Raw genomic sequence first — 57,671 nt, forward strand, 5'->3', positions numbered from 1 at the left:
GGCTGTCTTCTCACTTGTCAAACCGGCATCCGCGACTCTCTTTAGCCAGGGGCTTGAGTGTCGGTTTTTCCGTCTGACTCCGTGGAGCAGCGCGGAAATAAACTCTACCACCACTCTTTCCAGAAGGCCAACCGGGCAGCGGACCCTCCCCTGCACGCCGGCAACAGGACATGAAAAAGCCCGGAACCACGGGGATTCCGGGCTTTTCCGTCGAGCCGGTGTCAGCCTGCGGCCGGAGCTCCAGGCTTGAAGTAGGCGGCGCCCAGCGGAGGCAACGTGACGCTGAGGGTTGCCGGCTGTCCGTCCTGCCCCTTGTCCGTGGCCGTCAGCTGACCGGAGTTGAGGACACCGGATCCGCCATAGGTCGTTGCGTCTGTGTTCAGCACTTCCGTCCAGGCCCCGGCTTCGGGTACACCAAGGGTGTACCCGACGTGCGGTGCTCCCGAGAAGTTGATGGCGCAGACCAGCGGGTTGTTCTCCTTGTCCCAGCGGATAAAGGACAGGACGTTCCGGTCGGCGTCTCCCCCGTTGATCCACTGGAAGCCGCCGGGCTCGTTATCGCGGGTGTACAGCGCAGGGGTGGATGCGTACAGCTCGTTGAGGTCCTTGGTCAGCAGCTGCAGTCCCTTGTGCGCGGGGATGTCGGCAAGCCACCAGTCGAGCCCGTGCTGTTCGGACCATTCGGCTTCCTGGCCGAATTCCGTGCCCATGAAGATGAGCTGCTTGCCCGGGTGCGCCCACTGGTAGGCAAAAAAGGCACGCAGGTTCGCCAGCTGCTGCCAGCGGTCTCCGGGCATCTTCCGCAACATGGATCCCTTGCCGTGGACTACCTCATCGTGGCTGATGGGCAGCAGGAAGTTTTCCGTGAAGGCGTACACCAACGAGAAGGTGACTGTTCCGTGGTGCCATTTGCGGTTGATCGGCTCCTCCGCGACGTACTTGAGGGAGTCGTGCATCCAGCCCATGTTCCATTTGAGGCCGAAACCCAGCCCGCCGTGGCTGGTCGGCGCGGTCACACCGGGGAATGCCGTGGATTCCTCGGCGATCATGACAGCGCCGGGGTGCGTCTTGTACACCGTGGCGTTGACTTCCTGGAGGAAGGAGATGGCTTCGAGGTTTTCCCGGCCGCCGAAGCGGTTGGGCTGCCACTGCCCCTCCTCCCTGGAGTAGTCCAGGTACAGCATTGAAGCCACCGCGTCCACGCGCAGGCCGTCAATGTGGAACTCGTCCAGCCAGTACAGGGCGTTGGCCACCAGGAAGTTCCGGACTTCAGTGCGTCCGAAGTCGAAGATCAGCGTGCCCCAGTCCGGGTGTTCGCCCAGGTTGGGATCCGCGTGCTCGTACAGGGGTTCGCCGTCGAACTGGGCAAGCGCCCAAGCGTCCTTGGGGAAGTGGGCAGGAACCCAGTCAAGCAGCACTCCGATGCCTGCCTGGTGCAGGGTGTCCACCAGGTAGCGGAACTCGTCGGGGTGGCCGAATCGTGAAGTGGGTGCAAAGTAGGAGGTGACCTGGTAACCCCATGATCCGCCGAACGGATGCTCGGCCACGGGCATGAACTCCACATGGGTGAATCCGAGCCACTTAACGTACTCCACGAGTTCTTTGGCCAGTTCCCGGTACCCCAGGCCCAGGCGCCATGAACCGAGGTGAACCTCGTAGACGCTCATTGCCGAGTTGTGTGGGTCCCGCTGGGCGCGGGCCTCCATCCACTCCTGGTCTTTGAAGGCGTAGGAAGGCTCCACGACCCTGGACGCAGTCAGGGGCGGCACCTCGGTTCCGAAGGCCAGGGGGTCGGCCTTCTCCACCCAGTGGCCGGCCTTGGTCCGGATTTCGAATTTGTAGCATGCCCCTGCTACAACGCCCGGGACGAAGATTTCCCACACTCCCGAGGAACCCAGCGAGCGCAGGGAGTTTTCCCGGCCGTCCCAGGCGTTGAAATCGCCCTTGACCCGGACAGCCTGTGCGTTGGGCGCCCAGACTGCAAAGGAGACACCGTCCACATCCCCCATCGCGGACTTGTAGTGCTGGACGTGGGCGCCGAGGACTTCCCACAGTTTTTCATGGCGGCCCTCACCGATGAGGTGCAGGTCCACTTCGCCCACGGTGGGCAGGTAGCGGTAGGGATCGTCCACGGTGACCGGATCCGCGCCCGGGTAGGTGACGGAGAGCCTGTAGTCGGGTACGTGTCCCTGCTGCAGCGGCTCGAGGACGGCAACCCACACGCCGTGTGCCTCATGCTCCATGGGGACCTCGCCTGCCGGCGTGAGGACGGAGATTGCTTCCGCAAGGTGCTTCACCGTACGGATAGTGACGTGGCCGTAATCGTCAAGGTGCGCGCCCAACACAGAGTGGGGGGCGTGGTGTTCACCGTTGGCGATCCTGCCAAGGGTGCCTTCGTCGACCTTCAGCGGCACCCCCGGCCGGTCAGTTTGTGCTGAGCCTGTCATTTCGTTACCTTCCGATGCTGCCCCGGCGTTGCCGCCGGCGCCATTGCTGCCCAGGAGCCGCCTGGAGGCGTTCACGGGGATCGCCAGCCAGTCGGGCCTGTTACGCATTTCATAAACTACTTCGTACAGTGCCTTGTCCAGCCACAATGCCACAAAGAGCGGCGACTCCCTGTCCACCGTTCCGGGAGTGACCCCCGCGTACCCGGCCAGGAAGGCCTCCGCGCAGTCGTCAACCCAGCCTGCAGGCACCTGCGCGCCCTCCTGTTCGCGCTGGGCCGCGCCGGCCGCGTAATCGAAGGACCGCAGCATGCCGACGACGTCCCGCAGGGGAACATCAGGGACGTTCCGCTCGGCGACGGGCCGCAGCGGTTCACCCTCGAAATCGAGGACCACCCACCGTGCCTCGGTTCCCGAATGGCCGGGAACCTGGAGTATCTGCCCCAGGTGGAGGTCCCCATGGATGCGCTGCAGCGCACCGGCGGGCGCATGGTCAAGACGGCCCAGGAGCGCGTCCAAGGCGTCGTCGTAAGGTCCGACGGCGGCACCGGCCTCTGCCCACGCCTGGCGGACCCGCTGGGCTACTGCGGGCGCAATGACCTGCCCGGGTTGCGGCTCGGCGGCCTGCCCCAGCGCCTGGGCCAGACGCTGGTGCACGGTGGCCGTGGCTGCACCCAGGGCATGTGCTTCTGCCGTGAAGTCGGTGCCCGAGCGGGCGGCATCGACAGCAAGGCGCCATGCATCGCGGCCGCCTGCGAGGAACTCGTGCGCTACCGCCAGCACGCCCTGGACGTACCGGGGCCCCTTGGCCGTTGTGGACGCGGGCAGGCCATGGCCGAGCCACTCGCCGCGCACCCAGCCAAGGGTGGCCGGAACTTCGGAAGTACCTGCAGCCGTGAGGGCGGCACCCACCTCAACCTCGGGATTCGTCCCCTCCGAGAGCACGCGGAAGAATTTCACGATCGCGGCGGAGTCGCCGTCGTCCACAATGACTGAACTGTTGGACTGCTCGCCGGACAGCACCTTCACAACTCCGCGGGCAGTGGGGAGCCGGAACTCCCCAGGGACGCGGAAGCCTGCTGCAGTGCCGTTGGGCGCCTTTTCCTCGTGCCGGATGAGTTCCAGCCAGCTGCCCACGAAGTCGGGGTCGTGGACGGCGTCGTAAACCCAGGTCCTGGACGGGTCCATCCCGGCGGCCTGGCCAACCAGCGCCCGCTCCATTCCGGCTGCCGGCGCGTGCCGGAAGCTCAAGGGGACCTGGACGACGGCGGTCCGGGTGCCGCCGTCGGGCGTTTGCGTGGTGACGCGCAGGAGGAATACGGCCAGGCCGGCGTGGCCGGACGGATCCTCCAGCCCAAGGCTGCCGGCCTGGGACATCTCGAAGTCGGGCGTCTTGACCGGGAACCAGCGCTGCCGTGGCAGCCATTCCTGGAGCAGGGAGGTGAGGGCGGGGGTCAGTATGGGCTGGTTCATATCAGTTCTCGATCGACAGAATCGGCATCGCCTGCGTGTACGGCGACGATGGGTTGGAGGCTGCTGAACGGATCCGCAGCCAGAAGAAGTCGTGGCTGCCGAGGGTCAGGGTGAGGTTTCCGTCCTCACCGATGCCGGGGAACGGCTGGCCGCCGAAGACGTCGCGCAACCCGCGCCCGGCGAACTGCGGGACCCGCAACTGGGCCGCCACCGGATGCTGCGAGAGGTTGAACGCGCAGAGGATGGTCTCCCCGTCGACGCCGGCTGAATTGTCCTTGGGCAGCTCGCGGAGATACGCCAGTACGGCGTCATGGTCCGCCTCAACGTGTTTGAAGGCGCCCAGGCCGAACGCCGGGTGGTTCTTGCGGACACTCAGGATCTGCCTTGTCCAGCGGAGCAGCGACCCTGAATGGGCGGCCTCTGCCTCCACGTTGGCCATGGCGTAGTTGTAGACCAGGGACTGGATGGGAGGCAGGTAGAGCTTGCCCGGATCCGCGTTGGAGAAGCCGGCGTTCCGGTCCGGGTTCCACTGCATGGGCGTGCGCACGGCGTCGCGGTCTTCAAGCCAGATGTTGTCGCCCATCCCGATCTCATCCCCGTAGTAGAGGAACGGGCTGCCTGGCAGCGAAAGCAGGAGCGCGTTGATCAGTTCGATTTCGGCGCGGGAGTTGTCCAGCAGGGGCGCGAGCCTGCGCCGGATTCCGATATTGGCCCGCATGCGCGGGTCCGGGGCGTACCAGCCCAGCATGGCGGCGCGTTCATCGGCCGTGACCATTTCCAGCGTCAGCTCGTCATGGTTCCGCAGGAAGGTGCCCCACTGTGCCCCGTCCGGGATTTCCGGGGTGTCGTGCATGGTTTCGATAATGGGGGCGGCCTTCTGGTCACGCAGTGCGTAGTACAGGCGCGGCATGATCGGGAAGTGGAAGGCCATGTGGCATTCGGGCTCTTCCTCTGTCCCGAAGTACTCCACCACTTCATTAGGTGGCTGGTTGGCTTCGGCAATAATGACCCGGCCGGGATAGCTTTCGTCCACCATGGTGCGGAGCCTGCGGAGGAACTCGTGCGTGGCCGGAAGGTTCTCGCAGTTGGTCCCTTCCTCCTCATACAGGTAGGGGATGGCGTCTGCACGGAACCCGTCGATGCCCTGGTCAAGCCAGAACCGGACCACATCGAACAGTGCCCCAATTACCTTGGGGTTCTCGAAGTTCAGGTCCGGCTGGTGGCTGAAGAACCGGTGCCAGAAGAACTGGCGGCGGATGGGGTCGAAGGTCCAGTTGGATTCCTCGGTGTCCACGAAGATGATGCGTGCGTCCTGGTACTTCTCGTCCGTGTCGCTCCAGACGTAGAAGTCCCCGTAGGGGCCGTCCGGGTCCTTGCGCGACTCCTGGAACCAGGGGTGCTGGTCTGAGGTGTGGTTGAGGGGCAGGTCGATGATCACCCGCACGCCCCTCGCATGGGCCTCCGCCACGAGGCGTTTGAAGTCGCTGATCGTGCCGAACTCGTCCAGGACCGAGTTGTAGTCCGAGATGTCGTAGCCGCCGTCCCGCAGGGGTGACTGGAAGAACGGCGGCAGCCACAGGCAGTCCACACCCAGCCACTGGAGGTAGTCAAGCCTGTCGATGAGTCCGGAGAAGTCACCGGAGCCGTCGCCGTTCGCATCCGCGAAGGCCCTCACAAGCACCTCGTAGAACACCGCCTTCCGGTACCACAGCGGATCATGCTGCAGGCCCGGGGCATTTAACTCAAACGTGCTCTTTGGGGTGAAATGCTGGCCCGAACCCTGCGGGTTGAAATTCACTGATGCATTCTCCTCACGCGCAGGATATGTGCGGGCTCGACATGCGGGTCGAGGCGGACGTAGTTGTACTCGCCCCATTCCCAGCTCTCCCCGGAAATGAGGTCGTCCACGTGGAAGCCCCCATTGTGGGTCAGGTCCTGGGGGTCGAGTTCCAGCGCGGGCAGGTCAAGCGAGACGGTGCATTCCCTGGTTCCATGCGGATCAACATTCACCACGATGATGAGGGTGTCCTTGGACCCGTCCGGAAGGGTCTTGTGCTTGGAGTAGACCACCGTGGCGTTGTCGGTGCTGTGGTGGACCGTCAGGTTCTGGAGGTCCTGCAGCGCCGGGTGGGCATGGCGGATCTCGTTGAGTCTGGTGATGTACGGGGCAAGGGTCCGGCCGGACTGGGCGGCGGCGTCCCAGTCACGTGCCTTGTACTCGAACTTTTCGTTGTCGATGTACTCTTCAGCGCCGGGCCGGGCCACGTGCTCGTACAGTTCGTAGCCGGCGTAGACGCCCCACAACGGGCTGGCCGTCGCCGCCAGCGCGGCCCTGATCTTGAAGGCCGCAGGCCCGCCGAACTGCAGGTATTCCGTGAGGATGTCCGGAGTGTTGACGAAGAAGTTGGGGCGGAAGAACGCCGGGGACTCGTGGCTTACTTCCGTAAAGTACGCCTCGATTTCCTTCTTGGTGTTACGCCAGGTGAAGTAGGTGTAGGACTGCTGGAACCCTGCCCGGCCAAGGGCGTGCATCATGGCCGGCCGGGTGAAGGCCTCGGCCAGGAACACCACCCCGGGAACCTTTTTGTTGACCTGCGCAATTAGCCATTCCCAGAACCACACGGGCTTGGTATGCGGGTTATCCACCCGGAAAATCTTTACGCCGTGGCTTACCCACAGCAGCACAATCCGAAGAATTTCGTTTGAGAGGCCCTCAGGATCATTATCGAAATTCAGCGGATAAATGTCCTGGTACTTCTTCGGGGGATTTTCCGCATAGGCGATGGAGCCGTCCACGCGGGTGGTGAACCACTCGGGGTGCGACTGCACCCAGGGGTGGTCCGGGGCGGCCTGGAGCGCAAGGTCCAGGGCCACTTCCAGGCCCAGCCCGTTGGCCCGCGCCACGAAGGCATCAAAGTCATCGAACGTGCCAAGGTCGGGGTGGATGGCGTCGTGGCCGCCTTCCGCTGCCCCGATGGCCCAGGGTGACCCGGGATCGTTCGGGCCTGCGATCAGCGTGTTGTTGGGACCCTTGCGGTGCTGCACGCCGATCGGATGGATGGGCGGCATGTAGATGACGTCAAAGCCCATAGCCGCCACGGCATCAAGCCGTTGGGCAGCGGTGCGGAAGTTGCCGGAGGTCCAGGCGCCCGTGGTGTGGTCCTTGACGGCGCCTTCGGAGCGGGGAAAGAACTCGTACCAGGCACCGCGCCCGGCGAGGTCACGTTCAACCAGCAGGGGGAACCGCCGGGACACGGTCACCAGTTCCCGGATGGGCTGGCGGGCGACAATGTCCGCCACCTCCGCGCTGAACCCGGCGCCCAGGCGTTCCTCGGTGGTCAGCGACGCATCAGCAAGCGTGCCGGCGGCCCGGCCCAGGGCTTCCCTGTCCGCTTCGTTCCGGGAGTCGTCGCCGGATGCTTCGGCAAGCAGCGCGGACCCTTCGGCAAGCATGAGCTCAACATCGATCCCGGCGTCCACCTTCACCTCGGCATTATGGTGCCAGGTGCCGTAGCGGTCGTGCCAGGCTTCGATCGCGAAGGACCAGTCACCGGTGTCCGACGGCGTGAGCACGCCTTCCCAGCGGTCCGTTCCCATGCCCCGTTCCCCGCGCGGCGGTGCGAGCCTGACGCGCTGGCGTTCGTTGCCTTCGGGGTCGAAGAGCACGGCGCTGACGCCCAGCTGGTCATGGCCCTCGCGGAAGGCGGTGGCTCCCACCACGATTCCTTCGCCCGGCAGGGCCTTGGCAGGGAACTTGCCATCTTCCACGACCGGCTGCACGGCGGTGATCGGAAATCGTCCGAACCGCAGCCCGTCAGTGATGAGGCCCTTCGACATTTTCATTGATGCGGCACTGGTTCCTGATGTAGTCGTCACAAGCTCGACGTTAGCGAGAAATGTGCAGGAATGCTAAGGCTGCGCACTAAATTCGGCGCGTCAGTCGTCATTTCCTCTGCGCCATCTGTCATTTACCCAAAAGAGACCCGAAGCTGGTTCCGGCCGCGCATGTTGTCGGTTAGTGTGACGCAGGTGAAGGCAATCCGCAGATTTACCGTCCGTACAGTCCTCCCCGAGCCGATCCGTCCGCTGGCCCGCCTGGCAAGCAACCTGCGCTGGTCCTGGCACCGCCCCACGCGGGAACTTTTCGAGGGTTTGAACCCCCGCCTCTGGAAGGAAAGCGGCCAGGATCCGGTGGGCTTCCTGGGGATGGTGAGCCGCGAGGAATTCCAGCAGCTCGCTGCTGACCGCGCGGTCGTGGAGCGGGTAAGGGCAGCCGAGCAGGACCTGGACCGATATCTTGAGGAACCGCGCTGGTACCAGGGCCTGGGTCCCGATGCGCCTGCGTCGATCGCGTACTTCTCCCCGGAGTTTGGCATCACCGAGGTGCTGCCGCAGTACTCCGGCGGACTGGGGATCCTGGCCGGCGACCACCTTAAGGCAGCCTCGGACCTGGGCGTGCCGCTGATCGGTGTGGGCCTGCTGTACCAGGCGGGCTACTTCAAGCAGTCGCTGTCCCGGGACGCGTGGCAGCAGGAGACCTACCCGGTCCTGGACCCGGACGGCCTGCCGCTCACACTGCTGCGTGAGCCTTCCGCGGACGGCATCGGCCGCCCCCTGCAGATCGCACTCCCCCTCCCCAACGGCAGGCGCCTGCTGGCACACATCTGGCGCGCCGACGTCGGACGCGTTCCCCTGCTGCTCCTGGACTCCAATGTCCCCGGAAACGACGACGCCGCCCGCAGCATCACCGACCGCCTCTACGGCGGCGGCGGCGACCACCGGCTGCAGCAGGAGCTGCTGCTCGGCATGGGCGGGGTCAAGGCGCTGCGCGCCTTCCAGCAGCTCACCGGCACTGCCGCTCCGGAAGTGTTCCACACCAATGAGGGGCACGCAGGCTTCCTGGGCATCGAACGCATCCAGGAACTCATGGCCGGGGAGCAGGCGCTGACGTTTGACGAAGCCCTTGCCGCCGGGCGGGCTTCCACCGTTTTCACCACGCATACGCCGGTTCCTGCCGGCATCGACCGGTTCGAGATCGCGCAGATCCACCACTTCTTCCAGGCAGGCCTGGCGCCGGACGTGCCGGTGGACCGCATCCTGGAACTGGGGCGCGAAAACTATGCTGACGGCAACCCCTCGGTCTTCAATATGGCCGTGATGGGCCTTCGCCTGGCCCAGCGCGCCAACGGCGTGGCCAAACTGCACGGCGAAGTCTCCCGCGGCATGTTCTCCGCACTGTGGCCCGGCTTCGACCACTCCGAGGTGCCCATCACGTCGGTGACGAACGGGGTGCACGTGCCCACCTGGGTGGACAGCCGCATCTCCAAGCTGGCTCGGGACCAGTTCGGCAGCGAGGCCGAAGCCAACGGCCGCTGGGACCTCGCCTACAACGTCAGCGACGCGGACGTGTGGGCACTCCGGCGTGAGATGCGGTCGGCGCTGGTTGACGATGTCCGCCTCCGCCTCCGCGCTGCCTGGAAGAAACGCGGCGCGGCAGATGCCGAGCTGGGCTGGACGGACAAGGTCCTGGATCCGGACATCCTGACCATCGGTTTTGCCCGGCGCGTGCCCACGTACAAGCGCCTCACCCTGATGCTGCGCGAGCCGGAACGGTTGAAGGCGCTGCTGCTGCACAAGGAACATCCCATCCAGCTGGTCATCGCGGGCAAGTCCCACCCCGCAGACGACGCCGGAAAGAAGATGATCCAGGACCTGGTCCGCTTCACGGACGATCCTGCGGTCCGGCACAGGATCGCCTTCCTGCCGAACTACGACATTGCCATGGCCCGCACGCTGTTCCCCGGCTGTGACGTCTGGCTGAACAACCCGCTGCGGCCCCTGGAAGCATGCGGCACCTCCGGCATGAAGGCGGCGCTCAACGGCTCGCTGAACCTGTCCGTCCTGGACGGCTGGTGGGATGAGATGTACGACGGCGAGAACGGCTGGGCGATTCCCACCGCCAACAACGGTGCATCCCCGGAGGAACGGGACGACATCGAGGCAGCCGCGCTGTACGAGCTGCTGGAAACGCAGGTTGCCCCGCGCTTCTACGGCAGCACGGTGTCCGCGGGCGCGGGCGCTGCAGGGCCCTCGACGTCGGAGGCGGAGAAGGTGCCCACGCACTGGGTCTCCATGATCAAGCACACCCTCTCGCATCTTGGACCGGCAGTTTCCGCGGAACGCATGCTGCGCGACTATGTGAACATCCTCTACCGCCCGGCGGCGGAGGCGGGGCGGAGCGCCTCCGCCAACTCCTACTCGCAGGCCCGTACCCTGGCGGCCTGGACGGCGAAGGTGCGTTTGGCCTGGCCGCTGGTGCATGTGGAGCACGTGGACTCTGTTGGGGTGTCCGAGGATCCCCAGATCGGGGACATCCTCCAGGTCAACGCCTATGTGGCGCTGCACAATCTCACCCCCGAGGACGTCTCCGTTGAAGTGGCCTACGGCCGGGCAGAAGAGAGCGACAGCCTGACGGATATCACGGTCATGGAACTGAAGATGCAGGAGGACCTGGGCAGCGGGCGCCACTTGTTCAGCGGATCCCTGGTGATCGACCGCTCGGGACCGTTCGGCTACACCGTCCGGGTCCTGCCGCGGCACGACGCCCTCGCCTCCAAAGCCGAACTGGGACTGATCGTCAACGCCTAGACAACAGCCAGCGCCTACGCCCAGTTCCTGACCACCCGGGAGGACCTTATGACCGAAGGCACGGTGGCCGATGTCATTGTGGAACGCCTCGGAACTTGGGGGGTCACCCGGGTTTTCGGCTACAGCGGCGACGGGATCAACGGTTTCATGGGGGCCCTGCGGAGGGCCGAAGGACGCGTTGAGTTCGTGCAGGCAAGGCACGAGGAAACCGCTGCCTTCATGGCAGTAGGCCACGCCAAGTACACCGGCGGGGTGGGGGTGGTCACCTCCACCCAGGGACCTGGTGCCGTGCACCTGCTGAACGGGCTCTACGACGCCAAGCTCGACGGCGTTCCGGTGGTGGCTATCGTCGGGCAGCAGAGCCGCACGGTGCTGGGCTCGGCCTACATGCAGGAAATCGATCTGATGTCCCTGTTCAAGGACGTGGCTGCACAGTTCGTCCAGCAGGTCAACGTTCCGGAACAGCTGCCGATGGTCCTGGACCGGGCCTTCCGCACCGCCAAGGCGACCTCCTCGCCGTGCGTGGTCATTGTTCCGCATGACATCCAGTCCGCCCCGGCGCCGGATGTGGACCAGGAGCACGGCATTGTGGTCACCGCACCGTCGTGGAGCACCTCTGCCAAGACTCCCCGGGACAAGGACCTGGAGGCTGCGGCAGCACTGCTGAACTCCTCGCACCGCGTCGCGCTGCTGGTGGGACAGGGAGCCCGGCACGCTGTGGACGAGGTTGTGGCGCTGGCGGAAATGCTGGGCGCCGGAATTGCCACCAGCCTGCTGGGCAAGCCCTATGTGGACGAGACCCTTGCCTTCGCCGCGGGCACCATGGGTCACCTGGGGACCACAGCCAGCGCTTACCTGCTCGGCAACTGCGACGCGCTGGTCATTGTTGGCTCCAACGATCCCTGGACGGAGTTTTATCCGCCGCCCGGGGCAGCGCGCGCCGTCCAGGTCGACATTGACGAGCGGAAGATCGGCAACCGGTACCCGGTTGAGGTTGGCCTGGCGGGTGATGCAGCGCCCGCGCTCCGTGCCCTGATGCCGCGGCTGCGCCCGCGTCCCAGAGGGCAGTGGCAAACGGACGTGGAGCAGGAAGTTGCCCGCTGGCGGGCCTTGGCTGAGGAACGGGCCGCCGTGCCGGCCGTACCCGTGAACCCTGAACGGGTGGTCCGCGAGCTGACCGGACGGCTGCCCGGTGATGCCTTGTTGAGTGTCGACGTCGGCAGTTGCGTTTATTGGTACGCCCGCCAGCTGGTGCTTCCGCCGGGCGTCCCGGCGCACCTCTCCGGGACCTTGGCCAGCATGGGGTGTTCCCTCCCCTACGGCATTGCGGCAAAACTCGCCCACCCCGACCGTCCGGTCGTAGCCTTAGCTGGCGACGGCGCCATGCAGATGGCGGGCATCGCCGAACTTATTACAGTGGCCCACCGGTGGCGGCAGTGGACGGATCCCCGGTTCGTGGTCTGTGTGTTCAACAACCGGGAGCTCACGGAGGTGACGTGGGAGCAGCGGGAGTCGGAGGGCGAACCACGGTTCGCAGCAAGCCAGGAGCTTCCCGACTTTCCGTTTGCCGGCTACGCCGACCTGCTGGGCCTTAAAGGCATCCGGGTGGAAGATCCGGAGCTGATTGGCGACGCCTGGGACCAGTCCTTCGCGGCAGACCGCCCCGTGGTTATTGAAGTACTCACAGACCCAGAGGTCCCGCTCCTGCCGCCGTTCCCCGCCGGCAGGGAGAAGGCGGAGAACATGCGCAAAGGCCTGGCGGCAGAGGACGACGGCAGCCGGGCAACGGAGCTGCTTGGCACCTATGTCTCGCATGAAGAGCGCGGCGGGTAGGACCCCGAAGGCTGGCTAGAGCAGGATGGCGGTAACGGCCAGGTCTTTCCCGGCGTAGCGCTCGGCGTCCTGGAGGATTTCGCACATGATCCCGAACGACCTGTCGCTGCGGAAGGGAGCAGCCACCAGCCACAGCACAGTGACGGGAGGATTGCCGTTGTCCGTGATGCTGTCCGCAAAGTCGTGCAGCGAATCGTTCAGCGCATCGAGGTTCACCCCGTAGTGCTCCGGAAAGTCCAGGACCTCGCCAAAGGCTTCCAGGACAGCCTTCCTGCTGTCCGCAGCGGGGACCACCAGGCTGCGGCGGCCGGCGTCGGCCACCTGTTCCTGCAGCTCCTCCAGGGTCCAGGTGTCTCCGGAGTAGATCTTCATGGTTTTGCTCAGCTGCCTTCCGCGATGAACTTAAAGGACTCGTAGTGGTCGTCGGTGTAGTACTTGTCGCCACCGGCCCCGGCCACGATGCGGCGTGCTCCCCTGTCCGACTCGCCAGGCGTTGGCACGGTGTATTCGCGGTAGTAGCCCCTGTCCTGCCGCGGCAGGATGCGTTCGAAGTTGCCGAACGTCTGGTCATCCTGGTTGTAGCGGTACGGTCCGCCGGCACGAATCAGGTTAAGCACCCTGCGGCCCTCGGCCGGAAGCGCAGATTCCCGAATCTCCGGCAGCCCGGAAAGATTCTCCGGCGCGGCCGCGGGCGGGGCTGGGGTTTGTGGCGCCGCCTGCTCTCCGGAAGCGGCACCGGGCGCCGGCACGGAACTGGAGGTGGCCTCCGGCGTCGCGCCTTCCGTCAGCTGATCCAGGAAACCTGTGCCGCCGAAAGCAAGCAGGGCCAGTACCGCCAGGCCGGCCAGCAGCAAGGGAAGGATGGAGCGGTTGCGCATTCTTGTGGTCCCGTGGCTTAAGTCGATACCGCGCTAGGTGCGGTAAATGCTGATGGAATGGGCTTCGACGAGGTCCTTCTCCCCTGACGCCACCCGGCCGCCCTGGCGCAGCTCGTGGAGCGGCGAGGTGGTCAGGCGGAGCTCGAACATCTGCGGGTGGGTGCCTTTCGCTGTGACGCGGGGCAAGGTAATCCGGACGTCGGAGTTGCTGCCGTTCACCACCATGAGGCCGGCGAGCTCGCCGTTGTCGGATCCGAGCAGGAGCTGCACCACGCGGTGATGGGGATCGTTCCAGCGTTCCATGGACATGGGGTGGCCGTCATGGTCGAACCAGTGGAGGTACGATTGCTCGTCCCGGACCGGGAAGTCGTGGGGCTGCGCGGCCAGGAACTCCTTGCGCAGGCGGATGTACCGCTTGGTGCTGCGGAGCATTTCGTGCGATTCCGGAGTGCGCGTCCAGTCCAGCCAGGCGATGGGGTTGTCCTGGCAGTAGGCGTTGTTGTTTCCCTGCTGGGTCCGCGCCAGCTCATCGCCGGCAGCGATCATGGGCACGCCCAGAGAGATGAGCAGCGATGCCATAAGGTTGCGGCGGGACTGGGCCCTCCTGGCCAGGATCACGCCGTCCTCGGTGGGGCCTTCGACGCCATGGTTGTAGCTGCGGTTGTCTCCGTGCCCGTCCCTGTTCTCTTCGCCGTTGTCCTCATTGTGCTTGCGGTCGAACGAGACGAGGTCATTAAGCGTGAAGCCGTCGTGGGAGGTGATGAAGTTGACTGATGCCAGGCGGGAACGGCCGGAGGCCTGGAACAAGGCAGCGGAACCGGACAGCCCGTCCGCGAGTTTGGCCAGGGACCCGCCGTGGCCCCCGGAGTCCAGGGCAGCCCGGTCAGCCAGCCAGAACGACCGCAGCGCGTCACGGAAGTGGTCGTTCCAGTCAACCCAGCCGCCCGGGAACCTTCCGGTCTGCCAGCCGCCGTAGCCCACATCCCAGGGCTCGGCAATCAGTTTGACGTCCGAAAGGACAGGGTCCGCGGCAATGGCGACGAGGAACGGGTGCCGGGGGTCGAAGTCGTTGGCAGCATTCCGGCACAGCGTCACCGCGAGGTCGAAGCGGAAGCCGTCGATGTGGAACTCGTCCACCCAGTACCGAAGGGAGTCCAGCACCATCTGGACCACGCGGGGTTCACCGAAGTTCAGGCTGTTTCCGCAGCCCGTGGTGTCCACGTACTTTCCGTGGCCGTCCGTCCGGTAGTACGCCTGCTCCCCCAGCCCGCGGAAGCTGATGGTCTGGCCGTCGGGGCCGCCCTCGGCCGTGTGGTTGTAGACGACGTCGAGGATGACCTCCAGCCCGGCGGCGTGGAGGAGTTTGACCATTCCCTTGAACTCGTCCTGGACGGCCTGCGGGCCGGCCTCCTGGGCTGCACGGGTGGCGTAGCCGGGGTGCAGGGCGAAAAAAGCCGCCGTGTTGTAGCCCCAGTAATTTGTCAGTCCCAGGTCCTGCAGGTGGGGTTCATCCAGGTGGAAGTGCACCGGCAGCAGCTGCACCGACGTGATTCCCAGGCTGGTGAGGTGCTCGATGATGGCAGGGTGGGCCATGCCGGCGTAAGTGCCGCGGAGCTCCTCCGGAACATCCGGGTGGAGCATGCTTTGTCCGCGGACGTGTGCTTCGTAGATGATCGTGTTGCGCCACGGCAGCCGGAGGCGTTCGTCTGTTCCCCAGTCAAAGTCCCCCGACATGCGCACGCTGGTCAGGAAGCCATCGCGCTGGTCCACCGCCCTGCCGTACGGATCAAGCAGCAGCGGCTGGCCGCCGTCGTCATCAACATCCGCCGTGGGCACGGCGAAGGGCAGGGACTGCTCGCTGGACGCCGCGCGGAACCCATAGCGGGATCCGTACGGCAGGTCCTCAACGATCCCGTGGTGGACGCCATGGGTGACGTTGGGGAGCGACTGGAGCTTCCACTCCCCGCCAGGGGCGATGTAGGCGATGTCCAGGCTGGAGACGCCCGGTGCGTAGCAGGCCACGTTGGCACGCCCGCCCGCCCGGTGGCGTGAACCTCCCGAATCGGCGCGCGGAACACTCACACCGAGCGGAACGGCCGTGGAGGCGTCCATGGTGGAAGCAGTGTCGAAGAGCGGCATGACCATCACCTAAATATTAGCCGCCAGCGGCACGTGTCCTGCCCGGACGCCTTGGCTGCGCCGGGTACTGCTCAGGGGAGGGTTTTTGCAGCGGGAAGCTCCCGCCCCCTCCTACTTGGCTGCCCGCTGCCGGGAGACTTCGTAAAGCGAGATGCCCACCGCCATGGAGGCGTTCAGCGATTCCATGGCGGAATCAATGGGAATGGACACGATCTGGTCGCAGTTCTCGCGGACCAGCCTGCTGAGGCCCTTGCCTTCCGAGCCCACCACGATGCACACGGGTTCCGTAGCAAGCGTCAGGTCGGGCAGGGAAACGTCGCCGTCGCCGTCCAGGCCCAGGACGAAGATCCCCATGTTCTTGAACTGCTTCAGGGCGTTGTTGAGGTTCGATGCCCGGGCTACTGGTACGCGGACTGCGGCGCCGGCACTGGTCTTCCAGGCCGAGGCGGTCACTCCCACGGAGCGGCGTTCGGGGACGATGACGCCGTGGCCGCTGAAGGCGGATACCGAGCGGATGATGGCGCCGAGGTTGCGGGGGTCGGTGATGCCGTCCAGCGCCACGAAGAGCGGCGCATTGGAGATGTGGCCCTTCTTCCATTTATCGACTGTGTCTTCAGCCAATTCGTAGGCGTCCTGGTAGTCATACGGCGGAATCTGCAGCACCAGGCCCTGGTGCACGGCATCATCGGTCATCCGGTCCAGTTCAGGTTTGCCTGTTTCCAGCAGCGGGATGCCGCGCTCGGCCGCGAGCTTCAGCGATTCCTTGACGCGGTCGTCCATTTCGATGCGGATGGCGACGTGCAGTGCCTTGGCCGGGATGCCGGCGCGCAGGGCTTCCACTACCGAGTTGCGGCCGGTGACGACTTCCTCGGTGGCGCGGCCCTTGGGACCGGACCGGGCTGCCCCGGCGCTGCGGGCGCCCGGGTTGCGCTTGGCTGCGGAGCGTTCCGAGAGCTGCTTGGCCTTGTGCGCTTTGTGGTACGGGCGGTCCTCCGCCTTGGGCGTGGGGCCCTTGCCTTCCAGGGCCTTGCGGCCGTGGCCACCGGTCCCGATGGTTGGGCCCTTCTTCGCTTTAACCGATCGGCGACCATTGTTGGCCATTGTGTTCCACCCTTGATTGTGTTGACTGAGTCTGCCTACCAGTCTACTGAACCAGGAAAAATCGCCCGCTCCGGAGCCAGGTGCCTGCTGGCGGCGGCCCGGTCAGTCCCGCTTCAGGCTCCAGGTGGGACCGTCCGGCCCGTCTTCCACCACCACGCCGGCGGCGGCCAGGGTGTCCCGGATGGCGTCCGAGGCGGCCCAGTCCTTGGTGGCCCGGGCTTCGGCGCGGGCGGCGAGCTGCGCTTCAACGAGAACACCCAAGGCGGCGTGTTCCTTGCCTCCGCCCTCGAGGAGCTGCTGGACGGCGTCGAGCCCAAGGACTTCGGTCATGGTCATGACCGCTGCCAGGGCATCACGGCCGTCCTGGTCGGAGCCTTCGGCAAGGGCCGTGTTGCCGGCGCGCACGGTCTCATGCAGTGCAGCCAGGGCCCGGGGGACGTTGAGGTCATCGTCCATGGCCTCGGAGAACGCCTGCAGCGCCCCGGCGGCGGTGCCGGTGTTGCCCTCGACGAAGCCGGCGCCGGATCCAAAGCGTGTAGTGGCTTTGGCAATGAACCCATCAATGCGTTCGACGGCGGCCGCGGCCTCCTGCAGGGAAGTGGGACGGTAGTCCAGGACGGAGCGGTAGTGCGCCTGCCCCAGGTAGTAGCGGACCACCCGAGGCGATGCGAGTTCGAGCATCTCGGCCGGGCTGATGGTGTTGCCGATGGACTTCGACATCTTTTCGCCCTCGTAAGTCACCATGCCGTTGTGCATCCAGAAGCTGGCGAACGGGTGGCCTGCGGCCTGGGACTGGGCCATTTCGTTCTCGTGGTGCGGGAAGCGAAGGTCAAGGCCGCCGCCGTGGATATCGAACTCGGTGCCAAGGTATTTGGTGACCATTGCGGAGCATTCCAGGTGCCAGCCCGGACGGCCGGCGCCCCACGGGGAGGCCCAGCTCGCCGTCGTCGGCTCTCCCTCTTTGGAACCCTTCCACAAGGCGAAGTCGCGTGGGTCTTTTTTCCTGTTGCTGAATTGGGCCTCGACGTCCGGCGCTGCCTGCATATCGTCAATGTTCTGCCGGGTCAGGGCACCGTACTTGCTCCAGGAACGCACATCGAAGTACACGTCTCCGGAGCCATCCGGGGCGGGGTAGGCGTGGCCGCGGTCGATCAGCTGGCTGATGAGGGCGTGCATCTCGGGGATGTGGCCGGTGGCGCGCGGCTCGTAGGTGGGCCGGGAGACACCCAGGGTGTCGTAGGCCTTGAGGAATTCCTGTTCGTAACGGTAGGCCAGCGCCCACCACTCTTCCTCGCGGACCGCGTCCGGTCCGGAGTCGAAGCCGGGTTCGAAGGATTCTGCGGACTTGGCCAGGATCTTGTCGTCGATGTCTGTGACATTCCGGACCACCGTTACCCGGAAGCCGCGGTAGGTCAGCCAGCGGGTGAGCTGGTCGAATGCGATGGCCGAGCGGATATGGCCCACGTGGGGCATGCCCTGCACCGTGGCCCCGCAGTAGTAGAGGCTGGCCTTGCCCTCGACGAGGGGCACGAAGTTCCGGACTTCGGCGGAGGCGGTGTCATAGAAGCGCAGGGTCACCGCTCCAGATTAGCTGATGGGAAGGTGCGGCCTTGGATACACCAAAGCGGTGGCCACCGCGGAGATGCCTTCTCCCCGGCCGGTAAATCCCAGGTGGTCGCTCGTGGTGGCCGTGACACTCACCGGCGCGTCGGCGGCGTCGCTCAGGACCTGCTGCGATTCCTCCCGGCGCGGACCGAACTTGGGCCGGTTGGCGACGAACTGGACAGCAATGTTGCCGATCTCGAACCCGGCAGCGCGGACAATCCGCGCCGCCTCGGCCAGCAGCGTGGTTCCCGCGGCGCCGGCGAACTCTGGCCTGTCCGTGCCGAAGTGCGTGCCCAGGTCACCCAGCCCGGCGGCGGAGAACAGCGCATCCGCAGCCGCATGGGCCACGGGATCACCGTCCGAGTGCCCGGCGAGGCCGCGCTCCCCGGGCCACAGCAGTCCGCCGAGCCACAGCGGGCAGGGCTGGTCTTCGGGGGCGTAGGCGTGCACGTCCAGGCCAATGCCGGTGCGGGGAATGATCATTTCAGCAGGTTCCATTGCTAGCCTTCCACCCAGCGCGCACCGAGCGGGCCCTCCAGGAGCCCTTCGGCGAGGATAAGGTCCAGCGGAGTGGTGATTTTCAGGGACTGGGTGGACCCCCTGACCACGTGGACGGGGATCCCGAGCATTTCCACGAGCATTGCGTCGTCGGTGACCGCTGCTGACTCGTTCTGGTCCAGGCCCCGCGCCGCCTCGTGGGCTTTCAGCAGCGTGTCGAGGTGGAACCCCTGGGGAGTCTGCACCGCACGGAGTTCCTCGCGGGGCGCTGTTCCGGTCACCACCTCCGGCGCCAGGTGGGCGTCCTTCCCCGTGGTGGCCGCGACCGTCTTGACGGTGTCCACCACCGCCACGGCAGGAATGACCGCAGCCGCCCCTGCGGCGAGTGCGTCAGTGACGCGGTGGAAGACCGACTCCGGCGTGAGGGCACGGGCGGCGTCGTGCACCAGCACTGCCTCTATGCCGTCCATCAGGGCCGCCAGGCCGGCACGGACGGACTCTGCCCGGGTGGCGCCGCCGTCCACGATGGAAAGGAGGGGACCGCCGTCGGCCAGTTCCTGCCGGAAGTCCTCGCACAGCCGGCGGAGCGTGTCCTCTCCGGGGGGCAGCGCGATGCACACCTGGCTGCCGGTTCCGGAGGCCACAATGCCGCGGAGGGCATGCATCAGGATAGGTTCGCCGCCCAGCGGCACCGCGGCTTTCGGGATGCCGTAGCCCAGCCTCTGCCCTGAACCTGCTGCCACCAGGATCACTGCGGTGACCGGGCGGGTGGGTGTTTCGCTCATGCGGACTAGCCTACGTCCCTGCAGGCCGCGGGCGCCTGAGCACCTGCGGTTGAATCTTAAGGTGCGGCTTTTGGGCAAAAAGAAGCCCCAGTGCCACATAGGTGACACCGGGGTTCAATTCTTAGGAAGCCAGGACCTCGTCGAGAACGCTTGCGGCCTTCTCCTCGTCGGTCTTCTCAGCCAGCGCCAGTTCTGAAATCAGAATCTGCCGGGCCTTGGCCAGCATTCGCTTCTCGCCTGCGGAAAGGCCCCGGTCGTGATCGCGGCGCCACAGGTCGCGAACGACCTCTGCAACCTTGATGACGTCACCGGAAGCAAGCTTCTCCAGATTTGCCTTGTACCTACGTGACCAGTTGGTGGGTTCTTCCGTGAACTCGGCACGAAGCACATCGAATACGTGCTCCAGGCCTTCCTTGCCCACTACGTCCCGAACCCCAACAAGGTCAACGTTCTCTGCTGGAACTTCAATGGTCAGATCACCCTGGGCCACCTTGAGCTTGAGATACATTTTCTCTTCGCCCTTGATGGTGCGCATCTTGATTTCTTCAATCTTCGCAGCACCGTGGTGAGGGTAAACTACTGTCTCGCCGACCTCAAATACCATGTGGACATTTCCCCTTTCCCGCTGACCAGTTTATCACGATTCAGGCATATGACCGGCCGGGAAGAGAGCCGAGAACCGCAGAAATACGCGGAAAATAGGCCTAATCGGACCCCTCCACCCCCTTGACGAACACGGATAATAGTGCATGCAAGGGGCCTGAAGGAAGGGTGATGTGACACCGCCGAATCCGCGTTTGGCCTGCTTTGCGGATAGGCTATGCGTGATTAATGTTTCAAGACTCTTGAGGAGTACGCGACGTGCGTTTCACTGCGATGACCCGGGCCCAGCGCGGCAAACTGGCACTGACGGCAGCCGCCCTTGGCGTGGGCCTGCTGGCGTCGGGCTGCGGGTACACCAATTCCCAGCAGACCACCGCCCGTTACCAGGCGTCGGACGGCATCATCGCCGACCTCGGCCCGCTCCAGCTCCGGAACATCCTGATCGTCTCCGCGGGCGAGGACCAGCCGGGCCGCCTGATCGGCGCCGTCTACAACTCCTCTTCCCAGGACGTGACCCTCACGGTCAACGGCGCGGAAGGTTCGCAGACCGAAGTTCCCGTCAAGGCCAACTCCTCCACCCTGCTTAACGAGAGCTCCGACGAAGCCATCCTCAGCACCACGGGCGGAATCCCGGGCTCGCTCGTGGACGTCAAGATCAGCGAAGACGGCACCAACGTCAGCAACACGGTGAAGGTTCCCGTGCTGGACACCACGCTGCCCGAATACAAGGAGTACCTGCCGGCCGGGAGCACTCCGGCACCCACCTCAGCCAGCCCGTCGCCGTCGGAATCCGAAGAAGCCGCCGGGGGCGACGGCCACTAGGCAGCCGCGCTGGCCGCCAGCATTCACACATACAAAAGGAGGGGCCTGGCGGCCCCTCCTTTTGTATGTCATTCGTCAACTGTCGCCTGTCCTGCGGCAAGTCAACCGGCCGCCAGGGCCGGCGCCTTATGGCTCGAACTTGTAGCCCAGCCCCCGCACGGTGACCAGAAACCGCGGTGCTGACGGATCAGGCTCGATCTTTCCGCGCAACCGTTTCACGTGGACGTCCAGGGTCTTGGTGTCCCCCACGTAGTCGGAACCCCAGACACGGTCGATCAGCTGGCCGCGGGTGAGCACGCGACCAGAGTTGCGCAGCAGCATTTCGAGGAGCTCGAACTCCTTCAGCGGCAGCAGCACCTGTTCCCCGCCCACGCTGACCACATGGCGTTCGATGTCCATCCGGACCGGCCCCGCCTGCACGGTGGAGGAGACGAGTTCCTCCGGTTCGCCCTGGCGCCGCAGTACCGCCCTCACCCTTGCCACGAGTTCGCGGGAGGAATAGGGCTTGGTGACATAGTCGTCGGCGCCAAGTTCCAGGCCCACCACTTTGTCGATTTCGGCGTCCTTGGCCGTCAGCATGATCACCGGGACGCTGGACCGCTGCCGGAGCTGGCGGCACACTTCCGTGCCGGAGAGTCCGGGAAGCTGCAGATCCAGCAGCACCAGGTCCGCGCCATTCCGGTCGAATTCGGTGATGGCGTCCAGGCCGTTGTCCACGACCTCCACCTCAAACCCTTCCTTGCCCAGCAAATAGGACAGGGGATCGCTGAACGACTCCTCATCCTCGACAATCAAGATCCTGCTCAAGCTGTTGCTCCTCGTTCTGTTGCGCCGGCGGCGCCGGGTCCTTGGGTGACAGGTGGCTCTTCCAGGCTTTTCCGGAGGCCAGGGGCGGGGGCAGCGGCAGGATCCGCCTGTTCCCCTCCGTCCTGGCCTTCCATCTCGGGAAGCCGGAGGGTGAACGTGGATCCCTGCCCGGGCTGGGACCACAGGGTCACCTCGCCGCCGTGGTTGGAGGCGACGTGCTTGACGATGCTCAGGCCCAGGCCGGTGCCCCCGGTATGGCGTGACCGTGCCGAATCCACCCGGTAGAAACGTTCGAAGACGCGTTCCTGGTCCTCGGGGCTGAGTCCTTCACCCTGGTCCGTCACAGAGATCGAGACCAGGCCTTCCCTGCTGCGGACGCCGATCCCCACCCGGGTATTTTCCGGGGAGTAGCGGATGGCGTTGTCGATCAGGTTGCGGAGGGCGGTGACCAGCAGGTCCTGGTCCCCGAAGACCTTCGCATCTGTCCGCCCGCCCACCACGATCCGGATGTTCTTGCTCTCCGCCGGAAGCTGGGACCGGTCCACGGCCTCGGCTATGACGGCGTTGACGTCAACCGGCCTGCCCTGCTGCGCCACGCTCGCCCCCTGCAGCCTGGACAGCTCGATGATGTCCTGCACCAGTGCGGCCAGCCGGCCTGACTCCTTATGCATGCGTTTGGCGAAGCGCCGAACGGCAAGTTCATCATCCGCCGAGGACTCCAGGGCTTCGGCGAGCAGCGAGATGGCGCCCACGGGGGTTTTCAGCTCGTGGGAAACGTTGGCGACGAAATCGTTCCGGATCTCTTCGGTCCTGGTGATCTCCGTGCGGTCATCCGCGAGCAGCAGGATGTATTCCTCACCGAGCATGGCGGCCCGGACCTGGACGATGATGGTTCCCTGGCCGAGCGGGCCACGGGGAAGCTCCAGCTGCTTTTCCAGGATGACGCCGTCGCGCCGGACACCCGCCGTCATGTCCAGCAGTTCCTTGTGGACCACGGTGTGGCCGCGGACAAGGCCGTAGGCGTAGGCTGCCGGGCTGGCCCGGACCACGCCGTCCACGGCGTCCACCACCACGAAGGCGCGGCCGACGACGGCCAGCACCTCGGCAGCGCCCGGCGGCAGGGCCGGCTCTTCAGTGTCCACGTCCAGCAGTTGCCGCTGCCGCTCGCTGACCCGGTACGCGAGCACCCCGAACGTGCCGAGCGCCAGGCCGACAAGGCCGGCCACCAAGCCGATGAGCATAGGATCCACAGCTCCACCTTATGCTCTGGAAGACGCTGATCGGCGCGTCCGGGCCTCCTCCTGCGACGGTTCAACTAACGTTCACCTTCAAGGGCCTCGCCGTTTACCCGGTGCTGGCAGAGTAGCCAGTTGGAGTGCCGATTGGCGACGCGATTCCCGCTGCCCGGACCGGGCCCGGCGGGAGTTACAAGGAAAGGACGCCCACGTGCGTAAGGTTTTTCAGGAAGAGCTGACCCAGGTCGGCGACCAGCTCGTGGAGATCTCCCGGCTGGTCAGCGAAGCAATGGACAAGGCCACCACCTCCTTTGAAGTGGCGGACGTAGACCTTGCGCAGGACGTCATCGCTGCGGACGCCCGCATCGACTTCCTGCAGAACAGCCTCGACGAGCGCGCTATCGACATCCTGGCGCTGCAGGGGCCGGTGGCCAGCGACCTGCGCATGATTGTGGGCTCGCTGCGGATGAGCGCCTCCCTCGAGCGGATGGGCGACCTTGCCCGGCACATTGCCCAGCTGGCACGCCTGCGCTACCCGTCCACCGTCATTCCGGAATCCATGACCGGCACCTTCAAGCGCATGGCCGAGCTGGACCAGGAAATCGCCGACAAGCTGACTGTCCTCCTGGAAACCCGCGACCTGGAGGTGGCAAGGGATATCCTCAAGGCGAATACGGCCATCAACGACCTCCACCTCAGCGTCTTCAAGGCCATCGCCGCACCGGAGTGGAAGGAATCGCCCGCCACCACGGTGGATGTTGCCCTCGCCAGCCGCTACTTCGAACGCTTCGCGGACCACGGCGTTTCGGTGGCCCAGAAGGTCACCTACCTGGTGACCGGCGCCTGGCAGCCCACCGGGACAGAACACAGCTAAAAATTCTCGGGAGTTTTTCGGGAACAGACGACGGCGGGCTGGCCACCCCAGGTGACCAGCCCGCCGTCGTTGTTTCACTTTTGACGCAGCGCGTTCTTCGGCCGGAGTGCGTCCAAGGGTGGGCCCCGACGACGGGCTTCCCTGGCCCAGCTTGCGAGGCTAGGGAGACGTCGGGGCGTTTTACTTCTTGCCCTGGTTCGCTACCGCCAGGATGGCCTGTTCCGCGGCTTCCGGGTCGAGGTAGGTGCCGCCGGGCTTGATCGGCTGGAAGTTCTCGTCCAGGTCGTACACCAGCGGGATGCCGGTGGGGATGTTCAGGCCGGCGATGGCTTCGTCGCTGATGCCGTCCAGGTGCTTTACCAGGGCACGCAGGGAGTTGCCGTGGGCCGTGACCAGGACAGTCTTGCCGGCCTTGAGGTCCTCCTTAATGTCCGACTCCCAGTACGGCAGCAGGCGGACCAGGACATCCTTGAGGCATTCCGTGCGCGGGAGTGCGTCACCCAGGTCCGCATAGCGGGGATCGTGCGCCTGAGAGAACTCGGAGTCGTCGTCCAGCGGGGGCGGCGGGGTGTCGTAGGAGCGGCGCCATTCCATGAACTGCTCCTCGCCGTACTCTGCGAGGGTCTGGGCCTTGTCCTTGCCCTGCAGGGCGCCGTAGTGGCGTTCGTTCAGGCGCCAGTCGCGCTTTACAGGGATCCAGCCGCGGTCGGCCTTGTCCAGTGCGATGTTGGCCGTGTTGATGGCCCGCTTCAGCAGGGAGGTGTAGAGGATGTCCGGGAGAACATTGTTCTCAACCAGGAGCTCGCCGCCGCGTGCTGCTTCCGCGCGGCCCTGGTCGTTGAGGTCTACGTCCACCCAGCCGGTGAACAGGTTCTTGGCGTTCCATTCGCTGTGGCCGTGGCGCAGCAGAATCAGCTTGTAAGTCATGATTTTCATCCTAGCCGAGCGCCGCCGCCGCCTGCCCAGCGTTACAAGCCCGGCCCCGGGGACGCGCCACCTCCGGCTGCGGGGATAAGGTGGGGCCGTGGTGCAAAAGGCTGAACGGGTGACTGCCCCGCAGATTCCCGGCAGGAACAGCACCGGCAGGCCGGTGGGCAACGTGACCCGTGGAACCACCAATCCCAACCGGATGCGCCGGGTGGACCGCTGGCTGGCCGGCCCGCAGGCCTGGCGGCTCCGGAACGCCGCCGACCCCCTGGTGGTGGACCTGGGATATGGCGCGACGCCCGCCACCGCCGTCGAACTCTTTGACCGGCTGGCTGCCGTCCGCCAGGATGTGCAGGTCGTTGGAATCGAGATTGAGCCGGAACGCGTCCGCGCCGCCCTCCCCCTGCAACAGCCCGGCTTGAGCTTCCGCGTGGGCGGCTTCGAACTGCCCGTGGCGGGACGGCCGGTCCTGGTGCGGGCGTTCAACGTCCTGCGGCAGTACGAGGAAGCTGACGTTCCCGGTATCTGGCGGCTGGTTCAGGACCGCCTGAGCCCTGGCGGCCTGTTCATCGACGGCACCTGCGATGAGATCGGGCGGCGCGTCACGTGGGTGGCGCTTGACGCCGAACGGCCGCTGTCCCTCAGCATCTCAGTCCGTTTCGGAAGCTTCGAACTGCCCTCGGACGTTGCCGAAAGACTGCCCAAGGCCCTGATCCACCGCAACGTTCCCGGAGAACCGGTCCACGCCCTGATGCAGGCCATGGACCGGGCCTGGCTGGAGTGCGCGCCGCTCGCGTCCTTCGGGAACAGGCAGCGGTGGCAGGGCATGTGCCGGACGTTGCGGGACGCGGGCTGGCCGGTGCAGGACGGGCCGGCCCGGTGGCGGCTGGGCGAGCTCACCGTGGGGTGGGACGCCGTGGCTCCCCTGGCCTGAGGGCGCCGGAAGCGGGGTTCGCGCGGGCAGGCTCGCGACCCTGGGAAACCCGGGGTGGGTTGTGCTGCGAAAGGCGAGGTCAGTCCACCGGCTGGCTACCAGGGACCATAGGGGCCGGTGTTGCGGCTGCCGCCCCGGCCTGCGTCCTTGACTGCCGGCCGCACGTCCGCCAGGTAAACGGACGCGGCCACTACGGCCGCGAGGCCGAACAGGCCGAGCGTGCCGAAAAAGCCGCCTCCGCTGCCGAAGAACGAGATGACACCAATCAGGGCTGCACCGCCGGTCAGTGCGAGCCAGAAAGTCTTGGTCCTTTTGCCCGTGGCCTCGAACGCGTTGGCACGGTGCCGGGCGCAGTCGGCTACAGCCCACAGCTCAAGGCCGAGCGCCACCAGGGCAAGAATAAAGAACACTGCCTGCTCTACAGGCCGAATAATCAGTTCACCGTCCACAAGCCCAGCCTAGCCGCCCAGCGAGTCCAGCGCCCGCTTCAAATCGGACCAGAGGTCCTCCACGTTTTCGATTCCCACACTCAGCCGCACCAGGTTCTCCGGAACGCTCGCCGGCTCGGCGGTGTGCCGCCGTCGGCGTTCGATGAGGGACTCAACGCCGCCCAGCGACGTCGCGGGAAGCCACAGCTGCAGCGCGCGGACGAGTTTGTCGGCAGTGTCAGCGCCGCTCAGTCCTGCGGCGGGGGCAACCTGCACGCAGATGATGGAGCCAAACCCCTTCATCTGGACCTTGGCCCGTTCATGGCCGGGATCCGCGGTCAGGCCAGGGAACCGGATGGACTCGATGGCCGGGTGTGCGCCAAGGCGTTCAGCCAGCACCGTGGCAGAGGCCTGGGAGCGTTCTATCCGCAGCGCCAGCGTCCGCAGTCCGCGCAGCGCCAGCCAGGCCTCGAACGGTCCCGCGATCCCGCCGTGGATGGTCCGGTGGTGGAGCAGGGCCGAGCGGATGTCTGCGTTGGACGTCACCAAGGCGCCCAGGACGACGTCGGAATGGCCTGCCAGATACTTGGTCACCGAGTGCAGGACGACGTCGGACCCCAAGGCCAGGGGCTGCTGGACAAGGGGCGTGGAGAAGGTGTTGTCGGTGACGACGATGGCGCCGGCGGCGTGCGCGGCTGACGTCAGGGCCTCGATATCGGCGATGCCAAGCATGGGGTTGGTGGGGCTTTCCAGCCACAGCATGGAAGCAGCCCGGGCGTTGGGGCCATTCGGTGCCAGGGCGGCCTTGACGGCGTCCGTATCCGCGATGTCCACGGTGCGCAGTTCGACGAATTCCTTCTGCGCCAGTTCGGAAGCCATCACCAAGGAACCGGAGTAGCTGTGCATCGGCATGACCAGTACTCCCCCTGGGGGGATCAGGGAAAGGGCCGAGCTGACCGCCGCAAGCCCCGATGAGTAGAGCAGCCCCGGCAGCTTGGAACCTTCAAGCTGGCCGAGCGCCTCCTCGAAGGGATCCCAGGTGGGGTTGGAATACCGGCCGTACCCACGGTCGCCGTCCCCGAGGGCTCCGGTGCCAAAGTATGTGGAGGAAAGGACGACAGGGTGATTGACCGGCTGGTCCCTTTCCCTGGGGGGACGTCCGGCCGCAACCACCACCGTTTCGGCTGACAGCGCGCCGGCCTGCTGTTCGGAGAGACTCATGGTGAAAGCGTACTGTCCGGCAGCAGTCCCCCGGAAAGCTGTTACCCGCAGGGGCACCGGCCTCCGTCCACAGGCCCGATCGGTTTTGTCAGCGGGGATCGGTAGGCTTGATGGGTGAGCAATCAAAGGGCCGGGCTTTTCATCGCGTTTGAGGGCGGCGACGGCGCCGGCAAATCAACGCAGGCTGCCCGGCTTGCAGAAGCCCTGGAATCCCGGGGCCTCACCGTCCTGCGTACCCGTGAGCCGGGCGGAACTCCCATCGGCGAAAAACTGCGTTCGCTGGTACTTGATCACGGCCACGGCCACATCGATGCCCGCACGGAAGCGCTCATCTTTGCCGCTTCCCGGGCCGCGCACGCCGCCCAGGTCATCCGGCCCGCCCTGGAACGCGGCGAGATCGTCCTGACGGACCGTTACATCGACTCATCGGTGGCCTACCAGGGGGCAGGACGCGGACTGGGCGAGGACGCCGTACGGTCCCTTAACGAATGGGCCACCTCCGGCCTGCAGCCCCACCTCACCGTCCTGCTGGATGTCGAGCCCGCCGTTGGCCGCCGCCGCCGGACAGCCGGCGATGCTGCCGAAGACCGGCTGGAATCTGAAGCTGATGACTTCCATACCCGTATCCGGGATGCCTTTTTGGAGCTGGCCCGCAGCCGTCCGGAGTCATATCTCGTGCTGCCCGCCCACCACCCGGTCGATGGGCTGGCGGAGCGCATCCTCGAAGGAGTGGACAGTCTCCTGGCCGCGCACCACGGCGTCCCGGCAGATATTCTTCCGGGACATGAGCCGTCGGCAGGTGGCCGGCCGTGACGGTGTGGGACGACCTGCAAGGGCAACCCGCCGTCGTCGAACAACTGCGGCAGGCCTCCAGCGGCGAGGGGCTCACGCACGCGTGGCTTTTTACCGGCCCGCCGGGCTCCGGGCGTTCGAACGCGGCGAAGGCCTTTGCCGCGGCACTGAACTGCGACCAGGACGACGTCAGCCAGCGCGGATGCGGCCGCTGCTCCGCCTGCCTGACCATCCTGGGTGAGACCCATTCGGATGTCACGTTCGTCCGGACCGAGAAGGTCACCATCACCATTGACGAAGCCCGGGAGCTGGTGGCCACCGCCGGCAACAGGCCCTCGACAGGCCGGTGGCGCATCATCGTGGTGGAGGATGCGGACCGGATGGCCGAGCGCACCACGAATGTCCTCCTCAAAGCCATCGAGGAACCCACTCCCCGGACCGTGTGGATGCTCTGCGCCCCGTCCCCGGCGGACGTCCTGGTGACCATCCGCTCGCGCTGCCGCAGCGTGGCTTTGCGGCTGCCGCCTGCCGCTGACGTCGCTGCCCTGCTGGTGAAGCGCGACGGCGTGGATCCGGCGCTCGCTGAGCGTGCGGCCCGGGCGGCGCAGAGCCATGTTGGGATCGCCCGCCGGCTGGCGCGCGACCCCGCCGCCAGGGAACGCCGGCTGGAAACTGTCCGGTTTCCGCTCGGCCTGCGGGGCGTCACCGCGGCAGTGATGATGGCAGACAAGCTGGTCAAGATCGCCACCGCAGAGGCCAACAGTTCCAATGAGGAACGGGACGCCGCGGAGAAGGCCGCGCTGCTGGCAACACTGGGCGCACCGGACTCCGGGACGCTTCCTCCGGCCATGCGCAGCCAGGTAAAGCAGCTGGAGGACGACCAGAAACGGCGGGCCAAACGGTCCATCACGGACTCGCTGGACCGGACGCTGACGGATCTCCTGTCCTTCTATCGGGATGTGCTGATCATCCAGCTCGGGAATGCCGTGGAGCTCGTGAACGTTGAGCTCAGGAGTGATTTGGAGGAGTTCGCCAACCGCTCCACGCCGGAATCAACGCTCGCCCGGATGGACGCCATCAACAAAGCGCGCGAACGCATCACCACCACCAACGTTGCACCGCTGTTGACCATTGAGTCCATGGCAGCCAGCCTGATCTAGCCCTTCAAGGAGACCGATGACTGCCCGCCCCCTGCCAGTACGCCCGCGATTCGCGGCGGCCGGCGTCCGCGCCCTCGGGGCCATGGTCCTGGCCATGGTCCTGGCGTCCTGCAGCCTCCTGAATGGTGAAGTCCGCAGCCAGGAGGCGGCCACCGCCAAGGCGGACCCGTCGATCGTGGCGTCTGCACCGGAAGGGCTGGAGGAGTTCTACTCCCAGGAGGTCGTCTGGGAGCCGTGCGAGAACGAGTTCCAGTGCGCCAACGTGACTGTGCCCATGGACTACGGCAACCCCGACGGCGAGACAATCCAGATTGCCGCGCTGCGGGCTCCAAGCACGGGAAAGAAGGCCGGCAGCCTCCTGGTCAACCCTGGCGGTCCAGGCGCGTCTGGCTATGACTTCGTCAAGGATGCGGCCGGGACGCATTTTTCACAGGCCGTGCGGGACTCCTACGACCTTGTGGGCTTTGACCCCCGGGGCGTGAAACGCTCAGCCCCCGTCACGTGCATGACCGACGCCGAACGGGATGCCGCGAGGGCAAAGATCTACGACCTCGAAACCGATGCCGGACTTGCCGAGGTCCTGGCGGACAACAAGGCGACTGCGGCCCAATGCGAAGAGCAGACGGGTCCGGTGCTGGGGAACATCGATACGGTCAGTTCCGCAAAGGACGTGGACATTCTTCGGGCCGTGGTCAATGATCCGAAACTCAACTATCTTGGCTACTCCTACGGCACGTTCCTGGGCTCAACCTACGCTTCCCTGTTTCCTGACAACGTGGGAAGAATGGTGCTGGACGGAGCACTGGACCCCTCCATCAGCAACGAAGAGCTGACCAGCGGGCAGGCCCGTGCGTTCGAGAAGGCAATCCGCGCCTATGTTGCCAGCTGCCAGGGCCAGGACGGCTGCCCCCTTAGCGGGGACGTGGATTCCGGCGTCCAGCAGATCCGCGACCTGATCGCCGCGGTCCAGCAAACGCCCCGGACCGCCAAGGACGGGCGGGTGGTGAATGCCACCATGTTCGTCAGCGGCCTGATCACGCCGCTGTACAACGACCAAAGCTGGCCCGCCCTCACCCAGGCCCTGGAAGCGGCAATGACGGGAGACGTCAGCCTCATGCTGCGGCTCGCAGACCTGGGGGCCGACCGCTCTTCCAACGGGACGTATACGTCCAATTCCACCTTCGCCTTCAATGCCATCAACTGCCTTGACTACCCCATGGAGTCCGATACAGCCGCCATGCGTGCGGAGCAGCAGCGCCTGATGCAGGACTCACCCACCTTCGGGTACTTCTTTGCATACGGAGGCACGAACTGCGTGGACTGGCCGTATGAGAGCGTGCGCACGCCGTCGCCGGTGGAATACGACGGCGGCTCCCCCATCGTTGTCATCGGCACCACCGGCGACCCTGCCACCCCGGTGGAATGGGCGTCATCGCTGCGCAAGCAGCTGGGCAACGCTGCACTCCTCACGTGGGAAGGCGAAGGCCACACCGCCTATGGCCGGTCCAACAGCTGCATCGAGGACGCCGTGGACCGCTACCTGGTAAGCGGCCAGGTTCCCGCCGACAACACGGTGTGCTGAAGGCCTCACCCTGTCCCGGGCGCCCATTTTGACCCGGGCGCCGGGACTCTATTACAGTTGACTCTTGCATGAAGCGCCCGGTTTTGCCGGAGATTCGTGCGGTGCTTCCTTAGCTCAGTCGGTAGAGCGTTTCACTCGTAATGAAAAGGTCATCAGTTCGATTCTGATAGGAAGCTCGGGATAAACCCCGGACAGCCCCTACATCTAGGGGTTTCCGGGGTTTTTCGCTGGTTAAGCGGTTGGTGCCGCCTGAGGTCAGGGCACACTTATGGCACACTTTGATCTCCTTCCAATACTTCTGGCTCCTAGAGTTGCGATTCTAGCCATCATGGAGAATTTCTTGCCGAAGGCTATGGTGAGGCTATGAGCCTCACCGAATGGGCTGACGATCTCGCCTACACCCTAAGAAATTCAGGTCACGGTATGGAGCAGATCACTTTGGCATCAGTCGAAGACCCCAAAAGTGGCGAGCTCGTCATAGAAACCGCTCGCAGAACTGCAGCGCTTTCCGGATGGCCAGTCATCGAGATCTCAGCAAAGGACCTGAGACAAGCTGCGCAACTGCCAAGGCACGGCTACATAATCGTCAATGCAGGGTCGGGCAGACTGGCTCCCGAAGTACCTACTGCCGTGGCGGCGTTTCAGCACTTGGTCGGCGAAGATCTTCAGGTGGCACTACTGGTCCTGGGCGCACCGAAAGTCATCCAGGCACTACGGCGAGAGCCTGCGCTTGGGTGGCTCAGTCGAACGTTTCCTCTAGACGTACTTAGTTCCCGGTAGAGGGCGGTGGCTACGGCATGGGCGGCCAGCCAGCTCCGGCATTGAGCGGGAGCTTGGACTACGGAACATGTGAGGATGCTTCGGGGCTTGAGTCGTCGGATCCCTGCTTCGGTGGCAGGATCAAATCCCCCACGTCGACTCCCAAGACGGCGGCTATATCCCACAAACGCTCGTAGGCGACGCTCTTCCGTCCCCACTCGATGCCGATGACCATGTTCCTGCTAAATCCGCCTTCCAGCGCCAAGGCCTCCTGGCTAAGGCCCCGTTCAAGGCGAAGAGTGCGGATTCTGGCGCCCACCTCGCGTCGTCGGGCCGCCCAGCGGTCGAGAATGTCTTCGGGGGTTTGGCTCGGTCTAACTGGCACACTCAATGTCATTGGAAGGAGACACGAATGTCTGCTCTACTAGTGGCACATAGCTAATGGAGTTTCATCACACTCTGCGTTGAAGAGGGAGAAGGAAAAGAGCAATGGCGATAGCAGTAATCCTCGATCTAGCAAGCACGATTACTCTCGGCGACATGAAACACTTCCTGAGTCTCGCCCCTGCGGATATGTCGGACGACGACGAAATTCTTTGCCTGCCTGACTTCAAGACCGGCCATCCGTACTACTTGGCCATTCCTACGCCAGCAGCCTCTTCGTCCCCCATAGACCCGGTTACGTCACCGGCTGAAAGCCTTGGCAAGCCGTGAGTCAAGGTCTGACCAATGACGAAAAGGGCGCCTATCTAGTCACTACCGCAACAGGGAGCCGCTACGTCCTGGACCTGGATAACAGGACGGCAAGCCGACAGATGGCGGCCACTGCCCCTCGTAAAGATTTCCTCGACGTTGATTTGTCGCGCCTCCGGCGTGATGGCCAGACACTCGAGCTGCTGATGGTCGAGGATTGCAGGGTCGGCGAACCCGCAAAGCTTTGGCTACAAGTTAGGACTGATGCCGCAGTGACGCTGCGCACCACCTCCCCGGTTGTCCGGATCGAGCCTCTGGTGGCCGACCATGGGTAAAGCCGATGCAATCGCGGTGTTCGGGGACTGGCACGGAGACATTCAGTGGGCCAGGCTAGCCATCAATTCCGCGGCGCGTGAAGGCGTTCGGGTCATCGTCTCCGTGGGAGACTGGGGAGTTGACTGGCCCGGCCCCAAGCGCGGGTTGCAGGACACGAGGCTGAACAAAGCCCTTGTCGCGAATGAGCAGGTTCTTGTGCTGTCACCTGGTAACCACGATTGCCTCGAAAACATTAGCAAGCTGCCCGTCGATGATGACGGGCTGATCACTTGGCGCAGCAACTTCAAGATTCTTCCCAAAGGAGGCCGCTCGGTTATCGCCGGCCATACAGTGGGAGGCGTCGGAGGCGCATATTCTGTGGACAAGGAGCTTCGCGTTCCGACCAAGAATTGGTTCAGCGACGAGGAGCTAACGGCAGAGCAAGCAAGGCAGTTAATCGCCGGCGGCCCTGTCGAGATACTCATCTCACACGACGCCCCCCTGGGCGTACATGTAACGTCACAGCTCGATCTGCCGGGAGATGTTCAGAAGAGAGCTAATCGCACTAGGCGCCTGCTCGCTGACATCGTGCGAGAAATACAGCCTCCGAACTTGCTATGCGGACACCACCACCAGCGCGTTGTCGATTACATTGCCCATCCCGGTGGATCTGACACCCGCGTGGACGTCCTCGGTATGGAGCATGACCGTCAAGGCAACGGCGTGATCCTCAGACCCGGCAGTGGCGGCCTCAGAGTCGAACCGCTTGAGATCCGGGGCTGCCGACCCGGCGAGCGTAATCGTTAAATCCTCTTCTATCGGCGATAGCGGCCAGAACACTGGAGGATTCGGCCGGCCCGTGTCGGTCGGACATCCTATTAATGACGGGACATCGTCATCGATGACCACCCGGCCGTTAAGGGAGCCCACACACCCACTTGGAATCAGCTCGTCTTCGACAGGCCCTACAACCGGCACTTGGATATGCCGCGGCTGAGCGTATGGCGGAACTGGCGTGAAGCGGTCTATCCGATGCTGGAGAAGAGCTTCGCACTGCGCTGACCGGCGCTGACCGACCACGCCCGTCCCCTGATACCGACCAGGGGGCGGGCCTTTTGACACCCCTCTTTGAGTGCCGGCCGGCCATCACACCGGCAGAGTGCCCCACCGCCAAAACCCTGCATCAGCCAAAAAACCTACCGTTTTGGGGGCAAATCCCACCCTCTGCCACCCGTGTACCGACCGCCGGTCGGTAGTTTCTATGCCCTGTTTTGCCGCGGATTCTAGGGGTTTTTGGGTGCCCGGGAAGGGGAATACCGACCAGACCGACCGGGGAACAACGTCTCCATAAGGGAACAGTGATGTGTTGTGTTTTGGGAGGGGAAACATCATCACTGTGGCCCTATGTGTATGTGTGTGTTTTAAGGTAGGTAAGTAGGTATAGATAGATAGAAGGGCCCTTTCGCCCTTTGTTTCCGGGGTTTTTGATTCCGAACTTCTCCCTACCACCCGGTCGGTAGTGGTCGGTAGTGGTCGGTAGTCCCTTCTCCGGTCCAGAAACGGCCCAGCGTAAAAGACTCGCGGTTTTTAGCGCTTGGTCCGGGGCAGAAGGGGGGGCACCGTGCCCCCCTACACCTGCAAGTCGCTCAGCTACGCATGGCGCCGCACACTCTTCAGGCATGAGCACCTCTCCAGTGAACCGCCAGCCGCAGGGCATCCCCGCCGCCCACCCCGAGACGTCCATCAGCCTCGCTGCCGACGCCTTTATCCGTCTGGCGCCGGGAGAGTCCGAAGACTTCACCGAGTACGCCGATGGCGACGTCATCACCCGGCTGTCTGTCCTGTGCTCGGACGACGGCGGCACCTTCCATGAGGAGGCGTCCAAGTTCCTGAACTTTTAGGGACATCATTCCGGCCGCCGACCTGGGCACCGATGAGGCCTGCCGCGATTCCTGGCTGGACGCCAACAGCCTCATCATCGAGACCTACCTGCCGGGACCACTACGACGCCGATGTGGACAACCACGACTGGGAGAACGTCCGGGCCGAATGTGGCGCCTCCATCCAGGCCGACTCCGTCAGCGAGTCGCTGATCGCTAACGAAGCGTGAAACCGGTCGAAGGATCGTCCCTGACGCCCGCGTTCAGCAGTGCTCTCGACCGCTCACCAGGGGTCGCCGCTGTTCGCTCAAGCCCGGACCGACAGTCGCGAAGCCGCGCATCATCGCTGGGATGCTGCTGAGAAGCGCGATCGCCCCCGTTCAACAGCTGAAAACAGGTGATCAGCTGTCCTCTGGCGGCCTACGCATGGACTATGGCAGAGGTGGTCCCGTTCGCGGTCCGCTTCAACCAGCATTGGCTTCTCCTTGAGTGGTCGTTGTTTGATAACTTCATAGCGAACTGCCCCTGAGCGGTGGCGCTACGATCGATACTGTGGTCGGCGCGAGGAAGTTACAGAGCACCGGTGGACATCAGTCAGATCCAGGGTTGAGGAGTTAGGCCAGGATTCCGCGTGCGGAAGAACGGAAGCTCCAAAAACACCCGGCTGAACTCAGATGACCGGCTGCTCGTCTACTGAACTCGCAAGATCCTTCCGGTGTCCATCTCTTCCTGTTCCCAACCCCGGATACCCTGTCTGGGATCGCACGTCAGAGTTGGGCCTTCGGGCAGACAACTGCGACTCCAAACGCTGTACAGCATGCTGAAAAGCTATGGGGTGCCGGTCGTAGGATGGGGCGACGATTGAGAGGCACGGCAAAGGCACCCGTCCGTTTGCCCGATCCGCGGCAGACACCCATCGAGGACAGCCAGACCGGGCTCGGACTCAACATACGATGTCGTCATGACGACAACGTTGAGGGTTGGTGCCGCACAGGTTGATTTCGAGGAGGCAAAGGACTGGGCAATCGAGTATTTGGTTGGGAGACGAGGAGCTTCGGCGTACCCGGCATACGACGGGTACCCGGGATCGGACGGTGATCTGATCGCGCCGCAGGATCTTCCGGCCGTCGTCTTACTCAATGTGTCGAACAAGCCTCTGAAGGTCTACTACGGCCTGCAGAGTCAGCTGGAGCTGCTCAATAAGCGATTGCAGAGCCCGGATCTGAAGGGCAGCCTGCGTGACGCGTCGGTTGCCACTTTGGAAGCTATTGCCGACCTCTTCGACGTTCTGGAAGAGAGGCCCGCAGACAACGTAAAGCTCACCACCTTGTCTAAAGTTCTCCACCGTAAACGCCCAGAACTGCTGCCGCTCTTCGATGCCAAGATCCGCTACTGCTACACCGACTGTGTCGGCGCTCCCGTTCCTCCCAAGAAGAATCGAAGTAAGCGGGACTACCGGCTGGCATGGCTGGAAGCGCTGCAACGTGATTTGGATGGGCAATATGCACAATGGGAGGAGATCGCATCCATAGCCCCAGGGCCAAGAATTTCCCCTTTGCGAGCCTTGGACATCATTGGCTGGGAGCTGGGCCGCCGCAAGAACTGATGGGTACGTGGTCCGGTGGTCGCCCGCCCGAGCTCGAGAATTCGTTCAATATCGGCAATGGCGGTTGGTGCTCGACGTCGTCCTAGAACGTAGCCTGCGGCTAAAGCGACCAAGGCCCGTGTGGATTTGATCGGGGTAGCGGCGCCGTTGTCGCCGTACCAGCGCGCCTCAACTTTCGCTCCTAACTTTCCGTGCCTGGCGTGAACCGAAGCTTCAAGTCTCGACGATACGGCGGCACCTATTTTCCAACTCTCAGATCCTCCCTCGTTGGGCGGGTGCCCCTTATATTGGGAGCTGCACGAGAATATGGGGGACGTTTTGGCGACACCGCAGGCTTGTTCGACCTTGGGCTGCTCAGACCAAGCTGCCTACCGCACGACCAGCAAACCTTCCTGGTGTCTGGATTGTATTGGGCAGATCCTGGAACAGGGCGGACTCAAAGCCTTGGAGCCCTTCCCCGGCCGTGACAACTGGTGGCTCACCGAGTGCATGGAGTGCCACGTCACTGCCCACTACAAGTTCACCTACATCACCGACAAGAACGCCGAAAACGAAAAGACCTGCCGCGCCTGCCACTGGCGGACGTGGGCAGAACACTGCAGGGCAGGCAATCCGCTGGACGCCATAGGAGTCATGCTCCAGACGATCCTGCGCGCTCAGAAACCTGATCTGGTTCTGGGCCTCCTCCCCGAGCCTGAGGGCCAGCAGTACCTCGACGCGCATTGGTGGCCCGAGGAGAGGCTGAGGGCCCACCTTGACCGCCACGGGTTCGACTTCATCTCGGACACGGTCGAGGTCAACGACGGCATGGACCCTCTCGTTGGCAGATGCCGGGAGTGCGGCAGGATCACAGCGCAGCGACTGGGCGACTACAGCTGGGGTTGTTCGTGCAAACAGAACAAGAGGTCGGTGACGCCTGGGGCAAAAGCCTCGGGGCGGCAGTTGCTGGTTGATTCCGGCAGCGACGCGTTGTCGTGGTGGGACTATGAACGCAATGATGAAGCATCCCTGCAGACGGTGACTCTGAAAGCACGGCGGGTCTGCCATTGGAAGTGCCCCACCTGCGGGCACCGGTTTCCGGAAAAGGTCAATGACATGACCGCTCTGCGACCCTCCTGCCCGGTGTGCAAAGCTGCACGGAGCGCCGAGTGGAGCAAAGAGTATGAACGCTGGAAAGTCACACCGGTTGCCGACGTTCCTGAACTTCTGGCTGCCTGGATCGACGAGGAAGACCCGTCCCAGGTAATGGTCGTCGGAGGTAGCGATTATCCTCTGAAGCGGTTCAAATGCCCTGAAGGCCACACCTGCAGCCTGGTTCCCCTGACCTTCCTTCAATCCGGTTGCCCCAGCTGCAAAGCTGCACAGACCCGACAGGCGGGCCGGCCTACGGTGGCGGACCTGTTGCCCGAGATCGCAAGCCAGTGGCATCCGACCCGAAACGGCAAGCTCACCCCGCAAACCGTAGTGTGGGACTCGAAGCGCCCTATCTGGTGGGTTGCAGACTGCTGCGGTAACGAATGGCCCGCCACCCCTCGGGACCGCGACAAGTACGACCGCCTCCGCTGTCCCAAGTGCGAAACCAAGCTTGGATCACTCGCGTGGCAGGACCCCGGGCTGGCGGCGGAATGGAGCCCCTCCAATCCCGTGTCAGCCTGGCACGTTAGGCCGTACGGGAAAACAGACTTTGACCCTGAATGGGTTTGCGCAATCAACAGTGCGCACGTCTGGCCTAGTTCTTTGACTGTGCGTTCCAATGGAGCAGGCTGCCCTGAATGCAAAATGGTGGGCAAATCCAAGATTGAACTGGCCCACCACGCTGCTGCCGAGATTGCCTTCTCTGGGGCCCGTTCCGGCGCAGTACTGCGGCACGCCTCATTCAGGACCAGGAAATCGTGGTCGGCTGACATCAGCGCAGCCATCGCTGGTCACCCGGTCGTTATCGAATACGACGGCGCATACTGGCACGGGCACCCCTCCAAGGTCCTCGTCGATGAACACAAAACTCGGGATTTGCTGGAAGCCGGCTATCTCGTGGTCCGACTACGCGAAGACGACCTCCCTGCACTGGACATCCAGCATCACCACTATCAGGAACTGCGCGTCTACTCAGCGGCACCCAAGCCGCAGGAGGTTGTGAAGGCCGTCCAGGAATGGGTCTCCACGCGAGACCCCGCTCAGCCGCGGAGCACGCCCCCCGACAGCCAGTGAAGACAAGCCGGTGAAGACTCTCACTGCTCTCTCCGCACACATGCCAAGCACGAAGTCCCTGATGGCCGTGTCGTGGGTGGCCCGGGCCCATTGCTGGGTGGAGTCCCGGGCGCGTGATACGGCAGAGGGGTGCCAGGTCAGTACACGCCAGAAATCCACCTATGCGAACGCTCCCTACTCGTAGGCGCGGATCGCCTTCAGGACGGGAGCTGCCCCTTCGAACCGGTAGACATCGATGGGCCGGGCACCCAGGTGGGGATCCTGGCCTTCCAGCCACAGCCGGGCCTGGGCCCGGGTGAAGGCACTGTGCAGGTGGCCGACCAGGGCGTCCAGGTCTGCCAGCTGGGCACGGTTTTCCTCGTCGGGTGAGTCCTTGCCGGACACCCACCTGCCCGGCCTGTCCTTGTTGACGCCGAGCAGGGCTGCCACCGCGTTGTTGCCGAGCGCGTCAATGAGTCGGCGCGTGACGGCGCGAGGGCCGTAGTCGGGCGAGTCCTTCAGACCGGCAAGGTTGACCGTGGCCGCCCCACCGGTGTCTTGGTGCGGGAACGGCTGCGGCGGCCCACGGGCTTGAATCCCTTGGGAAGCAGCACGACACCGTTCCGGACGACGACGCGGGCTTCCTTCCCGTCCGCCTTCACGACGACCGTCTGCTCTCCGGCCTTGCGCTTCACCATTCCCCGACATCAACTGTTGGGCGAGGCGGCCGGTAGGGGCCCGTCGCTTGACTGCTGTCGCGTCGAAACTAGTGCATACCAATAAGTTTCGAGATGCCTGCCTTCAATGTGTCTTATAATTGATGATTGGTACGCCGGGCGAGTTCAGGTGGTGAGTGCAACACCCTGAATTCCAAAAAGGGGTAGACCAAGGCGTTGACAGCCGCCCGGAACAGGAGGAGATTGAGGGCAATCCGCCGCTGGGCGCCGGGGATCCATTTCACGGACGAGCCGGCATGCAGATGTGGCGGCTCCCTTCCCAGGGAGACCATGTTGAACCGGGCCCTCGTCGGCACTGCCCCAGTCCCGCCCAGGCGCACTGTCCTAAGCGCGCTGATTGCCCTTCTATTGTCGTGTGCCTTGGGTCTCTCGGCCGCAGTACCCGCACGGGCCACCTCGTTTGAAGATAAGAGCGACAATTGGTCCGGCGTTATCGGCAAACCAAAAAACCTTGGCAGTGCTCCCGTGGACTTAGTTCAAATGGAGTTCGTCGTCCCCATTCTGGACTGCAAGAGAACCCGTGACGGATGGGTTTCAATATGGGCCGGCATGGATTCAGCATCATCCAATGGGGGCACCAAGCCGAATGTCACACAGGCCGGGATTATGGGCCGCTGCGTAGGCGGAGCGCCCCATTGGAATGGCTGGTACCAGGCGCACCCGGACTTTGAAAGCACCCAGATGCCGGGTATGCCGCCGCTGCGCTCTGGCCAGCACATCTGGCTGACACTCCTCTACTATCCCTACCCCAACGAGAACAGCTTCCGTGCAGAATTCAGCGTACGAGACTCAGGTGTAAGGAACGTCGGTTCTTCAAACACCTACTTCAAGATATTCGAAACGCAAGCCGGAGCGACTCAAAGAGCACGAGCGGAATGCATAGTCGAGAGGCCGACTGTAGACAGGGTGTATCCCAAGCTTGCAAAATTCTCGATGGCCGACAAAACCGATTTCACAGCCGGATGCTGGGGCGGCGGTACTGGAATATACAACCCGATCGACGGGCTGGACATCCATAGTTCAAATGCCTTGATAGTGGACATGTGGTCCTACTGGTACAACAAGAAACTGGGGATCGACATCGAGCGGCGAAAGATGGTGAACACGTCAGTCGATCAAACCTCAGGAAAAATCACGTGGAAATGGCTCAATGACAGTTAGAAGCACTGACAATCTGTCGGGGTGACAGAATTCGAATCTGCAACCTCCCGCTCCCAAAGCGGGCGCTCTAGCCAAGCTGAGCTCTACCCCGGCGCGCACTTCTGATCGGTGATCGGGACGTGCCGCCCCCTTGTCTTGGCGTGCCGGCTACTGGCTAATGCCTTGCTTGCGCCTTGCGTTCTCGCCGCTCCCTGAGGTGTTCGCTGACGACCTGGTAGATAACGTTGGCGATCCGCGCCGGATTGAACAGGCGTGCCCTACGGACTTTCACCGGGTCGTCCCCGGCGGTGGGGACTGCCCCCGGTTTTGTTGACTCCTTGATCTAGCGAGCTTGTGCTCGTGGAAGGATGTTGAGCATGCCCACGGCTTATGGGGCGGAGTTCCGCCAGGATGTTATTGATGTGGCCCAGGAAGGGCGAGGCGCCGCTGGCGCAGATTGCGAAGGATTTCGGGCTTTCGGTCACGACGCTAAAGCGCTGGATTGCCATCGCTGAACGTAAGGAATCCGGGACCGGCCCGGCAGCGGCGGAGTCGGCCGAGATGCGGGAACTGAAGAAGCGCAACCGCCTGCTGGAGCAGGAGAACGAGATTCTGCGCCGGGCTGCTGCCTATCTGGCCAGGGACATCAACCCAAAATGATTTACCCGCTGGTCACGGATCTTGCCGCCGATGGTGTTCCCGTGGCGGTGACCTGCAGGGTGTTGAAGTTCAGCAAGCAAGGCTATTACCGGTGGAGGGCCAGCCCGGTGACGGAACGCGATTGGATCGATGCGCACCTCGTCAACGCCGCCTTGAACATCCACGCCGACGACCCTGCGTTCGGGTACCGGTTCATCGCCGACGAACTCCCGGGGATGGGCATCGTGGCGGGTGAGAACAGGGTCCAGCGCTTATGCAGGGACCACGGCATCTGGTCGGTGTTCTCGAAGAAGCGTGGCCTGAACCGCAGACCCGGGCCGCCGGTCCACGACGATCTGGTCGAGCGGGATTTCACCGCCGCGACGCCGAACGAGCTGTGGCTGACGGACATCACCGAGCACCCGACGGCCGAGGGCAAGCTCTACCTCTGCGCGGTAAAGGACGTCTATTCCGGCAGGATCGTGGGCTACTCGATGGACTCGCGGATGAAGTCCTCGCTTGCCGTGGCCGCACTGGAGAACGCGGTGCGGGCACGTCGTCCCGCGGGGACAGTGGTGCACTCGGATCGGGGATCCCAGTTCCGGTCCCGCCGGTTCGTCGAATCGCTCCGGCACCACGGGCTCACCGGATCGATGGGCAGGGTCGGTGCGTGCGCGGACAACGCCGCAATGGAATCGTTCTTCTCGCTGCTTCAAAAGAACGTCCTGGACCGTCAGCGGTGGCTCACCAGGCAGGAACTCCGGCTCGCCATCACGACCTGGATCGAAAGGACCTACCACCGCCGGCGACGGCAAAGACGGCTGGGCAAACTCACGCCCATCGAATATGAAACAATCAACCGGACCGCGCTCACAGCGGCCTAAGACCCCGAGTCAACAAAAGCCGGGGCAGTCCCATCTGTAGGGCGTTCATCTGGATTGCGATGAGCGGGATGGCCTTGTTGAAAAGGCTGATCACGTTCAGGAATCGGGACGTGATGTCCTCAGCGACGATGACGGCGACATGGTCGAACTGGGGGTAGCGGGAGCGCTCGATGTCCCAGTATTCGATGGTCCGTATTATGTGAGCCTCGTCAGTGGCTCCCAGTTGCAGTTCGACCTCGTAGCGAGTGCCCGTCTCCGGGTCGGACAGAAGCAAGTCCAGGCGACCGGCGCGCGGCTGTCGGCGCTCGATGTCGCGAACGACTAGTTCTCCAAGCCCGAGCAGTGAGGGGTCTTCGGCAATCCGCTCCTGAAGCCATTTCTCGCTGTACTCCGAATGGCTCCTGAGGCTGAGCGTCCGCGCGCGCTGATAAGTCATCTGGACAGTATTTCAGAACCGCCGGCTTGGCTTAGGTGCGTGCTCGCCGCGGAAATGACGACGGCGTCCCTCGACGCCGAATCAACGGCCGCGGATATGATCCCTTAACGCGAAGGAAGCACTAGGCCCCCGCTAAACCACGCGACAATAGGTCAACTTCAACAGCCAGCATCCATTCGCCGTCTCCAAAACGGATTTCGAATAATTGCATTCCCTTCAGGTCAACGCCTCTAGGGCGCGCCTCAAAGTAGGGCCATCCATCTCGGGTTTGTGCCACGGCGTCACGCGTCTCGACAGCATAAAACCACCCCAGCGGTTGTTCCTGCTCGCCCATGAACTGATTCCTTCGACTCTGTCTCTGGGAGGATCTTATCGTTCAACTTCTCCTGCTGGCTCACCTTTGAGCGGAGTCAGACGGCGAGATCTAGGCCATGATCCGGTCGACTCCCGGGCTATCACCCGGGACCCAACGTCAGCGGCGAACGGGGACGCTGACGTCATTTCAGTAGCGGCCGCTGAGGCCACCCAACATATAGCTTAGGTTGTGCCGCTCCCGGGCCCAGCGGAACAGCTAAGGTCAGATGCCGACCTCGTCGTCATCTTCCCCAACTCCGCCGTCCACCTGCTCAGGGTCGATCACCAGATCGGGTTTGTTCCTTAGCATCCTAATGTCGGCAAACATGTCCGTCAGGTCAAAAATCCGGTCCTCCATGCTGATCCATTGTCGGTACGCCTTTGCGTCCGGATGGCTGCCGGTGAGCGTTTCAACGGGGATGCTAGTGCCCGGCGGAAGTTGCGCGAATGGCGAGCGTAAGTCCAAGAGCATTCGCTTGTTTACGTGGTAAACCCGGTCAACCAGCGGGTCAGTGCTGAGGTGCCGCAGGATGTTTGGCTGGAACTCATTGACTACGAATGCAATCTGCAGGTCTGGGCGACGCTTTCTGTAGAAATAAGACTCATGCAGGTACGTGCCGACCCGCTCCTTGCGGAGCGTCCACTTGGTGGATATTAGGAGTCTGAAGTCACGAGGCCCAAAGAGTACGAGATCCGGGCGCGAGTGGTATCCCTCCGGGGCCAGTTCGAAGCCCTGAAGAGTGCGCAAAGGCGGCGTGCGAGACGGGATGACACCGCAAAGCTTTTCTACCAACACCTGGAGCGCAGTTTCGAAGGCGGCACCGGTGACGTTCGGGTCTCGCTTCGTTTTTGGAGGTCCGAAGCCCTGATTCGCTCTCACTTCGGCACGAGCCTTGCCAATTTGGTCGACGACGGTAAGGGGGTCTCGGGTCTCTCCTGGTACAAGGTGGGTTGCCAGATAATCTGCCGCCCGCGCAGCGAGCATCCGGCCATTTTTTGTATTGAGCTTGTCAGACTCGATGATGTGAAAGTATTCCGTTCCGTCCACATTCTCAGACCACATAGTGATGGCATAGACGTATGCCCAGGCGTTGTCCACTGTCAATTTGCCAAGCAGCGGGGGCAGCACGTTATCGACAAGGTCGGTAATCGTCGAGAAGTACCAGCCCGTAGGGAGTTTGAAGTTTTTCGCCATGACCTAGGCGCTAACTGATCTTCGAGCGAAGTCGCTCGGTGGCAAATGCAGCGTGGCGCGCGTGATCCACCTGCCCCCGAAAGGCCCGCCACTGACCCAGTCGGAATGTCATGGTCTTACCGCGACGTCGCTCTTCGATCTCGAAGTCCCGACGGATGAATGCAATCCTGCGCTCGATCTCGTCCTCGGTGAAAGTCCCTCCAAGGGTCTTGCGCAGTCCTGCAAGCGAGATGAACCCGTTCTGGTCGCGAAGCGCCCGGTACACCTCGTCGCGGTACTGACTGCCCGCGCCATGGTTTCCAAGTGGCTGACCTTCCTTCCGGAGAGCCGAGGCGATAGCGAGTCCGATAGCGCGCGCCACGGGCGGCGGAAATGCATTGCCGATCTGCCGGTAAGTAGCTGTCTTTCGCCCCTTGCCGTCACCGAAGTCCCATTCGTAACCGGGTCCAGACCAGCCCTGGATACGGGCGACCATCGCATTTGTCAGCTTCGGGACGAAGTTGATGGGCACATCCGGGCCGGGCGCGGCATCCGCAATACCCAGGCCGTCGACACCCAGCGAACGCCATTCCCGCTTCGCACGCGTCGGGCCCAGGTCGGGCCCCCCGTGCTTCTTGGAGCCACCGACGACGGTCGGGGCCACGCGGTGCGCGTTTCGAGCCCAAGCTTCGGCACCAGGCCATCCATTGGCAGCCATCAGGTCATAGACGGCGGAACCGACGGTCTGAACGGCGGGCGTCGGTTCTGGCCACGAGAAGTACGGCGCGAACTCATCGCGCAAGGCCACGAGAATGAATCGCGGGCGAAGCTGAGGGACACCGAAGTCTTTGGCCTCTAGCAGCCGCCAGTCCGCGCGGTAGCCGAGCTCAGTGAAGCGATCCAGCACTGCCTGGCGGTAGCCCGCAAAACGCGGCATCGACAGGCCGCGCACGTTCTCGAGCAGCACGGCGTCAGGCCGCATGCGGCCGGCTGCCTCCACGGCCCACGCAAAGAGGTCGCGCTCGTCGGAAGAGCCCAGCTGCTTGCCGGCGAGGGAGAACGGTGGGCAAGGAACGCCGCCTGCGAGCAGCGAAACGCCTCGGTGGTCTTCGGGCTTCCATACGGATTCGTCCGCGACGTCGCCGACGGCAATGACAGGCTGATCGTGGCCGTCTGCAGACGCAAGTCGGGATAGATTGCGCTCAAGTGTTGCGGCTGCGTCGCGGTCGAGCTCGACGGCCAAAGTATGCCGAAAGCCCGCGAGGTGCAGTCCGAGACTTTGGCCGCCAGCTCCGGCGCAGATCTCCACTGCGGTTAAATCAGAATCACTCGTTTTCGCTTCGTTCACCCCTATATTCTGACAGGAGCCACCGACGTTTTTGGGACGCGCGGCTCGGCGGCTCTCGTCGGTACCGAGCGTGAGCCTGAACTTTCGCCGCAACCCCGCGTGCCCAGTCAGTTTTGCTCACCTGGGCAGTGCCGGGGCCGGAAGGTCGATTTGCTCGTCCTGGGCCGCGAGACGCCACCACTCGCCATCAATGCTGACACCATCGTCCGGGGCCGCTGGCGCGACACGTACGCTGACGAGTTCCCCGGGCTTGGGGACAACTGCGCCGAGTGCAGCGGCTATGTTCCGCTGGACGGAGTAATCGCCTCCCAGAATCAGGTATCCCTCTGGGCGAAGGGCGCTGCGGGAACCGCCGTTGTAGCGCACTCGCTTCATGTAATCGTCTTGTTGAGCGACCGTGGCGATGATGTTACGAGACAGACGTCTATTCGTAGCCCGTCGGAAGAGCTCGTTCACTCGAACCTGCCCACTTCGCCCGGCCATAATCTCGGACACCGCCGATGGCGGGAGCTGGAGTAAGGCGTTCGGCTGCATCTGCGCGTCCTTGAACACCCAAGTGATTTGAGAGCGGCCCAGCGCGTTCAGCCCCGTTTTCTTGTCACGGTTTTCGCTGGTTCGCCGGTTCTCCTGAGTTGCGCGCACCACCCCCGCGCTCCACACCGACTTCCGGTCATCGGCCTGTGTGACCAGGACTATTTGCTCGAAGCTCTCGATCGGGAGCATCCATGCCCCGGTGTGGGAGTACTTGCAGTCAACTTCGGACCCCGCGATCGTGAAGTCCAAAACGCACCCATCTGCGATTTTGAACTCGCGCTGCAAGTTGATCTCGATGAGCGTTCCGAAATGCGTCTTTTCGGTCTTGAATAACTGCTCAACGCTGTAGCGGCCAGTGTGCTGACCGTCATAAAGCTGATCGAAGGTGGACCGAAACACCTTCGCCATCCTCGATCCGTCTGGGTCGAGGCGACGAAGCTCAGCCACGACCGCAACAACAGCAGGATCAGCGGGATCAGCAGCTCTAGGCGGCAGGTCGAACAGGCTCATTCGATCCACAGTACGCGGTGCAACCGCCAACAGTTTTGGTCCGCCGACCCACGGCTCCCTCAGCTGAAGAGTACGGAAACGGGACCTACGCCTCGCTCCACTCGTGCTAGTCGAATCTGATGACGGGGCTCCGGCGTTTGCAATGACCCCGACGAAGCCGACCGGCTCGATGAATCGATTTCTTGAGATTCCTCGGTCCACAGTCCAGAAAGCAGCGCTCGTTGATGCCACCGGCAGGCCCGGGGCCCGTCGGACGCATTAGTAGTCGAACCGGACGTCGGCTGAAGCTTAATGCGACGAGCGGGGCGGGGCGGCCACGTTGATGCGAGTGATCTTCGCTCTGGTTCCTTTATGCCGTCCTTGCTGGTCTCCTTCGTGTCGCACTTATGCGTCTTCTGCTGGGCCTCCGCCAACGCAGGCAGTATTCTTCAGACATCTGTCACCTCCAGCAGGGGAAGTCATTTTGTCCTCTCGGACACCTGACACCTGTGAGCTGGCTGCATGTTTCTTGGGGTTGTTCGCAAATGCAGCGTGATGTGATTGGGCTGTCGAGTATGGGGGGGCTGGACCATGGTTGTCACGACCGACGAATCGCCTGTTCCAGGTGCTTCGGACCATAAGGTGGAAGGTGCTACCTCCGTTCCGGTCGCCTCCAGCATGGACACATACGAGAAGTGGCAGAACTTGCTCGCAGACGCGTTCCTGCATCCGCATCAAGGCCCGACGGTATTTTTCGTAGATGACAGCGAACTTGGACGCTTGAACCCCGGGGAAGAGAGCGCCTGCAACCTCTCCGCAGCCGTCCGATCCCGCCTTCGCCTGACGGCTGGCCGATCGATGTTTAACCCGCTGCTCATGGCCTACCGGCGATGGCAACGTGGGCCAAAAGTCGAGCCGCCGCCCGTGCTTCCGGTGATTGCTATCTCCGTCTTGGCAGCTACGAGGATGCGCTCAGACAAGGCGGCGAGGTCGACGAACTACTACCTTCGCCTCGCCCAGACCATCCTTCCGGATGGCGCGGATTCCGAACTTGAAGGGCTACGGAGAGACCTCGAAGAACGCGGGGCCTTCCTCCACGTCGTCGACATGTGGGTTGGCCTTCATCACTGGATCGAGGGTCAGCAAGGCGCCGTCGGCACCTCAACGATCCCGGAAGTACCGCACCCATCACGAATCGGCTACCCCCTCTCGCAAGCCCTTGTCCGCCAGAGCGATCGCACATCGTTGACGCGCCTTTTTCAAGCGCTCAATCTCTCTCGAGGCGACTCGCCCAGCCCGGAAACCCTTCTGCGGGCGCTGGACATCTGGGCAGAGGACGGGCGGAACCGGCTTAGCGAAGCGTTCATGGGAGCTCTAGCAGACTCCCAGATGCGGGCCTTGTTGGGGTCGGTCGTCGTGGCCCACGCTCGGGCCTGGGACGGCAGGGTAGTGACAAGCGAGGGCAAGCAGACCATCCCGGTCAAACTCGGCATCGATTTAGTTGCCTGGCAGACTCGTTGGCTATTCCCTGTGCCGAAGGGGCGACCCAGGACACTTGTCCTCGCTGAGCAGGGGGAGTCTCAAGGGGTTAGCCTCAGCGCGGTCGAGGGCCGTGAATACTACGCGGATCACAGCGCTCCAGCCGTGACCTTTTCACGTGTCCACTCCGGGTTCCAGCTTCGGGGCGGGGAATTTGCAGCCGTGTTCCCGCCCTCAGGGGTCGTATTCTTCTCTCCCGACCCCCAGACCGGCGCTTGGTCATCGGTCCCCGGCATGGTGCCCTACGAGGAACATGTCATCGCTGTCATCTCTCAGCATGTCCTTGATTTCCGGCGCCTGCTGGAAGAAGCCGCCGCGGAGGGCTGGCGCCAGGTCCCGCAGCGGCGATCCTTCCTTATCGACGGCTACGAGCTTTTCCAAAGAGTGCGCTTCTTTGACGGGCACGCGCTCAGGGATGTGCTCTCACGTTTGCCCGGCCTCCGCGCCATAGGTGCCGTCTCCGAAGTGGTTCCGCGTGCCAAGCTAGTCCATGGCTTGCCTGTCGCCTCGTCGCTCTCGGCCCACCACTACCTCTCCGGTGGCGCGCCGGACCTCCTCCTGCCGTTCGGCAGGGAACATCGCATCGCAACTGTCACTCTCGACGGGAGGAGCGATAGAGTCCCTGCCAACGGTTTTCCTCTGCCGATTCGTCGCTTCGTCGACGAAACGGGCCGTCATGTTGTGCAAGCCGACGGGCAGGAGCTTGTGTTCACCATAATCAGCGAGGGCCCTGATCCCTCCCCGCCTGCTGGTACCGCGGGTCTCGGCTGGACCAGCACCGGACAGATTGGCGAATCGAACCAAGCTGACGCCGCAGTAATGGGCGCACTTGTCCCCGGGATTACTGCCACGGGCACGGTGCTCGGGCTCCGCGGTAGGGACGAGTCCTGGCTCCTGCACGAGGACGGGCACGGAGAGAAGGTGGCGGAACCTCCACTGCCCCGCTTCCTCTCCAGCATTGACATCGAGTTCTACTCGCCAGTCTTTGAAATTAGCGCAGCCTTAACCGCTCGGTGGCTCGCCCAGCGCCGCGGCCGTCTCTGGCGCCTGACGGAGATCGGCCCCGCAAGCCCTGAACGATACGAAGTCGAGATCGACCTCTTAGACGCCTGGAAGCGGGCATGCACTGACGCGAACGGGGCCAAGCTCTGGAAGATGCGGCTGCAGATTGCAGGGGATGCGGCATGATAGGCGACCTCCTCCTGTCCTGGATCAGCGAAACCGGCAGCGGCACGATCGCTGACTTCAGCACACGCGCACTTTGGCTCGCCCATACCGAAGACCTCACCGTGTCTGACAATGTCGGGGGGACATGGCTGCGAGACATCGCATCTTTGGGGCACTGCGAAGTGGACTGGAAGTTAGGCAAATGGTCCGTTGCTCCGCCAGTGATCACTAGACTTCCGCTTGCCGACGGCCTTGCTGTCCTCGTGGGTGCACGTAGGCCACGGCTGGTGCGTGCTATCGAAAATGCGGGACTTTATGTCGAGCACGCAAGACGGCCAAGTCGCGATGGAACACTCCCGTCGCCGACCACGATAATGATCCCCTACAAGCGGGCCGCGGACCTCGAAAACGCCGCTAACGACATCGGTGCCAAGTATGTCGGCTGCGCGGCGGCAGGCATAGCTGAGAAGCTGCAGGCGTCCCTCCCCTTGGACCGCAGCGCACCGCCCGCCTACGATTCTCTATTTGAGCAGCTCGTCGGCTTCAGTCCCCGGCGTTGGTCACCAGCGTCTCCCCGGGACCTCGCACTGCCCGACGGCCTCTATCGCGAGCAGGTACACGGCCGCTGGCGGTACACGCTGCGCCGTGACGGATCTTGGTACGCCGCCGAGCTCTCTCGCGGCATCTTCGCCGAGCTTGCACGACGAGGCAGCACGATCATTCACTGGCAGCCGGACTACGAGGATTGCAGCAGAGCGGGAACGGTGGTCCTCGATCAGGCTGTCCCCCTCCCTGCGCTTCACTCGAGGGTGCTCGTCCTCTGCAGCGGCTTCACGCCTCGATTCGACAGCGGGGCTAAAGCCGCGCTCTACGACAACGTCCCTCGCGAGATCGCCGAGCGCGTCGCATCTTCGCTGGGACAGACCCTCCATATAAGTAGCTGAACAGGAAGACCAGGCACAATGAGCAACGTCAGCACGCACCTTGACGCAATACAGACGTTCGAGCACCTGCGGGACGCCTACTTCCGCTACTACGACACCCCCTTTGGTCTCGCAGACGCGCGTCTGCAGGCGGAACGTCGGGCCCTCCTCGACCGCGACGGCGGTGTCTACCGCAAGCCCTTGATCGAGCTTCGGCCCGAATACGAAAGCGCCGGCTGCACCCTCGCCGCATCTGTCGCAGCAGCAGGAGCGGACCCCGATCTCGCCGAGTTCGCCGGTACCGGCCTCCTCCAGGGTGTCCCCTCGCTGTACCGGCATCAAGAGGAAGCCCTCGCCGCGGGTGTGCGGCAGGGAGGGCATATGGTCATCACCGCCGGTACCGGGTCAGGCAAGACCGAATCGTTCCTCCTACCGGTCCTGTCTTCGCTGCTCAACGAATCGCGTTCCTGGACGGGACACGGCGCAGTGCCGACTGACTGGTGGACCGGCGACAGCAACGCGTTCAGCGCCCAACGGGACGGCGAAACTGGACGCACAGCCGCCGTCCGAGCCCTTGTCCTCTACCCGATGAACGCGCTGGTTGACGATCAACTCATCCGCCTGCGCCGTGCCCTCGACAACGACAGTATCCGTTCATGGCTTGACGAGAACCGCAACGGGCACCGCTTCTACTTCGGCCGCTACACGGGCGCCACACCGGTCACCGGGACCCGAGGCAACAACCTTGCCCTCGGAGAACTACGCCGCTACCTGCGCGAGACCAGTCGGCGCGGAGCCCGGGCGCGGGAAATCGCAGCCCAGAAGGCCGACGACGACCTCCGCTACTTCGTACCGCGCCTGGATGGAGCGGAGATGCGCTCACGATGGGACATGCTCGACTACCCGCCCGACATCCTCATCACGAACTACTCCATGCTTAACGTGATGCTCCTGCGCGAGCGGGACGGGCACTTCTTCGACTCCACCCGCCAATGGCTCGAAGACCCGGCCAACGTGTTCACTCTCGTGGTCGACGAGCTCCACACCTACCGCGGGACCGCGGGCACGGAAGTGGCCTACCTCCTGCGTACCCTCAAGCACCGCCTGGGCTTGGATGCACGCCCCGAGCAGTTCCGCGTCCTCGCCGCTTCCGCCTCCCTCGACCCCGGACGCGACAGCGACTATCTGCACCAGTTCTTCGACGTCGCTCCCGGAACTTTCGACTTCATCGGGGGCTCCGGCATCACCCCGTCTGCCTACCACACGCCGCCCGAAGCCGACCCGGCCGCCCTGGCTGAGGCAGATCCGACAGCCGCAGCCGCTCAGGCTCGAACGGACGGAGTCGTTGACGCTCTCAGAGGTGTCCTCCACGCCGACGGAACCGGGGCAGCTAAGACCCTCAGCCAGGTCGCCGAAGATGTCTTCCCCGGCACACCAGCAGACGTCTCGGAACGGGCGATCTCAAGAGTCCTCGCTGGCCTCGCCCAAGACCCGCACCCCGGCGACCCGAAGTTCCGCGCCCACCTGTTCTTCCGCAACGTTGTCGGCATGTGGGCATGCTGCGACCCCGCCTGCGCTGCTGTCTCCGAACCGCAGCCCGACCGGACCGTTGGAAAGCTGTTCTCCGAGCCCGCAACCCGGTGCGAATGTGGCGGGCGGGTGCTAGAGCTGCTGTACTGCCAGAACTGTGGTGATGTCATGCTCGGTGGCTTTGCTCCCGAAGGCGAACTCCAGAAGCCAGCTGTGAAGACAATGCTGCTTGCCGACGTCCCCGAACTCGCAAAACTGCCCGACCAGGTCTCCCTTCAGCGGACCGCCGACAACTACCTTGTCTACTGGCCTCGCCCTCAAGCCACTCTGACGAACCTCGACTCACCATTCTGGAACCGCGACAGGGACGCCGTCGCCTACGCCTTCCGGCAGAGCAAGCTCAACCCCGCCTCCGGCGAGCTCAGCAACCTTGCTGAAGGGTTCACCGGATGGAGCTTCCACGCCCGTATCGCCCGGAACAAGACCACCGGGGAACTGCAGCGTCCGGTCGATACCGTCAGCCCCTTCCCGACGCAGTGCCCCAACTGTGGCGACGACTGGGAGATCCAGTTTGGCCGCAACGGGCGCCTCAAGCCAACCGATCCGGCCACACAACGTTCACCGATCCGGCAGATGCGCACCGGTTTCGAGAAGATCAATCAGGTACTCACCACCGAACTCGCCAACGACCTCGGAGAGGCAGAGCGCAAGCTCATAGTTTTCACCGACAGCCGTCAAGACGCCGCGAAGCTCTCGGCTGGCCTCGGCCTCCGGCACTACCAGGACCTGCTGCGCCAGCTGCTCTATGCTCGGCTCTCCGCTTCAGGCGGCACCGCTCAGGACGTCACATTGGCCGAAGCCCACGTGCTCCAGAATGAGAAATCCCCGGAATCCTTCGCCGCTCTCGACAGACTGAAGCAGCGCGATGCTGCCGCACTCGCCGAGCTCCGCGAGGTGTGGGACGGCAAGCCCGGAACCGGCCCAGCCGACGCCGAGCGCCTGAAAGGCAAGCTGGCAGCGCCTCCATCGTTGCGAGAACTTGCCGCCGAAGTATCTTCCGATCTCCTCAAGCTTGGGATGAACCCGGGCGGCCCCCATGCCCGCCTCCGAGAGACTTCCGAAGATCCCGCAGTTCCATGGTCGCAGCTCTACAACTGGCAAGTCAGCCCACCGTCGCCCAAGGCAGGCCTCACTGATCCTCAAACAGCACTGCTCAATGACATCAGTAGCTCTCTCGAAGAGGAACTACTCCAAGGGCTGTTCTCAGGAGGAGGCCGCGACTTCGAGTCCCTCGGACTCGGTTGGCTGACTCTGGCCTCCGACACTGCCCCCGCCGACGGGCCGACCGATCACGCCACTGGGCAGACACGTGCGGCACTGCGCATCCTCGCCGACCAGCGCCGGTTCTTCCGCCTCCGCACACCGCGCCCAAACCCGACACCCACACTTCGTAAGTTCTGGACGGCCGTGGCTGCCGCGGAGGGAACCAGTCCCGATAGCGTCCACGACCAGGCTCGCACGAGGGCGGGCACGGCTCTCGTGGATTATCTGATCGATCCCTCTGCGGTAGTGCTGCGGACGGGTGAGGGACGCGCTTGGGTCTGCGCCAAATGCAGCCGCCGCCACCTGACCACCGGCAATGGCTACTGCACGAAATGTGCAGCCCCTTTGCCCAATACCGCCGTCCCCATCGACGCTGATCAGGACTACTACGCTTGGAAGGCCACCAGGGGCGACGGCATGTTCCGGATCAACACCGCGGAGCTAACCGGGCAGACCGACCGAATCGATGCGCAGTCCCGTCAAGCACGGTTTCAGAACGTATTCCTCGGCTCCGGTGAAAACGAGCTGGCCGACGCCGTCGACCTTCTCTCCGTCACCACCACGATGGAAGCCGGAGTGGACATCGGCGCCCTCTCCGCCGTCGTCCTAGGTAACATGCCCCCTACTCGATTCAACTACCAGCAGCGCGTGGGCCGCGCCGGGCGCCGCAACTCGCCCGTTGCGATCGCCCTAACTGTATGCCGCGGCCGCAGTCACGACGAGTACTACTTCGAACGACCTGATCGCATCACCAACGAACCCACCCCCAAGCCGTACCTTGCCTTGAACCGGCCCGAAATCTTGGCTCGCTCGCTGCGCAGCGAAATCCTGCGACAGGCATCCGTTGACATCATTTCCGTCACCGACGGGGAAGACCCCAGCGTCAACGTGCATGGCGCGTTCGGGAAGACCGCCGACTGGCTGACGGTGCTCCGGCCCCGTTTCGAACAGTGGCTCCAGGAACACCCAGACAGAATCCGGGATGCGGCTCGCTCCCTTGCGCGGAGCACGGTTTTCCACGACACCGCCGACGATGAAGCGTCAAGATGTGCCTCAACGTTCGTCGCCGAGATCGACGCGGCAGCCGCTACCCAGAAACATGAGGACCTCAGCCAGTTGCTCGCGGAATGCGGTCTCCTGCCCATGTTCGGTTTCCCCACCTCAGTGCGCTACCTCCACCTCAACCGACCGAGGCGTTCCTCTCCCTGGCCGCCCACCGGAGTCATCGACCGCGACCTGAGCATGGCCGTAAGCCAATTCGCCCCGATGAGCGAAGTGGTCCGCGATGGCATCGTCTACCCGGTCGTCGGGATCACCGCATTCAAGCCCGTGGGCACTCGTCCTCAGCCGCTGCCGGATCCACTTGGGCCGGAGTCACCGCTGTCGATCTGCCGTGCCTGCTCGTATCTCGGCGAGCAGGAGGCCGGAGGGCAACCAACTAATACCTGTCCCAGATGCGGGGCTGGGCCCAGCTTCTACGCCACTGTCCCGATGCGCGAACCGCTCGGGTTCCGCAGCGGGCGTGGAACTGATTTCGATGGCAACTTCTCCTGGAGCCCGCGTGCCATGGCCGCTAGAGCCATGACCGACATGGATGCCCTCACCCCACAGACTCCAGGCCAAGCCATCTTCCTCGCGGGCCCCGGCTCCCGCTATGTCATCAACGACAACGGCGGCCAGTGCTTCGCCCTCCGCAGGGCAGCTCCTGGAGGCCCTGAGTGGGGCGGCTATGTCTCCACACGCGCCATCGAAGCAGAGCTACTCCATCCCTCCTCCGCCGCCGGAGATCCGATCAGCGTTGCCCTCGGAGCCGTACAGCACACCGACTTCCTATTCGCCGGGGCTGCCGCTCCCACGATTCCCAGTTCTGGACTCCGTCTCAATCTCGTCTCAGGCGTCCGCCAGCCATACGGCGCTCAGGAAGTCGCTGACAGCCGCCGCGCCGCCTGGTATTCATTCGCCTTCCTGCTGCGCACCGTCGCTTCTGCGGCGCTCGACATCCAGCCCCTTGAACTCGCCGCAGGCATCTATTCCGGCACGGCGAGCGGGGCTCCGGCCACCTATGCCTTCCTGGCCGACACCCTCGAGAATGGAGCCGGGTTCAGCACCCACCTCGGCTCATCGGGTTTCCTGCCCGAGTTCCTCGACTCGATCGCCGACTACCTCACGGAATTGGAGGATCCATCCCACGCAGCTGCCTGCAGCTCCTCTTGCTACCGGTGCTTGCGTGACTACGGCAACATGGCGTATCACGCACTACTCGACTGGCGGCTTGCCCGAGACCTGTTTGGGCTCCTTCAAGGCAAGTCCTTGGGTATCGATACTGCGGTGGAGGCTGCTGCTATCGAGAGGTGGGCGCGGGCCTACAACGCGGCGCCCATCAGCAGCACCGTATCCGTTGCACGCTTCGATAGCCCCAGTGAAGGATCGTTCGCTGTGGTCGCCCGTCATCCATTCGAAGCGTCCGAGGAAACCCTCATAGCTCCCCGCCTTGCCGAGGCGATGGCTGAGATCGAAGCATCCGAAGAGGGTCTGGACGGGGTTGTCTTCGTCGACTCCTTCACGCTTGACCGGGACCCTCGCCGGGTGCTCAAGCTCATCTCTGACTCCGACCTAGTAGGCGCCTGAAAGGGGCAGACGAGTTGCCGCAGTGGTGGTCATCCACAGCCGCGTGGCGTCTGTTGAGCTGCCCTCTTTCGGCGGTGCCTGCAAACGAGCCCGCACGACCGTCGGCGCAGGATCTTGGCAATGCTGGCTCCGTTGCTCACCTCGCACTTCAGCACTGGATCGAAAGCGGAGTATGGGCGCGTGAGGATCCGGGCATGCGGCTGCAGGGATGCTTCGATGAGATCGTTGCTAGCCGCGGGATCGACATTGCCCGCATGCCGCAGGCCGTCATCACGCGGGCACGGCTGAAGTCACGCGGGAAGGAGCTCAGCGCCATCCTGGCGGGCGCGGGGGCCGGTATTCGCACTGAATTGCTGCTGACTGACGAAGGCAACCATCTTTTTGGCATCCTCGACGTTGCAGCTGGCGGTGCCGAGGGCCTCATCATTGACCTCAAGACCGGACGCGACGACACCGCGGCGCCCTCCCGAGCGGTCAAGCACCATATGACGTTCTACGCTCATCTCTTCCAAGTCACCTTCGGTATGCCTCCGAAGCACGTGATCGTCTTCAACCTGCAGCAGGGCCCCGCAGAGATTGAGGTCAGCCCCTCTGCGATCACCAATCTCGTAGGGGACATCCTCACGGCGCAGTCCAACGGGCGAACCCTGGCCCGACCGCAGCCAGATGTATGCCGGTTCTGCACGAAGCGGATTACTTGTGAACCACATTGGAAAGCCGTTGCCGCCTGGGATCCCCCGGACGCAATTGAGGGGACAATCGTCAGCATTGAACGCTCCAGCTCGGGCATGGTCGCAGTGTCGATCGACGGACATTGGCTCACCGGCATGGTCGGCAGCCTGCTTCCCGATGACGCCAAGCCTGGCCAATTTGCTCGGGCGGTGCGGGTCCGGCGACGCAGTCCCGGCGTGGAGCCGCCGGAATGGGCTGCGAGTAGCATCACCGAAATCCGTGTCCTGCGTGCACCGTAGGCTCGTTGCCGGTACCTTTCGGAATTTGGATGTGCTTGTCCCCGGCGCGCCGTCACCGCTCCGCGAAGCCGCGCCCCCAACAGCCGCCCAAAGACCCCAGAATGAGCCGCCAGCCCGGGTGACGACTCAGTCCACGGTTAGCCTCGAGGTCTTATTCAAGTTGGTTGAAGAGACATTGTTGGTGCAGCTAAGAACGGGGCTTTGGTGCGAGACCACCGAGGACCGCCGTGTAATCATCAACCTCTTTGAGCCGTTCAATGTACGCGGCATGCGTCATCGTCAAGTCCGCGTGACCCAGCATGGAGGCCGCGGCTTTGTCTTCCACTTCCCTGGCGAGGAGGGTCGCCACAGTGCGCCTGAACGCGTGCGGCGTAATCAGGTGGGCGTTGTCGATTCCAGCAGCGTCTAGTGCGGCGCCAGTTGCCTCCTCACATTGGAGGCCTGCATGTAGGTTCCGCGCCTGGACCAAAACAGTGCCCCAGCTGCATTGTTGGCCGGAGATTCCGCCATTCTGCGCACGAGCACGTCAACGACGAACGCAGGCACCCGGATGATCCGTTCGCTGCGAGCGTTCTTCAGGAGGTCTTGCCGGTACTTGGGGCCGTGCCGCGGTTCCACCAACGTGCCGGTTATGGCGATCTTTCCGACGTTCCCCGACAGATAGATGTCTTCGAGCCGGATCGCAAGTACTTCGCCGATGCGTGCCCCCGTGCCAAGCAGCACATCCACGACATCTGCGAGAACGCTGGTTGGCCGCGGACCGGAGCGCCCGGGTTCCAATCCGCAATTCCGCACGGCTTCACGGACTTCCGCGACAGTCGACTCACTGAGCCCTACAGGCTTCTTGCGTGGCTTCCTGAGGCGATCCACTTCAACCACTGGGTTGCCCCAGACATAAAGGTCGTGCCGGACTGCGTAAGACATGATCTGCCTGAGCACCGTTTTCGCCAGCCGGGCGTTCGTATGCCCTTTTCCGTGCTTCACCAGAGACCGGAGGAAGCGGTCGCACGTCGACGTGGTGATTTCCTTGATCCTCAGCGCACCGAGATCCGGTGGGATCAGGTTATGGTCGATGCTCTCGTACTGGTCCCATGTCTGTCGGCGAATTCCCTCCGTGCTCCCGACCGAGACCATCTCCCCGTTCTCGTCGACTACTACTTCCGGAACTTCGATGCCCATGAGCCACTTTTCTGCCACGTCCTTGAGGGAGGGATTGTTGGACAAGCGTCCTTTCTCCTGCTGGCGCTGCGTCATGGACTCCAACAGTGCGGTCTCTGCCCTCCCCTTAGTCGACCCGAACTTGCTGTAGGTCCGAGTGACACCATCCCAGCCGCGGAACCGGCAACTTGCCCGCCACTTCCCGGACGCTGCGTCCTTCTTCGCACTGATTGTCCCCCACGCCCCCAGCGGGAGGCTTGACCGCCCCATCAGCCTGCTGCTTTCGAGGTATCGGCAACCCATGCCTCAACTGCGGCACGCTGGTAGCGAACAGCGCCGTTAAGCTTCAGGGCCATCGGCCCGATGCCAGCGGACCGCCAGTTTCGGAGGGTTTTGGGAGCCACCTGCAGCCAGACGGCCACCTCGCCGGTGGTCATGAGCTGCTCTGCGTTGCCTTGGTCCGTGACC

47 protein-coding genes, 2 tRNA genes and 1 pseudogene (1 of these 50 running past the window's edge) are annotated in these 57,671 nt (G+C 63.9%); 22 read left to right on the forward strand and 28 right to left on the reverse strand.

Annotation, left to right across the window (positions count from 1 at the left end):
* Nucleotides 1-221: 221 nt before the first annotated feature.
* Genes HTS88_RS11895 through HTS88_RS11905 form a run of 3 tightly spaced genes read right to left on the reverse strand, consistent with a single transcriptional unit; the run spans nucleotide 222 to nucleotide 7,754 of the window.
* Entirely contained in the window at nucleotides 222-3,917 is a 3,696-nt protein-coding gene (locus tag HTS88_RS11895; protein ID WP_174178620.1) for a 1,4-alpha-glucan branching enzyme, read from the reverse strand.
* Nucleotide 3,918: 1 nt separating this feature from the next.
* The gene (treS, locus tag HTS88_RS11900; RefSeq protein ID WP_174178622.1) at nucleotides 3,919-5,715 is read right to left on the reverse strand and encodes a maltose alpha-D-glucosyltransferase; all 1,797 of its coding nucleotides are present in this window, start codon (nucleotides 5,713-5,715) and stop codon (nucleotides 3,919-3,921) included.
* On the reverse strand, nucleotides 5,712-7,754 hold the full coding sequence (locus tag HTS88_RS11905) for an alpha-1,4-glucan--maltose-1-phosphate maltosyltransferase (RefSeq protein ID WP_174178756.1): 2,043 nt from the start codon (nucleotides 7,752-7,754) through the stop codon (nucleotides 5,712-5,714). The genes treS and HTS88_RS11905 overlap by 4 nt, the downstream gene beginning before the upstream one ends.
* A 192-nt stretch (nucleotides 7,755-7,946) precedes the next feature.
* Between HTS88_RS11905 and glgP the strand changes: the two genes are divergently transcribed.
* Both glgP and HTS88_RS11915 read left to right on the forward strand, forming a co-directional pair.
* Complete coding sequence (glgP, locus tag HTS88_RS11910; protein ID WP_174178624.1) at nucleotides 7,947-10,565, forward strand: alpha-glucan family phosphorylase; 2,619 nt, start codon at nucleotides 7,947-7,949, stop codon at nucleotides 10,563-10,565.
* Nucleotides 10,566-10,613: 48 nt separating this feature from the next.
* Entirely contained in the window at nucleotides 10,614-12,398 is a 1,785-nt protein-coding gene (locus HTS88_RS11915) for a thiamine pyrophosphate-requiring protein (protein WP_174178626.1), read from the forward strand.
* A gap of 15 nt (nucleotides 12,399-12,413) precedes the next feature.
* Here the strand turns inward: HTS88_RS11915 and HTS88_RS11920 are convergent, their stop codons facing one another.
* The 8 genes from HTS88_RS11920 to HTS88_RS11955 all read right to left on the reverse strand — a co-directional run bounded on the left by HTS88_RS11920 (nucleotide 12,414) and on the right by HTS88_RS11955 (nucleotide 20,008).
* Nucleotides 12,414-12,770: a barstar family protein gene (locus HTS88_RS11920; protein ID WP_174178628.1), complete on the reverse strand. Its 357-nt coding sequence runs from the start codon at nucleotides 12,768-12,770 to the stop codon at nucleotides 12,414-12,416.
* A gap of 8 nt (nucleotides 12,771-12,778) precedes the next feature.
* The gene (locus HTS88_RS11925) at nucleotides 12,779-13,276 is read right to left on the reverse strand and encodes a guanyl-specific ribonuclease (protein WP_174178630.1); all 498 of its coding nucleotides are present in this window, start codon (nucleotides 13,274-13,276) and stop codon (nucleotides 12,779-12,781) included.
* 33 nt (nucleotides 13,277-13,309) lie between these two features.
* A complete protein-coding gene (gene glgX, locus HTS88_RS11930; RefSeq protein ID WP_174178632.1) occupies nucleotides 13,310-15,421 on the reverse strand; it encodes a glycogen debranching protein GlgX in 2,112 nt (703 codons plus the stop codon).
* 105 nt (nucleotides 15,422-15,526) lie between these two features.
* Entirely contained in the window at nucleotides 15,527-16,516 is a 990-nt protein-coding gene (gene rlmB, locus HTS88_RS11935) for a 23S rRNA (guanosine(2251)-2'-O)-methyltransferase RlmB (RefSeq protein ID WP_066273821.1), read from the reverse strand.
* Nucleotides 16,517-16,618: 102 nt separating this feature from the next.
* Nucleotides 16,619-18,094 (reverse strand): cysteine--tRNA ligase, encoded by a 1,476-nt coding sequence (gene cysS / locus HTS88_RS11940; protein WP_174178634.1) that lies wholly within the window; start codon nucleotides 18,092-18,094, stop codon nucleotides 16,619-16,621.
* 9 nt (nucleotides 18,095-18,103) lie between these two features.
* Nucleotides 18,104-18,619, reverse strand: a complete 516-nt coding sequence (gene ispF, locus HTS88_RS11945; RefSeq protein ID WP_238340877.1) for a 2-C-methyl-D-erythritol 2,4-cyclodiphosphate synthase — start codon at nucleotides 18,617-18,619, stop codon at nucleotides 18,104-18,106.
* 2 nt (nucleotides 18,620-18,621) lie between these two features.
* Nucleotides 18,622-19,404 (reverse strand): 2-C-methyl-D-erythritol 4-phosphate cytidylyltransferase, encoded by a 783-nt coding sequence (gene ispD / locus HTS88_RS11950; protein WP_174178636.1) that lies wholly within the window; start codon nucleotides 19,402-19,404, stop codon nucleotides 18,622-18,624.
* A 121-nt stretch (nucleotides 19,405-19,525) separates the two neighbouring features.
* The gene (locus tag HTS88_RS11955; protein ID WP_011690592.1) at nucleotides 19,526-20,008 is read right to left on the reverse strand and encodes a CarD family transcriptional regulator; all 483 of its coding nucleotides are present in this window, start codon (nucleotides 20,006-20,008) and stop codon (nucleotides 19,526-19,528) included.
* Nucleotides 20,009-20,265: 257 nt separating this feature from the next.
* Here HTS88_RS11955 and HTS88_RS11960 point away from each other — a divergent pair, with 257 nt between their 5' ends.
* Complete coding sequence (locus HTS88_RS11960; RefSeq protein ID WP_374724860.1) at nucleotides 20,266-20,829, forward strand: hypothetical protein; 564 nt, start codon at nucleotides 20,266-20,268, stop codon at nucleotides 20,827-20,829.
* A 126-nt stretch (nucleotides 20,830-20,955) separates the two neighbouring features.
* Here HTS88_RS11960 and HTS88_RS11965 read toward each other — a convergent pair whose 3' ends face one another.
* Both HTS88_RS11965 and HTS88_RS11970 read right to left on the reverse strand, forming a co-directional pair.
* Nucleotides 20,956-21,636 carry a response regulator transcription factor gene (locus HTS88_RS11965; RefSeq protein ID WP_066273817.1) on the reverse strand — a complete coding sequence of 227 codons (681 nt, stop codon included), beginning with the start codon at nucleotides 21,634-21,636 and terminating at the stop codon, nucleotides 20,956-20,958.
* Nucleotides 21,633-22,877: a sensor histidine kinase gene (locus HTS88_RS11970; protein ID WP_174178762.1), complete on the reverse strand. Its 1,245-nt coding sequence runs from the start codon at nucleotides 22,875-22,877 to the stop codon at nucleotides 21,633-21,635. Before HTS88_RS11970 ends, HTS88_RS11965 begins: the two co-directional genes overlap by 4 nt.
* Before the next feature lie 205 nt (nucleotides 22,878-23,082).
* On the opposite strand from HTS88_RS11970, the gene phoU reads away from it, so the two are divergent.
* A complete protein-coding gene (gene phoU, locus HTS88_RS11975; RefSeq protein WP_104189080.1) occupies nucleotides 23,083-23,745 on the forward strand; it encodes a phosphate signaling complex protein PhoU in 663 nt (220 codons plus the stop codon).
* Between the two features lie 180 nt (nucleotides 23,746-23,925).
* On the opposite strand, the gene HTS88_RS11980 is transcribed toward phoU, so the two are convergent.
* A complete protein-coding gene (locus tag HTS88_RS11980; protein WP_174178638.1) occupies nucleotides 23,926-24,672 on the reverse strand; it encodes a phosphoglyceromutase in 747 nt (248 codons plus the stop codon).
* A 97-nt stretch (nucleotides 24,673-24,769) separates the two neighbouring features.
* On the opposite strand from HTS88_RS11980, the gene HTS88_RS11985 reads away from it, so the two are divergent.
* Nucleotides 24,770-25,606 carry an O-methyltransferase gene (locus HTS88_RS11985; protein ID WP_174178640.1) on the forward strand — a complete coding sequence of 279 codons (837 nt, stop codon included), beginning with the start codon at nucleotides 24,770-24,772 and terminating at the stop codon, nucleotides 25,604-25,606.
* Between the two features lie 95 nt (nucleotides 25,607-25,701).
* On the opposite strand, the gene HTS88_RS11990 is transcribed toward HTS88_RS11985, so the two are convergent.
* Together HTS88_RS11990 and HTS88_RS11995 are read right to left on the reverse strand one after the other, a co-directional pair.
* Nucleotides 25,702-26,055, reverse strand: a complete 354-nt coding sequence (locus HTS88_RS11990) for a DUF2516 family protein (protein ID WP_174178642.1) — start codon at nucleotides 26,053-26,055, stop codon at nucleotides 25,702-25,704.
* Between the two features lie 9 nt (nucleotides 26,056-26,064).
* Nucleotides 26,065-27,255, reverse strand: a complete 1,191-nt coding sequence (locus HTS88_RS11995; protein ID WP_174178644.1) for a trans-sulfuration enzyme family protein — start codon at nucleotides 27,253-27,255, stop codon at nucleotides 26,065-26,067.
* Nucleotides 27,256-27,369: 114 nt separating this feature from the next.
* Here HTS88_RS11995 and tmk point away from each other — a divergent pair, with 114 nt between their 5' ends.
* From tmk to HTS88_RS12020, 5 genes are all read left to right on the forward strand, one after another.
* Nucleotides 27,370-28,068, forward strand: coding sequence for a dTMP kinase (tmk, locus tag HTS88_RS12000; RefSeq protein WP_174178646.1), 699 nt, complete (start codon nucleotides 27,370-27,372; stop codon nucleotides 28,066-28,068).
* Nucleotides 28,065-29,207, forward strand: coding sequence for a DNA polymerase III subunit delta' (locus HTS88_RS12005; protein ID WP_174178648.1), 1,143 nt, complete (start codon nucleotides 28,065-28,067; stop codon nucleotides 29,205-29,207). The genes tmk and HTS88_RS12005 overlap by 4 nt, the downstream gene beginning before the upstream one ends.
* A gap of 16 nt (nucleotides 29,208-29,223) precedes the next feature.
* Nucleotides 29,224-30,789 (forward strand): alpha/beta hydrolase, encoded by a 1,566-nt coding sequence (locus tag HTS88_RS12010; RefSeq protein ID WP_174178650.1) that lies wholly within the window; start codon nucleotides 29,224-29,226, stop codon nucleotides 30,787-30,789.
* Nucleotides 30,790-30,892: 103 nt separating this feature from the next.
* Nucleotides 30,893-30,965: transfer RNA gene (locus tag HTS88_RS12015), tRNA-Thr, on the forward strand.
* 187 nt (nucleotides 30,966-31,152) lie between these two features.
* On the forward strand, nucleotides 31,153-31,569 hold the full coding sequence (locus HTS88_RS12020) for a hypothetical protein (protein WP_174178652.1): 417 nt from the start codon (nucleotides 31,153-31,155) through the stop codon (nucleotides 31,567-31,569).
* Nucleotides 31,570-31,627: 58 nt separating this feature from the next.
* On the opposite strand, the gene HTS88_RS12025 is transcribed toward HTS88_RS12020, so the two are convergent.
* Nucleotides 31,628-31,933, reverse strand: a complete 306-nt coding sequence (locus HTS88_RS12025; protein WP_217432546.1) for a helix-turn-helix domain-containing protein — start codon at nucleotides 31,931-31,933, stop codon at nucleotides 31,628-31,630.
* Between the two features lie 104 nt (nucleotides 31,934-32,037).
* Between HTS88_RS12025 and HTS88_RS12030 the strand changes: the two genes are divergently transcribed.
* The 6 genes from HTS88_RS12030 to HTS88_RS12055 all read left to right on the forward strand — a co-directional run bounded on the left by HTS88_RS12030 (nucleotide 32,038) and on the right by HTS88_RS12055 (nucleotide 38,250).
* Nucleotides 32,038-32,262 (forward strand): hypothetical protein, encoded by a 225-nt coding sequence (locus tag HTS88_RS12030; protein ID WP_174178657.1) that lies wholly within the window; start codon nucleotides 32,038-32,040, stop codon nucleotides 32,260-32,262.
* A gap of 306 nt (nucleotides 32,263-32,568) precedes the next feature.
* Nucleotides 32,569-33,363 (forward strand): metallophosphoesterase family protein, encoded by a 795-nt coding sequence (locus HTS88_RS12035; protein ID WP_174178659.1) that lies wholly within the window; start codon nucleotides 32,569-32,571, stop codon nucleotides 33,361-33,363.
* A gap of 872 nt (nucleotides 33,364-34,235) precedes the next feature.
* A complete protein-coding gene (locus tag HTS88_RS12040) occupies nucleotides 34,236-34,457 on the forward strand; it encodes a hypothetical protein (protein ID WP_174178661.1) in 222 nt (73 codons plus the stop codon).
* 32 nt (nucleotides 34,458-34,489) lie between these two features.
* Entirely contained in the window at nucleotides 34,490-34,666 is a 177-nt protein-coding gene (locus HTS88_RS12045) for a hypothetical protein (RefSeq protein WP_174178663.1), read from the forward strand.
* 731 nt (nucleotides 34,667-35,397) lie between these two features.
* Nucleotides 35,398-36,042: a DUF6308 family protein gene (locus tag HTS88_RS12050; RefSeq protein WP_174178665.1), complete on the forward strand. Its 645-nt coding sequence runs from the start codon at nucleotides 35,398-35,400 to the stop codon at nucleotides 36,040-36,042.
* A 318-nt stretch (nucleotides 36,043-36,360) separates the two neighbouring features.
* A complete protein-coding gene (locus tag HTS88_RS12055) occupies nucleotides 36,361-38,250 on the forward strand; it encodes a zinc-ribbon domain-containing protein (RefSeq protein WP_217432547.1) in 1,890 nt (629 codons plus the stop codon).
* 174 nt (nucleotides 38,251-38,424) lie between these two features.
* On the opposite strand, the gene HTS88_RS12060 is transcribed toward HTS88_RS12055, so the two are convergent.
* Together HTS88_RS12060 and HTS88_RS12065 are read right to left on the reverse strand one after the other, a co-directional pair.
* Entirely contained in the window at nucleotides 38,425-38,679 is a 255-nt protein-coding gene (locus HTS88_RS12060) for a hypothetical protein (protein WP_174178669.1), read from the reverse strand.
* 68 nt (nucleotides 38,680-38,747) lie between these two features.
* Complete coding sequence (locus HTS88_RS12065; RefSeq protein WP_174178671.1) at nucleotides 38,748-38,927, reverse strand: hypothetical protein; 180 nt, start codon at nucleotides 38,925-38,927, stop codon at nucleotides 38,748-38,750.
* 309 nt (nucleotides 38,928-39,236) lie between these two features.
* Here HTS88_RS12065 and HTS88_RS12070 point away from each other — a divergent pair, with 309 nt between their 5' ends.
* Nucleotides 39,237-40,127 (forward strand): G1 family glutamic endopeptidase, encoded by an 891-nt coding sequence (locus HTS88_RS12070; RefSeq protein ID WP_246256255.1) that lies wholly within the window; start codon nucleotides 39,237-39,239, stop codon nucleotides 40,125-40,127.
* Between the two features lie 16 nt (nucleotides 40,128-40,143).
* Here the strand turns inward: HTS88_RS12070 and HTS88_RS12075 are convergent.
* Nucleotides 40,144-40,218 (reverse strand) — tRNA-Pro (locus tag HTS88_RS12075).
* 265 nt (nucleotides 40,219-40,483) lie between these two features.
* Between HTS88_RS12075 and HTS88_RS12080 the strand changes: the two are divergent.
* Nucleotides 40,484-41,629, forward strand: a pseudogene (locus HTS88_RS12080) (IS3 family transposase).
* On the opposite strand, the gene HTS88_RS12085 reads toward HTS88_RS12080, so the two are convergent.
* The 5 genes from HTS88_RS12085 to HTS88_RS12105 form a co-directional block, all read right to left on the reverse strand.
* Nucleotides 41,616-42,065, reverse strand: coding sequence for a hypothetical protein (locus HTS88_RS12085; protein ID WP_217432548.1), 450 nt, complete (start codon nucleotides 42,063-42,065; stop codon nucleotides 41,616-41,618). The pseudogene HTS88_RS12080 and the gene HTS88_RS12085 overlap by 14 nt on opposite strands.
* Before the next feature lie 121 nt (nucleotides 42,066-42,186).
* On the reverse strand, nucleotides 42,187-42,399 hold the full coding sequence (locus tag HTS88_RS12090) for a hypothetical protein (RefSeq protein ID WP_174178676.1): 213 nt from the start codon (nucleotides 42,397-42,399) through the stop codon (nucleotides 42,187-42,189).
* 243 nt (nucleotides 42,400-42,642) lie between these two features.
* Nucleotides 42,643-43,614, reverse strand: a complete 972-nt coding sequence (locus tag HTS88_RS12095) for a hypothetical protein (RefSeq protein ID WP_174178678.1) — start codon at nucleotides 43,612-43,614, stop codon at nucleotides 42,643-42,645.
* Between the two features lie 10 nt (nucleotides 43,615-43,624).
* Entirely contained in the window at nucleotides 43,625-44,941 is a 1,317-nt protein-coding gene (locus HTS88_RS12100) for a DNA cytosine methyltransferase (RefSeq protein ID WP_343044950.1), read from the reverse strand.
* A 117-nt stretch (nucleotides 44,942-45,058) separates the two neighbouring features.
* A complete protein-coding gene (locus HTS88_RS12105) occupies nucleotides 45,059-45,985 on the reverse strand; it encodes a NaeI family type II restriction endonuclease (protein ID WP_174178681.1) in 927 nt (308 codons plus the stop codon).
* 570 nt (nucleotides 45,986-46,555) lie between these two features.
* On the opposite strand from HTS88_RS12105, the gene HTS88_RS12110 reads away from it, so the two are divergent.
* The 4 genes from HTS88_RS12110 to HTS88_RS12125 are packed head-to-tail and all read left to right on the forward strand — an operon-like array spanning nucleotide 46,556 to nucleotide 56,045.
* Complete coding sequence (locus HTS88_RS12110; protein ID WP_174178683.1) at nucleotides 46,556-48,691, forward strand: ubiquitin family protein; 2,136 nt, start codon at nucleotides 46,556-46,558, stop codon at nucleotides 48,689-48,691.
* A complete protein-coding gene (locus HTS88_RS12115) occupies nucleotides 48,688-49,614 on the forward strand; it encodes a hypothetical protein (protein ID WP_174178685.1) in 927 nt (308 codons plus the stop codon). Before HTS88_RS12110 ends, HTS88_RS12115 begins: the two co-directional genes overlap by 4 nt.
* Before the next feature lie 18 nt (nucleotides 49,615-49,632).
* Nucleotides 49,633-55,074: a DEAD/DEAH box helicase gene (locus HTS88_RS12120; RefSeq protein WP_174178687.1), complete on the forward strand. Its 5,442-nt coding sequence runs from the start codon at nucleotides 49,633-49,635 to the stop codon at nucleotides 55,072-55,074.
* 14 nt (nucleotides 55,075-55,088) lie between these two features.
* Nucleotides 55,089-56,045 (forward strand): PD-(D/E)XK nuclease family protein, encoded by a 957-nt coding sequence (locus tag HTS88_RS12125; protein ID WP_174178689.1) that lies wholly within the window; start codon nucleotides 55,089-55,091, stop codon nucleotides 56,043-56,045.
* Nucleotides 56,046-56,232: 187 nt separating this feature from the next.
* On the opposite strand, the gene HTS88_RS22180 is transcribed toward HTS88_RS12125, so the two are convergent.
* The 3 genes in view from HTS88_RS22180 to HTS88_RS12135 are tightly spaced (each overlapping or abutting the next) and all read right to left on the reverse strand, a layout consistent with a single transcriptional unit that may run on beyond the window.
* On the reverse strand, nucleotides 56,233-56,514 hold the full coding sequence (locus tag HTS88_RS22180; protein ID WP_246256247.1) for a tyrosine-type recombinase/integrase: 282 nt from the start codon (nucleotides 56,512-56,514) through the stop codon (nucleotides 56,233-56,235).
* Entirely contained in the window at nucleotides 56,451-57,473 is a 1,023-nt protein-coding gene (locus HTS88_RS12130; RefSeq protein WP_246256249.1) for a tyrosine-type recombinase/integrase, read from the reverse strand. Before HTS88_RS12130 ends, HTS88_RS22180 begins: the two co-directional genes overlap by 64 nt.
* A protein-coding gene (locus tag HTS88_RS12135; RefSeq protein WP_174178691.1) for a helix-turn-helix transcriptional regulator crosses the window boundary here: on the reverse strand, nucleotides 57,473-57,671 show its 3' portion. 29 nt of this gene lie beyond the right edge of the window; the window shows 199 of its 228 coding nt (coding positions 30-228); its start codon lies beyond the right edge, outside the window; its stop codon occupies nucleotides 57,473-57,475. Before HTS88_RS12135 ends, HTS88_RS12130 begins: the two co-directional genes overlap by 1 nt.

It is taken from the genome of Pseudarthrobacter oxydans (assembly GCF_013314975.1).
Lineage (GTDB): Bacteria > Actinomycetota > Actinomycetes > Actinomycetales > Micrococcaceae > Arthrobacter > Arthrobacter oxydans.

What these genes read in the sequence shown, in the direction of transcription:
- HTS88_RS12020 (WP_174178652.1), top strand. Translation starts at nt 31,153, where the DNA reads ATGAGCCTCACCGAATGGGCTGACGATCTCGCCTACACCCTAAGAAAT.
- HTS88_RS11970 (WP_174178762.1), bottom strand. Translation starts at nt 22,877, where the DNA reads ATGCTCATCGGCTTGGTGGCCGGCCTTGTCGGCCTGGCGCTCGGCACG.
- HTS88_RS11995 (WP_174178644.1), bottom strand. Translation starts at nt 27,255, where the DNA reads ATGAGTCTCTCCGAACAGCAGGCCGGCGCGCTGTCAGCCGAAACGGTG.
- HTS88_RS11980 (WP_174178638.1), bottom strand. Translation starts at nt 24,672, where the DNA reads ATGACTTACAAGCTGATTCTGCTGCGCCACGGCCACAGCGAATGGAAC.
- HTS88_RS11905 (WP_174178756.1), bottom strand. Translation starts at nt 7,754, where the DNA reads ATGTCGAAGGGCCTCATCACTGACGGGCTGCGGTTCGGACGATTTCCG.
- HTS88_RS11915 (WP_174178626.1), top strand. Translation starts at nt 10,614, where the DNA reads ATGACCGAAGGCACGGTGGCCGATGTCATTGTGGAACGCCTCGGAACT.
- HTS88_RS12040 (WP_174178661.1), top strand. Translation starts at nt 34,236, where the DNA reads ATGAGCACCTCTCCAGTGAACCGCCAGCCGCAGGGCATCCCCGCCGCC.
- HTS88_RS12105 (WP_174178681.1), bottom strand. Translation starts at nt 45,985, where the DNA reads ATGAGCCTGTTCGACCTGCCGCCTAGAGCTGCTGATCCCGCTGATCCT.
- HTS88_RS12030 (WP_174178657.1), top strand. Translation starts at nt 32,038, where the DNA reads ATGGCGATAGCAGTAATCCTCGATCTAGCAAGCACGATTACTCTCGGC.
- HTS88_RS11895 (WP_174178620.1), bottom strand. Translation starts at nt 3,917, where the DNA reads ATGAACCAGCCCATACTGACCCCCGCCCTCACCTCCCTGCTCCAGGAA.
- HTS88_RS11925 (WP_174178630.1), bottom strand. Translation starts at nt 13,276, where the DNA reads ATGCGCAACCGCTCCATCCTTCCCTTGCTGCTGGCCGGCCTGGCGGTA.
- HTS88_RS11920 (WP_174178628.1), bottom strand. Translation starts at nt 12,770, where the DNA reads ATGAAGATCTACTCCGGAGACACCTGGACCCTGGAGGAGCTGCAGGAA.
- HTS88_RS12045 (WP_174178663.1), top strand. Translation starts at nt 34,490, where the DNA reads ATGAGGCCTGCCGCGATTCCTGGCTGGACGCCAACAGCCTCATCATCG.
- glgX (WP_174178632.1), bottom strand. Translation starts at nt 15,421, where the DNA reads ATGGTCATGCCGCTCTTCGACACTGCTTCCACCATGGACGCCTCCACG.
- HTS88_RS12085 (WP_217432548.1), bottom strand. Translation starts at nt 42,065, where the DNA reads ATGACTTATCAGCGCGCGCGGACGCTCAGCCTCAGGAGCCATTCGGAG.
- ispD (WP_174178636.1), bottom strand. Translation starts at nt 19,404, where the DNA reads ATGAGCGAAACACCCACCCGCCCGGTCACCGCAGTGATCCTGGTGGCA.
- HTS88_RS12120 (WP_174178687.1), top strand. Translation starts at nt 49,633, where the DNA reads ATGAGCAACGTCAGCACGCACCTTGACGCAATACAGACGTTCGAGCAC.
- HTS88_RS12070 (WP_246256255.1), top strand. Translation starts at nt 39,237, where the DNA reads ATGTTGAACCGGGCCCTCGTCGGCACTGCCCCAGTCCCGCCCAGGCGC.
- ispF (WP_238340877.1), bottom strand. Translation starts at nt 18,619, where the DNA reads ATGGAACCTGCTGAAATGATCATTCCCCGCACCGGCATTGGCCTGGAC.
- HTS88_RS12065 (WP_174178671.1), bottom strand. Translation starts at nt 38,927, where the DNA reads ATGGTGAAGCGCAAGGCCGGAGAGCAGACGGTCGTCGTGAAGGCGGAC.
- HTS88_RS12115 (WP_174178685.1), top strand. Translation starts at nt 48,688, where the DNA reads ATGATAGGCGACCTCCTCCTGTCCTGGATCAGCGAAACCGGCAGCGGC.
- HTS88_RS11955 (WP_011690592.1), bottom strand. Translation starts at nt 20,008, where the DNA reads ATGGTATTTGAGGTCGGCGAGACAGTAGTTTACCCTCACCACGGTGCT.
- HTS88_RS12010 (WP_174178650.1), top strand. Translation starts at nt 29,224, where the DNA reads ATGACTGCCCGCCCCCTGCCAGTACGCCCGCGATTCGCGGCGGCCGGC.
- HTS88_RS12035 (WP_174178659.1), top strand. Translation starts at nt 32,569, where the DNA reads ATGGGTAAAGCCGATGCAATCGCGGTGTTCGGGGACTGGCACGGAGAC.
- HTS88_RS12090 (WP_174178676.1), bottom strand. Translation starts at nt 42,399, where the DNA reads ATGGGCGAGCAGGAACAACCGCTGGGGTGGTTTTATGCTGTCGAGACG.
- rlmB (WP_066273821.1), bottom strand. Translation starts at nt 16,516, where the DNA reads ATGGCCAACAATGGTCGCCGATCGGTTAAAGCGAAGAAGGGCCCAACC.
- HTS88_RS12110 (WP_174178683.1), top strand. Translation starts at nt 46,556, where the DNA reads ATGGTTGTCACGACCGACGAATCGCCTGTTCCAGGTGCTTCGGACCAT.
- HTS88_RS12050 (WP_174178665.1), top strand. Translation starts at nt 35,398, where the DNA reads ATGACGACAACGTTGAGGGTTGGTGCCGCACAGGTTGATTTCGAGGAG.
- HTS88_RS12130 (WP_246256249.1), bottom strand. Translation starts at nt 57,473, where the DNA reads ATGGGGCGGTCAAGCCTCCCGCTGGGGGCGTGGGGGACAATCAGTGCG.
- HTS88_RS12095 (WP_174178678.1), bottom strand. Translation starts at nt 43,614, where the DNA reads ATGGCGAAAAACTTCAAACTCCCTACGGGCTGGTACTTCTCGACGATT.